Below are 56,734 nucleotides of genomic sequence, written 5' to 3' on the forward strand. Positions count from 1 at the left end.
GTCCGGTTGCGCACGTCCAGGCGGCGCATCGCGCTGCGGAGATAGGCCTTCACCGTCTCCTGGCTCAGCCCCAGCGCGTCGGCCGCCTCGGCGTTGGTCCGGCCCAGGGCGACGAGCCCCAGCACCTCGAGCTCGCGGGGCGCCAGCTCGGGCCGCGGGCCCTCGGTGGGGTCCTGCCCGCCGAGGTCCGCGAGGATCCGGGCGAGCCTGCGCCGCAGGGCCGGATCGGGTGTCGTCCGGGCCAGGTCGGCGAGGTCGGCCAGCGCGGTGCGGGTCCGGGCGGCCGGCGACGGGCGGGGCGGTGCGGGCGGCGGGAGCAGCGCCGCGATCTCCCGCTCCAGTGCGGCGCCGAACGCGGCGACCCGGTCCACCACGGCGTCGCCGATGCGGTGCGGGGCGCGGACCGCGCCGTACAGGACGGCGCCCACGACCCCGCCGACCGTGACGGGGACCGCGACGACCGAGGTCATCCGTTCCTCGTGCACCACGTGCCGGTCGAAGTCGTGGGTGATCGCCCGGGTGGAGGCGTAGTCGTCGACCCGGCACGCGGCGGCGGTCAGCAGCGCGGAACCGCCGAGCCCGCGCCCGCGGCCGACCTCCAGGTCGCGCAGCGAGTCGCCCAGCGTGCCGCGCAGGTGTGCGATCCGCAGCCGCGGGCCGTCCCGGCGCGGCGTGGTCGCGCCGCCGAACACCACGGGCAACCCGGTCGTCCGCTGCAGCTGGCGCAGCCGCTGCCCGACGACCCGGTCGACGATCCCGACCGGTGAGTCGTCGTCGACCACCTGACCTCCTCGCGTCGCCGCGTCGGCTTCCGGACCAGGGTCCGGTGCCCGCGGGGCGGCCGCTACCCCTGTTCGGGGGTAGTGGGCGCCCCGCGCCGCCGGTCAGGCTCCCGCCGCCGCCGGGGCACGCTCCCGGGACACCTCCGCACGGCCGACGATCGGGAGACGACACGACGATGACCGAGGCGACGACCCAGCCGACGACCCAGCCCACGACCCGGCCGACGACCCAGCCCACGACCCGGCCGACAACCCAGCCCACGACCCGGCCGACGACGAGCAGCCACGAGCGCTACCGGGCCGCCCGCGACCTGCTGCTGACCCACCGGGAGGACCACGGGAAGGCGGTCGCCGAGTTCGCGTGGCCGACCTTCGACGCCCCGTTCAACTGGGCGCACGACTGGTTCGACGTGATCGCGGACGGCGTCGGGCGGACCGCCCTGACGATCGCGGAGGAGGACGGCACCGCCGCCTCGTACACCTTCGACGGGCTGCGACGCCGGTCGAACCAGGTGGCGCGGCTGCTGGCCGCGCACGGCGTCCGGCGCGGGGACGCCGTGCTGCTCATGCTCGGCAACCAGGTCGAGCTGTGGGAGTCGATGCTCGCGGTGATGAAGCTGGGCGCGGTGATCATGCCGACGACGACCGCCCTGGGTGCCGCCGACCTGCCGGACCGGATCGCGCGCGGCGCGGCACGGCACGTGGTCGCCGGCGCCGCGGACGCGCCCAAGTTCGCCGGGATCGGGGGCCTGACCCGGATCGCGGTGGGCGAGGAGGCGGAGGGCTGGCTGCCCTACGCGGACGCGGCGGCCGAGTCCGACGCGCCGCTCGCGCACCCGGGGACGGCCGCGGACGACCGGCTGCTGCTCTACTTCACCTCCGGCACCACGAGCAGGCCGAAGCTCGTGGAGCACACCCAGCAGTCCTATCCGGTCGGTCACCTGTCCACGCTGTACTGGCTCGGGATCCGCCCCGGTGACACACACCTGAACATCAGCTCGCCCGGCTGGGCGAAGCACGCGTGGAGCTGCTTCTTCGCGCCGTGGATCGCCGAGGCGTCGATCTTCGTGCACAACTACTCGCGGTTCGACCCGGCGGCGCTGCTCGACGGGATCCGCGGGCACGGCGTCACCACGTTCTGCGCGCCGCCCACCGTGTGGCGGATGCTGATCAAGGCCGACCTGTCCGGCGGCCCGGGCGTCCTGCGCGAGGTGATCGCGGCGGGCGAGCCGCTCAACCCGGAGGTGATCGCGCAGGTCCGCGCGGCGTGGGGACTCACCCTGCGCGACGGGTTCGGGCAGACCGAGACCACGGCGTCCGTCGGCAACACCCCGGGCTCCGTGGTGAAGCCGGGATCGATGGGCCGGCCGCTGCCCGGGGTGCCCGTCGTGCTGGTCGACCCGACGACGGGCCGGCCGAGCGAGGTCGAGGGCGAGATCTGCCTCGACCTCGCCGAGGCGCCGCTGTCCCTCATGACCGGCTACCTCGGCGACCCGGAGAAGCAGGTCGAGGCGACCGAGGGCGGCTACTACCACACCGGCGACGTCGCGACCCGGGACGACGACGGCTACCTGTTCTACGTCGGGCGCACCGACGACGTCTTCAAGGCCTCGGACTACAAGGTCTCGCCGTTCGAGCTGGAGAGCGTGCTCGTCGAGCACCCGGCGGTGACCGAGGCCGCGGTGGTCCCGGCGCCGGACCCCGTGCGGCTGGCCGTGCCGAAGGCCTACGTGGCGCTGGCGCCGGGCTGGGAGCCGACCCGGGAGACCGCGCTGGAGATCCTCCGGCACGCGCGCACGAACCTGGCGCCGTACCTGAGGGTGCGGCGGCTGGAGTTCGCCGACCTGCCCAAGACGATCTCCGGCAAGATCCGCCGGGTCGACCTGCGCGCCCGCGAGGCGGCCGGCGGGCCCGCCGGGACCGAGTGGCGGGACGACCAGTTCCCCGAGCTGAGGGCCTGACCGACGACGGGGCCGCGAGCCGGCCCACGCGGGCCGCGCCGACGCCGGGCGCGGCCCGCGGTGGTCGGCGCGGCCCACTGCTCCATTGGTGTTCAGACCTCCGCCCGCTTCTGGCGTTCCAGGCGTCGAGGGCCTACCGTCGCTCAGGTAATCAAACCTTTGATCGTCGCTCGCGACGGTCGGGGCCGAGACCTCCCAGCGACGGGAAGAAGCCCTCGATGCAGGCCGTGGCGCTTCCCGTCCCCGCTCTCGAAAGGACGGCTGCCATGGCCAAGCCCTTCGCCTCCTCCGCCGACACCGCGGCCAAGGAGCAGACCCTCGAGGTGCTCGCCGACGGCGTGTACGCCCTGACCGCCGAGGGCGACCCGAACATCGGCGCGGTCGAGGGCGAGGACTTCCTGGTCTGCTTCGAGGCCCTCGCCACCCCGGTCGCCGCGCGGAAGTGGCTGGCGAAGCTGCGCGAGCACACCGACAAGCCGGTGCGCTACCTGGTGCTCTCGCACTACCACGCGGTGCGGGTGCTGGGCGCGAGCGCGTTCGACGCGGAGACGATCGTGTCACACGAGATCACCAAGGACCTGGTGGCCGAGCGGGGCAAGCAGGACTGGGAGAGCGAGTTCGCGCGGATGCCGCGGCTGGCCGAGGCGGCGGACTCGGTGCCGGGACTGACCTGGCCGACGCTGACCTTCGCCGACCGGCTGACCATCGACCTCGGCGGGGACCGGGGTGACCTGGTGCTGCAGTACCACGGCCGCGGGCACACCGAGGGCGACATCACCGCCTGGCTGCCCCGCCACCGGATCCTGTTCGCCGGGGACCTGGTGGAGGCGCAGGCCGCGCTCTACACCGGCGACGCCTTCCACCGCGACTGGGCCGGTGCGACGCTGGACCGGGTCAAGGCGCTCGGGGCCGAGCAGCTGGTCGGCGGGCGCGGCGCGGTCAGCCGCGGGCGGGCCGAGGTCGACGCCGCGATCGAGCAGACCCGCGGGTTCCTGCAGGTCATGATCCGCGAGGTGGGCGCGGTGCAGGAGCGGGGCGGCACGCTGAAGGAGGCCTTCGAGGCCACGCACGCCGCGCTGGTCGACGACTACGGGCACTGGCCGATCTTCGAGCACTGCCTGCCCTTCGACGTCTCCCGGCTGTGGGACGAGCTGTCCGGCATCGAGCGCCCGGTGATCTGGACCGCCGAGCGCGACCAGGAGGTCTGGGCCCAGCTGCAGGGCTGAGCCCCGCACAGGACTCGCGACGACGGGAGTACCGAATGACCACCGCAGTTCCGCCGGGCGCCTGGCCCGCCGAGCCGGTGCTCGTGCTGGGCGCGGGCCCGGTCGGGCAGACCACGGCCCTGCTGCTGGCCCGCTGGGGCGTGCCGACGATCGTGCTCGACCGGCGCCCGGAGCGGGACCGGATCGGCTCCAAGGCGATCTGCCAGCAGCGTGACGTGCTCGACGTCTGGGAGGCGGTCGGCGCCGGCCGGCGCATCGCCGCGGAGGGCGTCACCTGGACCACCGCCCGCACCTTCCACCGGGACCGGGAGCTGTTCGCGGTCGAGTTCGTGGACCCGGGCCGCCCGGCGTTCCCGCCGTTCGTCAACATCTCCCAGACCCGCACCGAGGAGATCCTGGACGAGCGCATCGCGGCCGAGCCGCTGGTCGACCTCCGGTGGGACCACCAGGTCGACCACGTCGAGCAGGACGGCTCCGGCGTCACCGTCCGGCTGGCCGACGGCCGGGAGCTGCGGGGCTCCTTCCTCGTGGTCTGCGCGGGGGCCCGCAGCGACGAGCTGCGCCGGCTGCTCGGGGTGAGCTTCGACGGGCACTCCTTCGACGACCGCTTCCTCATCTGCGACATCCGGACGGACCTACCCGGCTGGGCCAGCGAGCGCCGCTTCTGGTTCGACCCGGAGTGGAACCCGGGCCGGCAGGTCCTCATCCACCCGTGCCCGGACTCGACCTTCCGCATCGACTGGCAGGTGCCCGCGGACTACGACCTGGACGCCGAGGTGGCGTCCGGGGCGCTGGACGCACGGATCCGGGCGATCATCGGCGACCGGGACTACGAGATCGTCTGGAAGTCCGTGTACCGCTTCCACTCCCGCGTCGTGGACCGGATGCGGTGCGGGCGCATCCTGCTCGCCGGCGACGCCGCGCACCTGGTGTCGCCCTTCGGTGCCCGGGGCCTGAACTCCGGGGTCGGCGACGCGGAGAACGCGGCGTGGAAGATCGCCTACGTCGGGCACGGCTGGGCGGACGAGGAGCTGCTGGAGAGCTACCACGCCGAGCGGCACGCCGCGGCCGTCGAGAACATCGCGGTCACCACGGCGACCATGGACTTCCTCGTCCCGCCGGACGAGGCCCGCGCGCGGCACCGCGCCGAGGTGCTGACCCGGGCCGCGACCGATCCCGAGGCCCGCGGCCGCGTCGACTCGGGCCGGCTGTCCGAGCCGTTCTGGTACGTCGACTCGCCCCTGACCACCCCCGATCCGCGGCGCCCCTTCGGCGGCCGACCCCCGCGCGGGCAGGCCCCGCCGGCCGGGCCCGGGGTGCTGCTGCCCGACGCGCCGGTCACGGTCCCCGGCACGGCCGACGGGCGGGTGCGGGCGCTGGCCCGCGACGGGTTCCTGCTCCTGGCCGGGAGCGAGGTCGACCTCGCCGCGGTCCGGGAGGTCGTCGCGGCCGCGCCCGGCCCGGTCCGGGTTCACGCGCTGGCCGAGATCGACCCCGACGGCACGCTCACCCGCACCCTGGCCGCCCGGCCCGACGAGGTGTGGGTCGTCCGCCCGGACGCCCACGTCGCCGCCGTCGTCGCCGGCCCGGCCCACGTGGTGCGGGACGGCCTCGCCGCGGCGCTGGCCCGTGCCGCGCGGCCGGGTCCGACGGAGTCACGGGCCCGGCCAGCCGGGCGCGGGGCCCGAGTCTCGCCGTCCGGGCTCGCGACGACCACGGCGTAGCCTCGGCGGGCCGGATCCCTGCGCGGAGCGCGTCCGCCCACCGACGCCCGGTAACGCCGGGGCGGGCCGGGCCGAGGATCTCCGCGAGGGACGGCGTCCGGACGGGGGGTCCGGGCGCCATCCGATCGCATCAGCGGCCCCGGCCCACCGGACGCCCCTACCCGCGCCGCTCCGCGTCGACCAGCTCCCGTGTGCGTGCGCGCCGCGGCCCCACCCGTCAAGGGCGAGGAACGCACCTTCCTGCTCGACGGCGACGAGGTCAGCATCTCGGCCACCGCACTGGGCCCGAACGGCAGCCGGATCGGGTTCGGCGAGGTCACCGGCACCATCCGGCCGGCCCGGCAGGGGCGGCCCGCCTCGCTCCCGGACCAGGCGCTCTCGTCGAGGACCTCGGCCGCCCGGCTAACGCCCTGGTGAGCGCGGCCGAGGACCTCCCCACAGCGGGCGGCGGCCGGACCGGGGTCCGGACGCCGCCGGGGGGAACCAGCGGAGGGGCTTCGGGATGCGGATCGCACGGTCGCAGCGGCTGTCGGGTCCTGGGCGGCTCGGTGTCCTCGCCGGGTCCGTGGTCGCGCTCGTGATCCTGGCGGGATGCGGTGCGCCGGCCCCGTCGTCCGGCTCGCTGGCGCCCGCGGTGGCGGCGGCGAGCGCCGCGTCCAGCGCGGCGTCGTACGAGCCCGCATCGTGCCCGAACCCGATCTATCCCGGTGTGCCGCAGCTCGATCTCGGTGCCGGCATGGAGTGCGGGTACCTGACCGTGCCGGAGAACCGGGCCGAGCCCGACGGGCGGACCGTGCGGCTCGCGGTGGCCCGCGCGAGGGCGACCGCGCTCGCCCCGAGACCGGACCCGCTCGTCTACCTCACCGGTGGCCCCGGGGGCAGCGGCCTGATCAGCGCGTCCCCGCGCGTCGCGGCGGGCTGGAACGCCGACCGGGACGTGATCTTCCTGGAGCAGCGCGGGACGTGGAAGTCCGAGCCGCTGCTGTCCTGCCCCGAGGTCGACGCCTTCCTGGCCGCCTGGGTCGGGCTGGACACGTTCGACCCGGCGACCGCGCGGCGCAGCGCCGACGCCGTGGGGGCGTGCCACGAGCGGCTCGCCGCCACCGCGGACCTGGGGGCCTTCGACACCACGGAGAACGCCGCCGACGTCGCGGACCTGCGGACGGCGCTCGGGATCGGGGAGCGGAACCTCTACGGCGTCTCCTACGGCTCCGACCTCGCCCTGCAGACCCTCCGCGATCATCCGGACGGGATCCGGAGCGTGGTCGTCGACTCGGTGGTCCCGCCGCAGCAGTCCGCCGCCGACACCTTCTGGCCCTCGGCCGCCTCCGGCCTGACGGCCCTGTCCGACGCCTGCGCCGCGCAGCCCGCGTGCCGGGCCGCCCACCCGTCGTTGCGCGACGACGTCGTCCGGCTCGTCACCGAGCTCACCGCCCGTCCGCGCTCGCTGACCCGCACCGACCCGGTGAGCGGCTCGCCGGTGCCGGTGGTCGTCGACGGGTACAAGCTGATCAACCTCGCGGTGATCGCGAGCCTGACCCCGGGCAGCATCGCCGCCTTCCCCGCGCTCGTCGCGAACCTCGATCGCGGCGACGGGGGCGTCGCCGCCGACGCGCTGCTCGCCACCCGGCCGCCGGCCGGGCTGACGGGGTACGGGCTCACGTACGGGGTCTTCTGCGGCGAGATCCCGGCCGATACCGACACGCTGGTCGCGCGGGGTCGCGCGGTGCTGCCCGAGCTGCCGGAGCAGGTCCTCCGGCTCGTGCCGCAGTCGCCGTACCTCGTCACCGACTGCGCCCGGTGGTCGATCCCGCCCGCCCCGGCGTCCGTGCGCACACCGGTGTCGAGCGACCGGCCGGTCCTGGTCCTCGCCGGAGCGCTCGACGCCGTTACCGCGCCGGCCAACGCCGACCTCGTCGCCGAGACCCTGCCCGCCGCGACCCGGGTGACCTTCCCGGACTCGGCCCACGACGTCCTGCTCTGGTCCCCGGCCTGCGGCCTCGCGGTGATGCGCAGCTTCCTCGACCGGCCGGACGCCCCCGACCTCGGCTGCGTGGCCGCGCTGACACCGGCACCCTTCGCCGCGTCGTAGCCGCGACCACCAGTCCCACCAGTCCCACCGGTCACCGACCGGACGAACCGCCGCCGTTCTGACTTCCACCGCTCGGGCAGGGCGGTTGTCCGCGCCGCTCCGCCTCCACCAGCTCCCGCGTGCGGGGCGCGACCTCGTGGGCGTAGCGCTCGAGGACGGCCCGGTCGTCGGACATCAGCACGAAGCCCGAGATGCCCTCGCCGAGCGCGAGATCGGCGAGCTCCTGGGCCCACTGCTCCGGCGGCCCGACGAGCAGACCTCCTCCGGTCCGCGCGAACCGGCCCTCGAGGTTCAGCACCCTGCGGATCGCGCCGGGATCCCGGCCGGTCGCGGCGGCACCCTCGTCGATCAGGGCGTTCATCGTGGTGAGGGAGGCGGGGCCCTCGGGGAGGTACGAGAGCGTCGGGAGCCAGCCGTCGGCGAGGCGGCCGACGAGGCGGAGCATCCGCGGGCCGTAGGCGCCGACCCAGATGCCGATGTCGTGCGCCGGCGCGGGGCCGCGCTTCGCGCCCGCGACGCGATGGATCCCGCCGTCGACCCGGACGCCGCCGCGCTCGTCGGCGGCCCAGATGCCGCGCAGGATCGCGACGGCCTCCTCGAGGGCCTGCACGGCCCGGCCCGGGGTCAGCCGCTGCCCGCCCATGGCCTCGATGCCGTCCCAGAAGCCGCCCGCGCCGAGGCCGAGCTCGATGCGCCCGCCGCTGAGCCGGTCGAGGCTCGCGGCGCTGCGGGCGAGTACCGCGGGCGGCCGCAGCGGCAGGTTGAGCACGTCTCCGGTGATGCGGATCCGCTCGGTCCGGGCGGCGACGACGGACATGAGCGTCCAGGTGTCGAGGAACTGCGGCAGATAGGGGTGGTCCTGGAACGCGACGAGGTCCAGGCCGGCGCGCTCGGCGGCGACCGCGAGCCCGACCGCCTGGTCCGGCGGCTCCGCGACCGGGGTGAGGAAGCCGCCGAAGAGCAGGTCGTGTCGGTAGTCGGGCACGCGTCGAGGGTGGGGCCGCGGCGGGGGCCGGGCAAGGGGCTGCGGCGGGGGCGCACGGGACACCCGGCCGCGGCGACCGGGACGCCAGCCTCCGGCGTCGGGCTGTCCGTCGCGCGGGGGCCTGACCTCAGCCCGAGCCGTGCCGCTCCAGCTCGGCGCGCAGCGCCACCCACGGCTCGCGGTCGCCGAGATCGGTCCACAGGGACCGGGCCCGCCGCGCGGTCTCGGCGTCGCCGCCCTCGAGCAGGGACTCGAACCGCTCGTCGAGCACCCAGGAGGCGTCGGTCGTCGCCTCGGCCGCGACCGCGTCGAGGAAGAGGTCCAGGGCCCGGGCCCGGTGGGCGAGGTCCGGGCCGGGCATGGGCAGCCACTCCAGCTCGCCCGCCCACAGCTGCCGGCGCACGCCGTCCGTCTCGACGTCGAGGACCGTGCCGAAGGGCTGGTCCTTGCCGCCGTGCTCGGCGCGGAACTCGGAGACCTCGTGGGTGAGCCGCAGGACGTTGTCGTCGGTGAGCGAGGCGCCGACGATCAACAGGTGCCGGGTCAGCATCATCGCCTCGAGCACGGCCGCGGCGGGCCGGGCGAGCGCCTGATGGCGGAGGAAGTCCCGGCGGGCCAGGACGATGCTCTCCGGGTGGTCGACGTCGCCGTTGAGCTTGAGCAGCCAGGGTTCGGCGCCGCGCGGGGTCCGCCACGGCATCACCACCGGCTCGACGTGTGGGGCGGCGGCCAGCTCGTAGCAGTGGTCGTAGTTGGTGGTCGCGGCCTCGCGGCAGCGCAGGGCGGCGAGCAGGGAGTGGCCCAGCGCGTGCCGGTCGGCGTCCGCCAGCTCGGCGACGACCGACCCGAACCGGTCGCCCAGCACCCGGCGCAGCAGCTCGCCCTGGTCCAGCGGGTGCAGCCGGGCGAACTCCTCGGTGTCCAGGTCCGGGGCCGCCTCCAGGCACGCCCGCAGCAGGTCGGCCCAGCTCGGCAGGCCGGCGGGAATGCTCACCCCCGCACCGAAGAACAGGGCCAGCTCCCCGCGGCGCGCCTGCTCCGCGAGCCCGGCCGCGGCCTCCAGCAGCTCGGGGTCCAGCGGCCAGCCGTGGCGCAGGCGCCGCAGGTGCTGCACCGCGCCGTGCACGGCGGGGTCCGGCGTGACGAAGGCGAGATCGACCGCGTGCCGCCGGACGACGTCGTCGGCCACGTCGAGCAGGCCGCGGATCACCGCACCGCGGTCGTCGCCGAAACCGCCCGCGCCGATGCCCACCACGGGCACGACGACGAGGGGGAGCACCCGCCCGGCCTCCGGTGCGATCGTCGCCGCGATCTCCCCCAGCACCCCGCGCACGCCGTCGAGCAGCCAGGACAGGACGGCGTCGTCGCGCCGCTCGACGTCGAGGAACCACAGCGCCTCGCCCGCGCGTGCGTGCCGCACGCCCGGGCGACCCCAGTCCGGCGGGCGCAGCACGGCGGGATCCGTCCCGATCAGCGGCCGCCACGCCGGCGAGACGGAGAAGGCGGGCCCCGTGGGGACGACGGCGGCGTCGTGACGCAGGAGCTCCATCCGCCCCTGCACCGCGAAGACGTGCCCGCGCGGGGCGGTGCCGGCGGGGGCGGGCTGCCGCTCCGGTCGGCTCACGGCGGCTCCAGGGGCGCTCGGCGGGACGGGACGAGTCCCGGTACCTCACCGCCGCCGGGGCAAACGTCGGGGCGGCGCGGGGGTCGCGACCGACGAGGTTTGGGATGTGCACGGAAGGCCTACGTGCCCCCGCATGCTGCACATCGGCGATCCTGGCGGACCCCCGGCGACCCACCCCTTCCTCGACCTCCGAACGGGTCCGCGGGTACCCGACGTCCGGAGGATCGCCGTGCTCCGGGCGGGCGGGCTCGGTGACCTCGTGGCCGTGCTGCCCGCGCTGGACGCCCTGCGCGCCGCGTACCCCGACGCGGAGATCGTGCTGCTCTGCGCGCCGGTCCAGGCGGAGCTGACGGGCCACCGCCGGGGCCCGGCGGACCGGGTCCTCGTGGTCCCGTGCACGCACGGGGTCCGGAACCCCGCCCCGTGGGAGTCCGTCGACGAGGCCGAGATCGAGGCGTTCCTCGCCGGCCTGCCCCCGATCGACCTCGCGGTGCAGCTGCACGGTGGCGGCCGGTACTCCAATCCCTTCGTCGACCGGCTCGGCGCGCGGGTCACCGCCGGGCTCCGGGCGTCGGACGCGCCGCCCCTCGACCGGACGGCGCCGTACGTGTACCTGCAGCCCGAGGCGGTGCGGTTCCTCGAGGTGGCCGCCCTGGTCGGCGCGCCGCCCGTCCGTCTCGAGCCGCGGCTGGCCGTCACCGACGCCGACCGCACCGCCGCGGCGACGGTGCTGGGGTCGGTCACCGGACCGATCGCCGTGCTGCACCCCGGGGCGGGGGACCCGCGGCGGCGCTGGCCCGCCGGGCACTTCGCGGCCCTCGGCGAGCGGCTCGCGGCCGCCGGGGCCTCGGTCGTGGTGGTGGGGTCGCCGGACGAGCGGGACCTCGTGGCGGAGGTGACGGCCGGGACGCGGGCACCCCTGCTGGCGCCGACCGCCGGGCCCGGGCCGTCGGGGATGTCGTGGCTGGTCGGGGTGCTGGAGCGGGCGGCGGTGGTGGTCGCGAACGACAGCGGCCCCCGGCACCTGGCCGCCGCCGTCGGCGCCCCGACGGTCGGGATCTTCTGGGGGCCGAACGTGGTCAACGCCGGGCCGTTCACCCGCACCCGGCACCGCGCCCACGTGTCCTGGACCGCGGCCTGCCCCAGCTGCGGCGCACCACTGCTCCGCCCCGGCGGGGCGTGCTCGCACACCGACTCCCTGGTCGCGGAGGTGAGGGTCGAGGAGGTGGAGGCCGACGCCCGGGAGCTGCTCGGACGTCACGCGGACGGATGAGGCCCCCGCTTGCGGACATGTGTTACCACCGGTAACGTTACCGCCGGTAACGCCAGCACGTCGTCGATCCGCGAGGGAGCGACCATGGACGACACCATTGCCCCGGACCGCACCGCGCCCGGCGCCGCCGGGACCGCGACCGCCACCCGTCCGGCCGGCGAGGGCGACCACACGGACGTCGCGCGCCGCCTGCTGCGGTCGTCGGAGATGCTGTCCTACGACCCCGCCCGGGAGGTCGACTGGGAGACGCCGCTGGACAGGGAGTTCCACGGCGCCAGCCCCGAGTGGAGCACGCTGTACGGCACCGCGTACTGGGACGAGATGACCCCGGAGCAGCAGCGCGAGCTGACCCGGCAGGAGTCGGCGTCCGTCGCGAGCACCGGCATCTGGTTCGAGATGATCCTGCAGCAGATGGTGCTGCGGGACTTCTACGCCAAGGACCCGACCGACCCGGCCTTCCAGTGGGCGCTCACCGAGATCGCCGACGAGTGCCGCCACTCGATCATGTTCGCGCGCGGCGTCGCCAAGCTGGGCGCGCGGCCGTACCGGCCGAAGCGGTCGGTCGTCGAGCTCGGCCGCGCGTTCGCCGCGCTGGCCGGCGGCGAGGCGGCCTACGCGGCGATCCTGGTCGCCGAGGAGGTCCTCGACGTCATGCAGCGGGACTGGATGCGCGACGAGCGCGTGGTCCCGTTCGTCCGCACGATCAACAACATCCACGTGGTCGAGGAGTCCCGGCACATGAAGTTCGCCCGGGACGAGGTCCGCGAGCGGATGAAGGGCGTGAGCGCGCTGCGCCGGCACGCGGATGCCGTCGTGATCGCCGGGGCCGCCTACCACATCGTCACCAGCATGGTGAGCGAGGACGTCTACGAGGCCGCCGGGCTGGATCGAAAGCGTGCCGTGCGCGAGGCGCGGGCCAACCAGCACCACAAGGCGATGATGCGCTCGAGCTGCGCCGGCCTGATGGAGTTCCTCGGCTCGGCCGGGCTGCTCACGCCGGTCGCCCGGGCGATCTACCGCCGCGCCGACCTGCTCTGACCCGGCCGCCGACCCTTCGAGCGACAGGCCCCGCGATGCCGTACGCGATCACCCAGACCTGCTGCACCGATGCCTCCTGCGTCGCGGCGTGCCCGGTCAACTGCATCCACCCGACGCCGGACGAGCCGGACTTCGGCACCACGGACATGCTCTACATCGACCCGCGGTCGTGCATCGACTGCGGCGCGTGTGCCGATGCGTGCCCGGTGGACGCGATCCACCCGGTCGACGCCCTGCGCGGCCCGTTGGAGGGCTACGCGGAGGCCAACGCCGAGTTCTACGCCGGCCGGCCGACGTCGGCGGTCGAGGACACCGACCCCGCCCCGGTGTTCCACCGCTGGGGCCCGCCGTCGTTCGACCGCACGGTCCCGGCCGGCTTCCCGGCGCTCGACGTCGCGGTGGTCGGCTCCGGGCCGGCGGGGATGTACGCGGTGCAGGACCTGCTCCTGCACACGAACGCACATGTCACGCTGATCGACCGGCTCGCCGTGCCGGGCGGGCTGGTGCGGTTCGGGGTCGCGCCCGACCACCCGTCGACCAAGCGGATCGGCGAGACGTTCGCGCGCCACCACGGCCACCACCGCCTGCGGGTGCGGCTCGGGGTGGAGGTCGGCCGGGACGTCACGCCCGAGCAGCTGGCCGCCGAGCACGACGCGGTGATCTACGCCGTCGGCGCCTCGGAGTCGCGCCCGCTCGGGGTGCCGGGGGAGGACCTGGCCGGCAGCCTGCCCGCCACCACCGTCGTGGGCTGGTACAACGGCCATCCCGAGATCGCGCCCGGGGCGGTGGACCTGTCCTCGGGGCGGGTGGTCGTCGTCGGGACGGGGAACGTCGCGCTCGACGTGGCCCGGATCCTCACGGCGGACCCCGCCGACCTGGAGGGCACCGCGATCGCGCCGCCGGCGCTCGAGCTGCTGCGCGGGTCCGGGGTCCGCGAGGTGGTGCTGCTGGCCCGCCGGGGCCCGGACACCGCCGCGTACACGCGTCCGGAGATGCTCGCGCTGCTGCGCCGGAAGGGCGTGGAGGTCGTGGTCGACGACGCCGACCCGCGCACGGGCAAGGCGATCGACCAGGCCCTGCCGGGTGAGCACGCGGGGCTGCTGGCCGGGGCGCGCCGCGAGGTCGTCGACTGGTCGACGCCGAGCCCGGGGGGTCCGCGCCGGCTGGTCCTGCGCTTCCACTCGTCGCCCACCGCGCTCACCGGCTCCGGCCGGGTCGAGGCGGTCCGGGTGACCGGGCCGGACGGCGAGGTCGAGATCCCTGCCGGGACGGTCGTCCGGGCCGTCGGGCACCGGGGACGGCCGCCGACCGGCCTGCCGTCCGACGACGCCACCGGCACGGTGCCGAACGACCGAGGCCGGGTCGAGGGCATGCCCGGCACCTACGTGGTCGGCTGGATCAAGCGCGGCTCCACCGGCGGTATCGGCGCCAACCGCACCGACGCCGCCGAGACCGTCAGGTCCCTGCTCGACGACGCCGTGGCGGGCCGGCTGCCGGGCCGGCCGAGCCGGCGGCGGCGGATCCCGTTGCCGCTGCTGCCGTCCCGGCGGCGCCGGGCGGTCGCGGGGTAGTGCGCCGGGCCGGGTCGCTCAGACGCGCGCACGCGCGACGAGGTCCGCGGGCGCGCCCAGGGCGCGCAGGTCGGCGAGCACCCGCTCGCGGTCGCGGTCGTCGGGGAAGATCCCGGCGAAGGGGGCGGCGGGGCGGAACTGGGCGAGCCGGAACGGGTTCCGGCGCCGGGCGGGGCGGTCGGTGCGCTTGCGGGTGGTGATGCTCATGGCCTTGCCTCCGGTTCGGGCGGTGTCGGTGGCGGGAGTTCCTCCCGCTGGAGACACGGTCCCGTCGGTCCACCCCCGGCACCATCGGGCCGACACCCGATCCGCCGGGGGAGCGCGTGTCGGGCGATCGGGGGACAGCCCTACCGCGCGGCGGCCGCCTCCTCGCCGCGGTCACCTCGATCACCGGGGTCGCCCGCGTCCTCCTCGTCCTGGCCGCCGAGCAGGGGCGACTGCACCAGCACGAACGTGCCGACGACCAGCGCCGCCCCGCCGGCGGCGGCCATCGCGTACCAGGCGCCCCCGCGGACCTGCTCGCCGAACACGACCACGCCCCACGCCGTCGCGACCAGCGGGTTCATCAGGGTGAAGCCGGGCTGCGAGGCGACCAGGCTGCCCGCCTGCAGCGCGGTCTGGAGCAGGAAGAACGACAGCGGCCCGACGACGACCACGGCCCAGGTCTGCCACGCGGTGAGCACCCCGGACACGCCCTCCCGCTCGGCGATCGCCCCCACGGCCGCCACGAGCACCGCGACGTAGCCGAACGCCGTGCCGGTCGCGACGCCGAGCCACCCGGCCCGCGGCGACCCCGTCGTCCCGCGGCCCGCGATCACGGTCCCGCCGACGAGCACGGCGACGCCCGCCGACCCGACGGCCCACGTCCAGCCGGGCACCGCGACCGGGTCCCCGCCGTGCGGGGCCAGCGCGACGACGACCAGCGCCAGACCGCCGGCGAGCACCGCGATCGCGGTCCACTCCCGCACCCCGGGTCGCGCGCCGAAGGCCCACGCCGCGAGCAGCACGGTGAACGGCAGCTCGGCCACCAGGAGGGGCTGCACGACGGCGACCCCGGCCAGTGTCAGCGCCACGGCCTGCACCAGGAACCCGACGATCACGCAGGCGATCCCGGCCAGCCAGGAGGGCCGCCGGACCAGGTCGAACAGCAGCCCGATCGAGAAGGACCTTTCCTCGGGCTCCTCGCGCGCGGCCTTGCGCTGCAGCACGCTCGCGGCCGCGTTGAGGACCGCCGCCACCACCGCCAGTACCACGCCCACGCGCCCGGGTATCCGTTCCGTCCCTGGTCGAACCCCGGCGGGCGATGAGTTTCCGGGCGGGCGTCGGTCCACCTCGTCGACAGCACGGACGAACCGGACCGGAGGACCCGCCATGACCACGCTCGACACCACCCTCGCCCTGACCCGCCGCACCACGGACGGCACGCCGACCACGGGCCTGCGCGCCGCCGCACCGCAGCTGGTGCTGCTGGCGTTCCGCGTGGTGATCGGGTTCCTGTTCTCGGTGCACGCCCTCGCCGGCTTCGGCGCCTTCGGCGGCGTCGACGGTGCCGGCACCGGCCTGCCACCCTTCAGCCTCTTCTGGTGGGTCTCGGTGGTCGAACTCGTCGGCGCGGTGCTCGTCGCGATCGGCCTCTACGTGCGGCCGGCCGGCTTCCTGCTCTCCGGGATGATGGCCTTCGCCTACTTCGCCATGCACCTGCCGCAGGGCTGGAACCCGCTGTACAACCTGGGCGAGCCCGCCGCGCTCTACAGCTGGATCTTCCTGCTGCTCTGCGCGATCGGCGCCGGCCGGTACAGCCTCGACCACCTGCGCACCCGCCGCGCCCGCTGACCCCGGCGCCTCCCGCCGACCCGCCCGCCGGTCACCCGGCGGGCCTGGCGAGTGTCCGGCACAGCGCCTCCAGCGCACCCGCCCAGGCCGAGGGCGACGGCGTCGCGTACCCCACCACCAGCGCGTCCGCACGGGGTGCGGCGTCGGGATGGCGGAAGCGGTCCAGGCCCTCGACCGCCAGCCCGTGCCAGGCCGCCGACCGCAGGGCGGCCGTCTCGGCGGTGCCGGGCGGCCCGTCGCCCGCGGGCAGCTCGACCAGCGCGTGCAGCCCCGCCGCCAGGCCGCGCACGGCGACCTCCGGGACCCGCGCCGCCAAAGCGGCGACGAGCTCGTCCCGGCGCCGCCGGTAGGCCTGCCGCCGCTCCCGGACGTGCCGGTCGTAGGCCCCCGAGGCCAGCAGCTCCGCGAGGACCAGCTGCTCCACCGCGGGCACCCGGGTCCCGCCCTCCGCGGCGACCAGCCGCTCCACCTCGGCGGCGAGTCCGGCCGGCAGGACCAGCCAGCCGAGCCGCAGCCCCGGCGCGAGCGCCTTGCTGGCCGTCCCGAGGTGGACCACCCGCTCGGGGTCCAGACCCTGCAGGGCACCCACCGGCCGCCGGTCGTAGCGGAACTCGCCGTCGTAGTCGTCCTCGATCACCAGCCCACCGGTGGCGCGGGCCCAGTCGACGGCCGCGGCCCGGCGGTCCGGCCGCAGGGCGACCCCGGTGGGGAACTGGTGCGCCGGGGTGAGCAGGACGGCCCCCTCGCCGTCGAGCAGGTCCGTGCGGGCCCCGGCGTCGTCGACGGGCAGGGCGGCGACCGCGAGCCCGCGCTGTTCGAGCAGCTCCCGGTGCAGGTGCAGCGCGTGCGACTCGCCGGCGACCCGGCGCACGCGCCGGCCCCGAAGCAGGTCGGCGAGCAGGGCGAGCCCGTGGACGGCCCCGGCGCACACGACGATCCGGTCCGGTGTGGTGCGTACGCCCCGTGCCCGGGCGAGGTGCTCGGCCAGCGCGGTCCGCAGCTCGTGCCGGCCGCGGTCGTCGCCGTAGCCGAAGGCCTCGTCGGGCGCCGCGGCCAGCGTCCGTCGCAGGGCGCGGAGCCAGGCGGCGCGGGGGAACGCGGCGACGTCCGGCTGGCCCGGCCGCAGGTCGTGCGCCGGACGCGCGAGGCCGGGCGGCCGCGGGCGCGCCGGGTCCGCGTGCCGGTGGCCCGGCTCGGCACGCGGCGCCACCCGCGTGCCCGAGCCCTGCCGGGCCGTCAGCCAGCCCTCGGCGGCCAGCTCCGAGTAGGCGTCCGCGACCGTGTTGCGCGCCAGCCCGAGGTCCGCGGCGAGCGACCGGGAGGAGGGCAGGCGCGACCCCGGGGCCAGCCGCCCGCTGCGGACCGCCTCCCGGACGGCCTCCATCAGGCCCTCCCGCACCCCGCGGCCCTCCGCCAGGTCGAGGTGGAGGTCCGAAGTGGCCCGCGAAACCATGCCGGAAGTGGACCACACGTCCGGACCACCGGGCACCTAGCGTCGCTCCCGTGACCCTCACCGAGCAGACCCCGTCCCCGACCCGCAACCCCGAGCACCCCCCGCGGCTGGTGCTCGCCGAGCTCGTCCCCGACGTCTACAAGGCCATGGCCCGGTTCGCTGCCGCCGCGGGCGCCGGCCTCGAGCCCGCCCTCGTCGAGCTCGTCCGGATCCGCGCGTCGCAGCTCAACCACTGCGCCTTCTGCCTGGACATGCACACGAAGGACGCGCTGGCGCAGGGCGAGTCCGTCGAGCGCGTCGTGCAGCTGTCGGCCTGGGAGGAGTCGGCGCACTTCTACTCGCCACGGGAGGTGGCCGCCCTCGGGTTGACCGAGGCGATCACCGTGCTCACGGACGGCTTCGTGCCCGACGAGGTGTGGGAACGCGCCGCCGCGCAGTTCGACGAGACCGAGCTCGCCCAGCTCGTCGCCGTGATCACGGCGATCAACGCGTGGAACCGCTTCGGGGTGTCCACCCGGATGGTGCCGGGCCACTACCGCCCACGCCGGGGATGAGGGGGGCGCCCTCGTCGAAGGCAGGGTGGTGCCGCCGTTGAAGGAGCCCACAAGCCGCCGGGCCACGGGCGGGTGACAGCCCCCGCCCGCCCGACGACCCTGGCGTCATGACGACGCGCCCCGGCGAGCTGCTGATCACCGACTTCCTGCGCCGGGCGCGCCGGCACCATCCCCACCGCGAGATCGTGGCGTACGCGCACGGCGAGGAGGTCCTGCGCTACGACTACGCCGCCTACGCCGACCGGGTCGACCGGCTGGCGGGCGCGCTGCGCCGGCTCGGGGTGCGGCCGGGGGACCGGGTGGCGAGCCTGGCCTGGAACCACCACCGCCACCTCGAGCTCTACGCGGCGGTCCCGCAGGTCGGGGCCGTGCTGCACACGCTCAACCTGCGGCTGTCGGCGGAGGAGATCGCCTACATCGTCGGGCACGCCGACGATCGGCTGATCGTCGCCGACGCGGAGCTGCAGCACCTGCTCGACGGCGTCCAGCCCGAGCTGGGCGTGCTCGACACCGGGGACGCCTACGAGGCGCTGCTGGTGGAGGGGCCGCCCGACGACACCGGGCCCGGCGTCCGCGAGGACGACCTCGCCGTCCTCTGCTACACCTCCGGCACGACCGGACGGCCCAAGGGCGTCGGGTACAGCCACCGCGGCCTCTACCTGCACACCTTCGCCGCCTGCCTCGCCGACGGGCACGCGATCTCGGCCGCCGACACAGTGCTGCACGTCGTCCCGATGTTCCACGCCAACGCCTGGGGCGTCCCGTACGCGGCCACGATGACCGGGGCCACGCAGGTGCTGCCCGGGCCGCACCCGACGCCGGCGGAGATCGCCCGGATCATCGAGCGCGAGCAGGTCACCTACGTCGGGATGGTGCCGACCGTCGCCGTCGACATCCTCCGGCACGTCCGCGAGCACGGCGGCGACCTGCGCAGCCTGCGCGCGCTGGTGCTCGGCGGCTCCACCCCGAGCCTCGCCCTGATCCGCGACCTCGAGGAGGAGCTCGGCATCCCCGTCTACCAGGGCTGGGGCATGACCGAGCTGTCCCCGATGGCGAGCTTCACCCGCCCGCCCCGGCCGATCGCCGACCGCGAGGAGCGCCGCCGGCGCACGCAGAGCCAGGGCCGGCTGCTGCCCGGGCTGCAGTGGCGGATCGTCGACGACGCCGGCCGCGAGCTCCCGTGGGACGGCGAGTCGGCGGGGGAGCTGCAGGTCAAGGGACCGTGGGTGGCCACCGGGTACTACCTCGGCGAGGCCCCCGAGCGGTTCGACGACGGTTGGTTGCTCACCGGCGACGTCGCCGTGATCGACCCGGACGGCTGGATGCGGATCGTCGACCGCGCCAAGGACCTGATCAAGAGCGGCGGCGAGTGGATCAGCTCGGTCGCCCTGGAGCAGGCGCTGATGGCCGACCCGGAGGTCGCCGAGGCCGCCGTCGTCGCCGTACCGCACGCGCGCTGGCAGGAGCGCCCGCTGGCACTGGTGGTGCTGCAACCCGGCTCCACGGCGACCGGCGACGAGCTGAGGACGCGGCTGGGGGAGCGGGTGCCGCGCTGGTGGCTGCCCGAGCGCGTCGAGGTGACGACCGAGCTCCCGCGCACCAGCGTCGGCAAGCTCGACAAGCGGGCACTGCGGGAGCACTGGTCCGCCGGCGTCCACGCCTGAACCCCACCGCCCGAACACGGCGAACGGCACTTTCGCTCATTCCTAGTGAGCGAGAGCGCCGTTCGCTCATGTCCGGATCCGGCAACCCCGCCCGCCCTCCGCCCGCCCTCCGAACGCCCTCCGCCCGCCCTCCCTGCGAACGCGCGAACGGCACTTTCGCTCACATCTAGTGAGCGAAAGTGCCGTTCGTTCACGCAGGGAGCGGCGTCAGGGCGCCACGAACACCGCGGTGGTGTGCTCGGTGTCGAGGAACTCCTTCACGGAGCTGATCTTGCCGTCCCGCACCGTGAAGACGAAGTGGTACAGGTTGTTGTAGATCCGCCCGTTCTTCAGTTCCGCGTAGGACTCGGTCTCCACCGCCACCCGCTCACCCTCGGCCGTGAAGGCCAGAGGCGTGAGCGTGATGGCGCCGGTCTTCGTGCCCTCGGCGATCCCGCCGAGCATCTCGCCGAAGCCGGCCTTGTCCTTGGTGCCGGAGATCCCGGGGATGTTCCCGGCGACCCACCACGTGGCGTCGTCCGTGAGCGAGTCCAGGATCCCGGTCACGTCACCGGAGGAGAAGACCTCCATGAACTCGGTGACGACCTTCTTGTTCTCCTCCTCGAGCGCGCCCACGTCACACCCCCGCCGGAGCCGCGACGCCGAGCTTCTTCAGCTCGGGCACGACCTTCTCGCCGAACAGCTTCAGGCTCGCGCGGACCTTGTCGAAGGGCAGGCCGGCGAACGACGGCGCGATGCTCGGGTGGTGCGGGCCGAGCACCTCGAGGCGGTGCTTGTACTTCTCGATGCACTGCTCGGGCGTGCCCCAGACCTGCGTGTCGGCGTAGCCGGCGGCCGCGGCCTCCATGCCGGCCTCGCGGATCATGTCCGCGCCGACCTGGTAGGCCTCGTAGCCCTTGGTCTCCCGCCAGTGCTTGCCCGCGAAGTCGTAGTGCTTCACCACGGACAGGAAGTACCGGGACAGGTACTCGCGGGCGGTCTTCTCGGCCTCCTCCGGGTCCTCGTGGCAGTACACGAAGTCCTGGGTGTGCACCGGGCCGGGCTCCGTGCCGTGCTCCTCGCGGTAGATGTCGCGGTAGCGGTTGATCGACTCGGCGTGGACCTCCGCCGGGTACTGCATGAAGGTCATCATCCGGGCCCCGACCTTGGCCACCGCGGGCACCGAGTCCGGCGACATCGCGACGCCGTAGATCCGGTCGGACCAGTCGTGCTCCGCGTTCGGGCCGGGCCGCACGACCGCCCGCGGCTGCGGGTAGAAGCGCCCGTTGCCCTCGACGTACCCGTTCCGCAGGCCGGCGACGATCATCGGCGCGGCCTCGTCGAACCGCTCGCGGGACTCGTTCATGTCCACGCCGAACTGCTCGTACTCCATCTTCGCCAGGCCGCGGCCCATCCCGAGCAGCACCCGCCCGCCGGACAGGTGGTCGAGCATGATCGCCTTCTCGACGACCCGCAGCGGGTCGTTCCACGGCAGGATCACCGCGCCCGTGCCCAGCTTGATCCGGCTCGTCCTGGCGGCCAGGTAGGTCATCAGCTGCAGGTTGTCCGGGCACATCGAGTAGTCGTCGAAGTGGTGCTCGGCGGCCCAGACGGAGTCGAATCCGTACTCCTCGGCCAGGACGCCGAGCTCGGCCTCCTGCCGGAACATCTCGCCGTCGGACAGGTTCTCGTGCCAGTTCTGGAACACCAGCAGCACACCGACATCCATGTGGGCGTCCTTCCGTGTCTCGTCCCGCGTCGACTCTTGCCTAACGAGTGTTAGGGAGGCAGATTGTGACGGTAGTCGCAGGGCCCTGCCGAACCAACGACGTCGAGGGAGTGCCATGGCGAGTCCTACAACGGTCCGCCCCGAGCCGCCGCAACAGGACATGACGGCGGAGTTGACACTGGTCGCGCGTGCGCTGCGCGCCGAGCTCGGCGCCGCACGCTGCGTGGTGTACGCCCGCCGCCCGGACGGCGGCCTCGCGCGTCTCGCCGCGGACGGCGACCCGCGGGAGTGCGCGCACACCAGCGCCGCGGTGCCGCTGCTCGTCGAGGGCGAGGTCGCCGGGGTGCTCGAGGTCGAGCGCACCGCCGTCGACGGCCGCCTGCCGGACGACGCCGCCGCCGACCGGGACGCCGCGGCCGCCGCCCCGTACGCCGGGCTCGCCGAGACGATCCTCGGCCGGGAGCGGCAGGCGAGCCTCGGCGCCCGGCAGCGCCGCGAGCTCGCGGAGCTGGGCCGGACCCGGGAGCTGCAGCGGCGGCTGTCCGCGGCCGTGGCCGCCGGGACCGAGGGCGACGCGCTGGTCGCGCTGCTGGCGTCGCTGCTCGGCACCGGTGTCGCCCTGCTCGACGCGGCGCTGCACCCGGTCACCTGGAGCGCGCCCGAGGGGGCCGCGGTGTTGCACGGGTCCTCCTTCCTGCCCGGCACCGCGCGGGTGCGCGCGGCGCTGGGCGACCTCGGACCGGAGCGCGCGTCGGTGGTGCTGCCGCCCGACCCCGACGCCGGTCTGATGCGCCGCCACCTGGTCGCCGCGCTGGTCGGCGAGGGGGAGGTGTCCGGCTACCTCGACGTCGTCGAGACGGGGCGGCGGCTCGGCCCGGCCGACGCGACCGTCGCCGAGTACGCCGCGGCCGTCCTGGCCCTGCAGTCGCTGTCCGAGACCCGGCGCGCGCAGGCCGTGGTCCAGGCCCGCGACGACGTCCTGGGCGAGCTGCTGCGCGGCTCACGCACCCCGGACGACCTGCGGCGGATGGCCGCGCACGTCGGACTCGAGGTGGACCGGCCGCACCTGCTCGTCCGGCTGCCGGTGGCGGAGGGCCGCAGCGCCCGGGACGGCCGGGCCCCCGCGTCCGCGCTGGTGGGCGAGGCCCTCGGGGTGCCGGTGCTCGCCATCGCCGAGCCCGACGCCGTCGTCCTGCTCGTCGCGCTGCCGGCCGGCAGCGCCCCCGAGGCCCGGGTGAAGGCGCAGCTCGGGGCCGTGCTCGACCGGCTCGGACCGCTGACCGGGTGCCGCCGCGCCGTCGTCTCGGCGGTCTGCCGCCGGGTGGAGGACTACCCGCCGGCCCACGCCGAGTGCCGGGACGCCGAGTCGATCGTCGCCGGGTTCGGCGGCCGGGCCGGCGTGCTCGACGCCGCGGACTTCCGCACGCTGCGGCTTGTGGTCAACGGCGAGCGCACCTCGGTGGCCGTCCGGTTCGCCGAGACGCTGCTCGGCCCGCTGCGGCGTAACGACGCGGAGACCGGCGGCGATCTCACGGACACGCTCCGGCACTACCTGGCGTGCGGCGCACAGGTCCGTGCCACGGCGAAGGCGTTGGGCGTGCACGAGAACACCATCCGCTACCGCCTGGGCCGCATCGAGCACGTCGGCGGCCTGGACCTGCGGCGGTTCGACGCCCTGCTGGCGGCCCAGCTCGCCCTGCAGGTCGACGACCTGGCGCGGGGCGGCAGCGCCTGACCCGACGAGGGGGATCCACGTGAGCCAGGCACAGGCGACCCGGCTGCGCGGGGCGCGCTCGGCCGCGCGGCGGGCCGAGCTGGTGGCGGTGGCGAGCCGGCTCTTCCGCGAGCGCGGCTACCACGGCGTGGGGATGCGGGCGATCGCCGAGGCGGCCGACATCCAGGCCGCCTCCCTCTACCACCACTTCGCGAGCAAGGAGGAGCTGCTCCTCGAGTCGATCTACGTGGTCGACCGCGACCTGGTGGTGGACCAGCTGCCGATCCTGGAGGGGGAGGGCTCGTACCGGGAGCGGCTCGTCCGGCTGGTCCGCGGGCACGTGGGGCACATCGGCGCCAACCGGGACGCCTGGTGGGTGGCGGGGCGCGAGCTGCGTGCGCTGTCGCCGGAGAAGCTCGACGAGGTGCAGGTCTACCGGCGCCGCTACCAGCACGCGCTCGGGGAGTTCCTCGCCGCGGGCACGGAGGCGGGCGAGTTCGCGTGCGACGACCCGCGGCTGTCCGCGCTGGCCGTGCTGGACATGATCAACGGGCCGAACGAGTGGTGGGAACCGGGCGGCCGGCTCGCCATCGACGAGCTGGCCGCCCGGTACGCCGCGCTGGCGCTGCGGCTGGTGGGGGGCGAGGCCGGGGACCCGCCCCCCGGTCAGGCCAGGAAGCGCAGGAGCTCGGCCCGGTAGGTCTCCGGGTCCTCCAGGAACGGGGCGTGGCCGACGCCGGCGAACTCGACGAGCCGGCCGTCGCGGCAGAGCTCCACCCCCGCCTTCGCCCCGGCGTAGGACACGAAGGCGTCCTCCGTGCCGTGCAGGGACAGCACCGGCACGGACAGCCCGGCGAGCAGCTCGCGCTGGTCCACGTCGATCAGGCTGCGGATGGTGTCCGCGGCTCGGGCGCCGGTCTTCATGAACTGCAGCCAGATGGACTGCATGAGGTCGTCGGACAGCGGCTTGGCGGCCACCGCCGAGGTGATCCCGCGGAAGGTCGCCGCCCGGTCCGCGGCCAGCCCGGCGAGCACCGCCTCGGTGTCCGCGGGGGCGCCGCCGTGCGGCCAGCCGTCCGTCGCGGTGTAGCGCGGGCTCGCCCCACCGGTGAGGACCACGCCGGAGATCTCGTCGCCCAGCTCCGCCGCCGCGGCGACGACGACCGCCCCGCCCAGCGACCAGCCGTTGAGCACCGGCCGGTCCAGGCCGAGGTGCCGGACCAGGGCGACGACGTCGGAGGCGATGGCGTCGACCGAGACGTCGTCGAAGTCCTTGTCCGACCGCCCGCAGGCGCGGTGCTCGATCAGCGCGACCTCGTGGCCGGCGCCGAGCAGCGCGGTGAGCGTGGTGTCCCAGCACTCGCTCGTCGCGCCCCAGCCGTGCACCAGCACGATCGGGCGCCCGCCCGAGCCGCGGTGGTGCTCGTAGTAGACCTGCTTGCCGTCGCGCTCCAGGTACGCCATGTCGTCTCCTTCTCGGGGGTCGGGGGGTCACCCCGCGAGCCGCTCGCGGACCCGCGGCATCACCTTCGTGGCCAGGTACTCGATGCGTTCGGTGCCGCTGTCGACGGGCTCGCCGGGCAGCTGCGCCCAGAAGTGCACGTCGCGGATCTGCGGGCGCTCGCGCAGCAGCGCGGTCAGCTCGGTGACGGCGATGTCGGCGTCCCACAGCTGGTAGGCGCCGGCGTCGACGATCTGCTGCGGGTCGGTGAAGCGCGGGACCGAGTCGGGCGGGCCGAACGCGCCCCAGGAGATGTACTCGTTGAGCTGGTAGAGGGCGTGCTCGCCGATCCGCGCCCACGTCCGCTCGGGGTCCTCGGCGATGATCGCCCACTGGCCGGCGTAGATCCGGGCCTCCTCGACCGGCCTGCCGAGCGCGGCGACGGCGTCGAGGTAGGTCTGCTGGTGGGCGTTCTGGGTGGAGAGGAAGCCGTCGGCGATCCGGGCGGCGCGCGCGATCGCGGGCTCGGCCATCGCCCCGACCAGCAGTTGCGGCACGGTCTCGGGCCGCGGGGTCACGGCCAGCCCCTCGGGCAGGGAGTACCGCTTGCCGGCGAAGCCCGAGTCGTCCCCGGCCCACGCCCTGCGGATGATCTCGACGCCCTCCTCCAGCAGGCTCGGCCGGTTGCGCAGGGTCTGCCCGAACGCCGCGAACTCGCGCTCCCAGTACCCCTGCCCGACGCCGAGGTCGAACCGTCCGCCGGTGAGGAGCGAGAGGGTGGCGGCGTCCTCGGCGAGCCGCACGGGGTTGTGCAGCGGCGAGACGATCAGGTTGGTGCCGATCCGGAGGTTCGCGGTGCGCTCGCCGATCGCCGAGGCGAGCACGAAGGGGGAGGGGCTGTACCCGTCCGCGCAGAAGTGGTGCTCGGTCAGCCACACCGAGCCCAGGCCCTTGTGCTCCGCCCAGCCGATCTGCTCCAGGACCGACCGGTAGAAGGAGCCGAACGGCCGCCCCGGATCCGGATTGCGGAAGTCGTACCAGAGCCCGAAGACCGGTCCCGTCCCGTCCACCTGTGCCCCCTTCGTCGGCTGCCGGGGGAGCGTCCCGGGGCGGGAGGGGAGTGTCATCCCCCTCGTGTGCGCGGCGTTGTCGACGTCCCCAACCGGGCCGGACGGGTCCTGTGGACTCTCCCAACACCCCCGCCGGCGCGGCCTGTCGGCGGCGGGCGGTGCTTCCTACCGTCGACGGGCCGTCGTCGAGAGGAGCACGTCGTGTCCGATCTCCCCCCGCTGCAGGAGGCCTCGCTGCGCGACAAGGTCGCCGTCGTCACCGGCGCCGCGCAGGGCATCGGCCGGGCAACCGCGCTGCGGCTGGCCGCCGAGGGCGCGCTGGTGACGTGTGCGGACATCAAGGACACCCGCGAGACGGTCGCCCTCGCGGAGAAGGAGGGCGGCCAGGCGGTCGGCGTCGAGCTCGACGTGCGGGTCGCCGCCGACTGGGAGGCGGGGATCGCCGACGTGCTGGAGCGGCACGGTCGCGTCGACCTGCTGGCCAACGTCGCGGGCATCGTCAACATGCAGAGCGAGGACACCGTCGTCGGGCTGACCGAGGAGGCCTGGGACAACGTCCTCGCGACCGACCTCAAGGGCGTCTGGCTCGGCATGCGGGCCGTGATCCCGTCCATGATCGAGAACGGTGGCGGGCGCATCGTGAACATCAGCTCGCTCGCCGCGCTGCGCGGTCTGCCGAACCTCGCCTCGTACTCGGCCGCCAAGGGCGGCGTGATCGGGCTGACCCAGCAGGCCGCCTTCGAGTACGGCCCGCGGAACGTCCTGGTCAACGCGATCGCGCCGGGCACGATCGACACCCCGATCCTCGGCGACATCACCCCGGAGATGAAGGCCGCCAACGCCCGCGCGCACATCATCGACCGGCTCGGCCTGCCCGAGGAGATCGCGTCGATGGTGGCGTACCTGTTCCGGGAGGGCCGCTTCGTGACCGGGCAGGTGTACCCGGTCGACGGCGGGTGGTCGGCCAAGGGCAACTATTGACGACGTGACCGGCGGGGTGTGGCGGGCCCGGATCCCCTTGGCGGGCCCGCCACGGCTCGTCGGGCGGCTCAGGGCCGGATGCGTCCGTCCACCGTGAGTCCGACCGCACGCGCCTGCTCGACCTGCTCGGCGCGGTCCCCGGCCGCCTGCCGGGTGAGGGCGGCGCCCGCCTCCGGGTCGCGGGTGAGGTTCACGCCGGTGGCCGGGTCGAAGACGTGCACCGCGCGGCTGTCGAGCCAGAACTCCGCCTCGTGGCCCTCCCGGATCCGGCTCGCGGCGTCGATCGACACCACCGCCTGGGTACGGAGCTGGTCGCTGTCGAGCTCGCGGGAGAGCTCCTTGAGCTGCAGCGTGACCTCCTCCGGCGCCTCGTACGGGATGTAGGCGTACTGGGAGTCCCCGAGCCACTCGGTGACGTCGACGGTGGCCCGGAAGGTCGTGCCGAGGTGCTTCTTCGCCTCGTCGACCAGCGTCGCGTCCTCGAAGTGCTCCGGACGGACCCCGACCAGCACGAGGTCGCGGTCGCCGACGTCGGCCGCGCGCCGCTCCTCGAGCCGGATCTCGCCGAACGGGGTGTCCAGCCGGGTGCCGCGCAGGCGGGCGGGCAGGAAGTTCATCGGCGGCGACCCGATGAACCCGGCCACGAACAGGTTCTGCGGCTGCTCGTAGAGCTCCCGGGGCGAGGCCACCTGCTGGATCACGCCCTTGCGCAGTACGCACACCCGGTCCCCGAGGGTCATCGCCTCGGTCTGGTCGTGCGTCACGTAGACGGTCGTGATGCCCAGCCTGCGCTGCAGCCGCGCGATCTCGGTGCGCATCTGGCCGCGCAGCTTCGCGTCCAGGTTGGACAGGGGCTCGTCGAACAGGAAGGCGTCGGCGTCGCGCACGATCGCCCGGCCCATCGCGACCCGCTGGCGCTGCCCGCCGGAGAGGTTCGCCGGCTTGCGGTCGAGGTGCTCGTGCAGCTCGAGCACGTCCGCGGCCTCGCGCACCTTCCGCTGCACCACCTCCTCCGGCGCCCGCTGCAGGCGCAACGGGAAGGCGATGTTCTCGAAGACGGACAGGTGCGGGTAGAGCGCGTAGTTCTGGAAGACCATCGCCAGGTTGCGCTCCCGCGGGGCCTTGTCGTTCACCCGCCGCCCGCCGATGACCATGTCGCCGGAGGTGATGTCCTCCAGGCCGACGATCATCCGCAACAGGGTGGACTTCCCGCAGCCGGACGGCCCGACGAGGATCATGAACTCGCCGTCGGCGATGTCCAGGCTGACGTCGTTGACGGCCGGGTAGCCGTCGCCGTACCTCTTCACGATGTTCCGCATCTCCACGGAAGCCATGGCGGTTCTCCTTCTGGTGGGCGCGGGGCTCAGCCCTTGACGGCGCCGTTGGTCAGGCCGGCGACGATGCGCCGCTGGAAGAGCAGGACGAGCACGACGACCGGGATCGTCACGAGGACGGCCGCCGCGGCGACCGGGCCGTTCGGGGCCTCGAACTGGGAGGCTCCCGAGAAGAGCCCGAGCGCCGCCGGGACCGGTCGGGCCGCGCTCGTCGAGGTGAGCGAGATGCCGTACGCGAAGTCGTTCCAGGCGATGAAGAACGCGATGATCGCCGTGGTGAACACGCCCGGCGCGGCGAGCGGGACGATCACCTTGCGGAAGGCCTGCCAGGTGGTCGCGCCGTCGACCTGCGCCGCCTGCTCCATCTCCCACGGGATCTCGCGGAAGAAGGCGGACAGCGTCCAGATCGAGATCGGCAGGGTCAGCGACAGGTAGGGGATGATCAGCCCGGGCCAGGTGTCGTAGAGCCCGACCTGCCGCCACACGTTGAACAGCGGCGTGACGATCGAGATCACCGGGAAGATCGCGACCGCCAGCGCGGTGGACAGGATGACCTTCTTGCCCCGGAAGTCGAGCCGGGCGATCGCGTAGGCCGCGAACATCGACAGCACGCACGAGATCGCGGTGGCGATCAGGCAGATGCCGAACGAGTTGCGCAGGGCGGGCAGGAACAGCTCGCTCGCGTCGCCGGTGAGGATCAACGCGTAGTTCTCCCAGCTCACCACGGTGGGCAGGAACCGCCCGTTGGCGATGTCGGCCGAGGACTTCAGCGACAGCGACACGATCCAGCCGACCGGGAACAGGGCGTAGACGACGATCAGCACCCCGCCGACGACCCAGAGCCACTTCTCGCGCGTGCTCACGACCGCTCACCCCTCGCCGCGGACAGGTCGACCTTGAAGCCCTTGATGAACAGCGCGCAGATCAGGATGACGCAGAGGAAGAGCATCACCGACACCGCCGAGCCCATCCCGATCTCCAGCCGGGAGATCGTCTGCCGGTACGCCAGGAACGCCACGCTCTCCGTGTTGTTCGCGCCGCCGGTCATCACGAAGATCGAGTCGAAGATGCGGAAGGCGTCGAGGCTGCGGAACAGCAGCGCGACCATGATGGCCGCCTTCATGTTCGGCAGGGTCACCCGGCGCATCCGCTGCCACCACGTGGCGCCGTCGACCTTCGCCGCCTCCTGCAGCACCTCGGGCACCTGCGCCAGGCCGGCGAGCAGGAGCAGCGAGATGAAGGGCGTGGTCTTCCAGATCTCGGTCACGCAGATCACGAGCAGGGCCGACCAGGTGCCGCCGAACCAGTCTGTGTCCGCGGCGACCCCGGGGACCCAGTCGAACCACTGGTTCACGAAGCCCGAGTCCGGCGCGAAGGCGTACTGCCACGCGAAGGCGGAGACGACCGTGATCACCGCGTAGGGGATCAGGATGGCCGCCCGGACCACGGCCCGCAGCCGCCGCCACGCCTTGACCATGACCAGGGCGAGCGCGAACCCGAGCACCAGCTCGACCGCGACCGTCACGACCGTGATGAACAGCGTGACCGCCAGCGCGGTCCACCAGATCCCGTCGGTGAGGATCACGCCGTAGTTGGTCAGTCCCGTGAAGTGCCGCGTGTCGGGGTCGGTCAGACGGTAGTCGAACAGCGAGTCGTAGACGGCCTGCAGGATCGGGTACGCCGTGACCAGCAGCATCACGGCGAACGCCGGGCCCGCCAGGGTCCAGCCGAGCCGACGCTCGGCGCGGGAGCGGTCCGAGAGCCGGCCGCGGTGCCGCGCGGGTGCCGGGGCAGCGGGCGCGGCCGGGGGGATGGCGGTGGTGCTCACAGCAGCTCCTTCTTCGCCAGGACCTCCTGGATGAGGGCCGCGGTGGCGGCGCCGGTCGCGGCCGGGTCGATGCCGGAGGTCGGGTGGTACTCCCGCTGGACGCTCTGGGAGACCTCGCTGTAGTAGGCCGTCTGCGGTCGCGGTGCGGCCTGCCGGAGGGACTGGAGGATGACCGGCGCCATCGGGAAGGCCTGCAGCACCGCCGGATCGCCGTAGACGGACTCCCGCGCCGCCGGGTTGCCGTTCTCGACGAAGTAGTAGGTCTGGTTGGCGGCGCTCGTGATGCACTCCGTCGCCTCGTACGCCAGGTCCGGGTGCCGGCTGAACGCGCCGACGCCGAGGTTGATCCCGCCGTAGGGCGGCGCACTCGGCAGGTCCGGCCGCAGCCGCGGGTACAGCGCCCAGCCGTAGTCCCCGGGCACCTCCGCGCCGAGCGTCCCCTCGGCCGCGGACTCGTTGGCGCGCGGCCAGACGAACGGCCAGTTGATCATGAGTATGGCCTCGCCCTTCTCGAAGGAGGCGACGTTGGCGTCCTCGCCGGCGGTCGAGAGCGACGGGCCGCCGATGCCCGCGTCGGTGAGCTCCTTCATGACCCGTCCGGCCTCCGTGGCCGGCGGATCGGCCAGGCCGAGCCGCACCCCCGCCGGGTCGTCGACCGAGGGATCGGTGATGATCGCGCCTCCCGCGGAGGAGACGAGCGCGTTGAGCCAGACCGTCAGGGCCTCGGCCCGCTTGCCCTGCACCGCGAACTGGGACCCCTTCGCCTGCGTGGCCTCGATCAGCTGGTCCCACGTGACCGGCTGCGACAGGTCGAGGCCGGTCCCGGCGACCATCGACCTCCGGTACCAGAGCAGCTGGGTGTTGGCCCAGAACGGCACCGTGACGAGCCGGCCGCGCCAGCTCGCGCCCGTGACCGCGCTCTCGACGACGCCCTGCGTCACCCGGTCCGCCAGGTCGGGCGGCACCGGGGCGAGCAGCTTCGCCTCGGAGAACTCGGGGATGTAGGGCGGGTCGAGGCTCATGATGTCGATCGAGCTGTCGTTGGCCGCGAGCCGGCGCACCAGCTGCTCGCGCTGGGCCGCCGACTCGCGCGGCAGCTGCGCCACCGCGATCGAGTACCGGCCGCCGGCGGCCTCGGTGCAGCGGCGGGCGATCTCGGCCTGGCCCCCGGAGTCCGGGTTGATGTACCAGGTCAGCCGGGGAGGCCCGCTCTCCGCCGCGCCGCACGCCGCGATGCCGCACGCCGCCGCGGCGGCGAGCGCGGCCGCGGCAAGCCGGCGTTTCCAGGGACGTCGCATCGTCGGGACCTCCGGGTTCTCGAGATCGCTCATCGGGTGAGCCAGGCCGCGGTGTCGGGCGGCAGCTCGTGGCGGGTCTGCTGGCAGGAGGTGAGCAGCGGCGTGCCGTGCCCGCGTAGCGGCACGGGCTCGCCGGACAGGTTGACGACGCACCGGAACCGGCTGCCGCGGTCGAAGACCAGGACGTCCGGGGCGCCGTCGGCCCAGGCGAGGTCCGGTCCGTGCAGGTCGGGAAGGGCACGGCGCAGGGTCAGGGCCGCCCGGTAGAGCAGCAGTGTCGAGCCGGGGGTGTGGCGCTGGTGCTCCACCGCGAGCGACGCCCAGTCCCGCGGCTGCGGCAGCCAGGGGCGCGCGCCGTCGGGGGAGAAGCCGAAGGGCGGACGGGAGCCCGCCCACGGCAGCGGCACCCGACAGCCGTCCCGCCCGCGGACGGTGCGCCCCGACCGTTCCCAGGTCGGGTCCTGCAGCAGGTGCTCGGGCAGGTCCTCGACCTCCGGCAGGCCGAGCTCCTCGCCCTGGTACAGGTAGGCCCCGCCGGGCAGCGCGAGCATGAGCAGGGCGGCGGCGCGCGCCCGCCGGGTCCCGAGCGCCAGGTCGGCCGGCTCCCGCCGTGCGCCGGTGGGCCGGCCGAACCGGGTGACGTGCCGGGTCTCGTCGTGGTTCGACAGCACCCACGTCGCCGGGGCGTCGACCGCGGCCATCGCGCCGAGGGTGGAGTCGATCGTCTCCCGCAGCGCCCGCGCCTGCCAGGGCGCGTGCAGGTAGTCGAAGTTGAAGGCCGTGTGCAACTCGCCCGGGCGCAGGTACCGGGCCAGCCGCTCCGGCCCGTTGACCACGGCCTCGGCCACGAACATCCGGTCGCCGGGGTAGCCGTCGGCGATCTTGCGCCAGCGCCGGAAGACCTCGTGCACATCGTCGACGTCCCAGTGCGGGCTGTCCGTCCAGGTCGCCGGGGCGAACGCGGGTCCGCCGTCGAACTCCGGCAGCCCGGGCGCCTTCACCAACGCCGGGGCGGCGTCGACGCGCAGCCCGTCGATGCCGCGGTCGAGCCAGAACCGCACGACGTCGTCGAACCCCTCGCGCACTGCGGGGTCGTCCCAGTTCAGGTCCGGCTGCTGCGGGGCGAAGAGGTGCAGGTACCACTGGCCGTGCGTGCCGTCGGGCTCCTCGACCCGGGTCCAGGCGGGCCCCCCGAACGCACTGGTCCAGTCGTTCGGTGGGGCCTCGCCGCCCGGGCCGCGACCGTCGCGGAAGTGGTAGCGCCGCCGGGCCGGTGAGCCCGGCGGCGCCGCCAGCGCCGCGGTGAACCACGGGTGCCGGTCCGACGTGTGGTTCGCCACGAGGTCGAGCACGACCCGGATGCCCCGCGCGTGCGCCTCCGCGATCAGCGCGTCGGCCTGCGCGAGCGTGCCGAGGACGGGGTCGACGTCGCGGTGGTCGACCACGTCGTACCCGCCGTCGGCCATCGGGGACGGGTACCAGGGCGTGATCCACAGGGCGTCGACACCCAGGTCGGCGAGGTACGGCAGCCGGCCGCGCAGGCCGTCGACGTCGCCGATCCCGTCGCCGTTCGAGTCGGCGAAGCTGCGGAGGTAGACCTGGTAGGTCACCGCGGTGCGCCACCACGGGGCGGGTGCGGGCGTGGGCTCGGTGGTCACGTCGCCTCCCTCCCCACAGACTTTGGAAGCGCTTTCAGTGCACGAGAGTGCCGGTCGCCCTCGAACGTGTCAAGGGTCACAGGTCGATCGGATCTGCGCAGGAATTTTCGTCGCCAGGATGATGGAAGCGCTTCCGATGGTTGGGTCGCTATCCTCGTGATCGTGTCGACGTCGGCGAGCGGAGCCGTGGACCGGGAGGTCACCCTGGCCGATGTCGCGCGCCTCGCGGGGGTCTCCCCGGCCACGGCCTCCCGGGCGCTCGGCGGCCACCCCCACGTCGCGGCGGGAACCCGGGAGCGGGTCCGCCGGATCGCCGACGAGCTGTCCTACGTGGTCTCGCCGGACGCGTCGCGGCTCGCCGGCGGCCGCACGGGGCGGGTCGCCGTCGTCGTCCCGCACCTGTCCCGGTGGTACTTCGGGGCTCTGCTCGAGGGGCTGGAGGAGGTGCTGCGCGAGGCCGGTCTCGACGTCCTGCTCTACCGGGTCGGCGACGCCGCGGACCGGCAGCACTTCTTCCGCAGGCTGCCGGCCCGGCGGAAGGTCGACGCCGTCGTGGCCCTGGCCTTCCCGGTCGACGAGGCCGAGCGCGCCCGGCTCGAGGAGATGGGCGTCGAGATCGTGGCGGCGGGCGGGCAGGTCGCGAGCCACCCGTACGTCAGCATCGACGACGTCGCCGCGGGCCGGCAGGCCGTCGACCATCTCGTCCACCTGGGGCACCGCCGGATCGGCATGATCGAGGCGGTCGACCCGGAGCAGCGGGCCCACCAGCCGGAGGGCCGTTCACGGGCCTACCGGCTGGCGCTCGCCGATGCGGGGATCCCCGTCGAGCCCGAGCTCGTCGCGACCGTCGAGTGGGGTGCGGACGAGGGCGCAGAGGGCATGGCCCGGCTGCTCGGCCTCCGGGAGCCCCCGACGGCCGTCTACGCGCACTCCGACGAGGTGGCGCTCGGTGCCGTCCGCACCCTGCGCCGTGCCGGGTTGCGCGTACCCGGCGACGTCTCGGTGATCGGCATCGACGACCATCCCCTGGCCGCGCTGACCGACCTCTCGACGGTCCGCCAGCCCGTCCGGGAGCAGGGTGCGCGGGCCGGGCGGATGGTCGCCGCCACGCTCTCCGGAGGGGAGGCCGGCGAGGGGGTCCTGCTCCCCACCCAGCTGGTGATCCGGGGGAGCACCGGGCCGCCGGGGGACGCGCGGTGACCGCCTCGCCCGAGCTCACCCTGCGGGCCCTGTCGCCGGGCCTGCTCGCGTTGCCGTGGGACCAGCCGCTCGGGGACTGGAGCCCCGCCGAGGTGCCGTTGCGCGACATCGCGGTCGGGCCCAGCCGGCACCTGGTCCGGTTCGCGGAGTGCGACGGCCGGCTGTGGGCGCTCAAGGAGCTGCCGCACCGGATCGCGCGCAAGGAGTACGCGGTGCTCCGCCGGCTCGAGGACCTCGGGCTGCCGGCGGTGCGGCCCGCCGGGGTGGTGTTCCAGGCGGAGGACACCGCGGAGGACACCGCGATCCTGGTGACCTGCTACCTCGAGGGCTCGTGGCAGTACCGGCGGCTCTTCATGCGGCTGCCGCCCAACCGGCCTGCGCACCGGGCCCGGCTGTTCGACGCGATGGCCGGCCTGCTCGTCGAGCTGCACCGGCACGGGATCTTCTGGGGCGACTGCTCGCTGGCCAACACGCTGTTCTCCCGGGACGGCCAGCTGCTGCAGGCCTGGCTGGTCGACGCCGAGACCAGCGAGGTCCACCCGTCCCTGTCGGACGGGCAGCGGCAGATCGACCTGGACATCCTCGTCGAGAACGTCGCCGCGGGGATGATCGACCTCGCGGAGCGACTGGACCGGCCGCCGGAGATCCACGAGCAGCTCATCGACGAGGCGCTCGCCATCCCCGGCCGGTACCGCGCGCTGTGGGACGCCCTGCACGCCGAGCCGGTCTTCTCCTTCGGTGACCGCTACCGCGTCGAGGGCAAGATCCGCGAGCTCAACGAGCTGGGTTTCGCGGTCGAGGAGGTCACCCTGCGGCCGACCGGGGGCGGGCCCGGCACGCTGCGGCTGCAGGTCGGGGTGGGGGACCGGCGCTTCCACGCCGGCCAGCTCGATGCGCTCGCCGGCCTCGACGTCGGTGAGGGGCAGGCCCGGATCCTGCTCGGTGACCTGCGCGCGCACCAGGCGTACCTGTCCCGGCGTGCCGGGCGCGAGGTGAGCGAGGCCGAGGCCGCGCGAAGCTGGCGCGAGACGGTGTTCGAGCCCGGGACCGTGCGGGCGCACGCCGCGCTCGGCGGCGTCGGGTCACCCGTGCAGGCCTATTGCGACCTGCTGGAGGTGCGCTGGATCCTCAGCGAGCGGGCAGGTGCCGACGTCGGCGACGGCCGTGCGCTCGCCGCCCTCGCCGGCCGCGCGCCCACCGACTCGGCCGCCCGCGCCGCCGTCGCCGAGCCCCCGGAGCCGGGGGAGGGATAGTCGCCCGGGACGCCGACGCCGGAGGGCCCTGACGGCTCCTCCGGCGTCGACGGTGGACCGACCTACTGGACGGAGAGGTCGCCGCTCGGGTCGACCGGGGCGGGCTCGTCCGTCGGGGCGGCCGGCGGGTGGAGCAGGCTCATGACCGGGCCCAGCACGTCCGGGGCCCCGGTCGGGGCCGGGAGCGGGGACCGCGGGAGGCCGCCCGGCCCGAGCGGGCCGTCGTGGGCGGGGCCGCGGGCGCCGTCGCAGCAGTTGTCGTGCTTCTTGTGCTTCTTGTGGTGGTGGCCGTCCCTGTCGTGGCCGTCCTGGTCGCCCTTGTGGTGGTCGCCCTTGTCGTGGTCGTTCTCGTCGTGATCACTGTGGCCGGCCTTCTCCGCGTGGCCGTCGTAGCCCGCGTCGCCAGCGAACGCCAGGCCCGGCGTGATCACCGCGAGGGGCAGGACAGCCGCACCGACCAGCGCGGCGCGAGTCGTCGTGCGCATGGGGAGCTCCTCTCGTCCGTCGGAACCCCGTCGTCCCGCCGGAGCGTCTGCCCGTGGCGGCGGTGCCGACGGCGTCACCCGTCCAACGGCCCGCGGCCGGGCGGGGCGTGGAGCTCCACACGAAGGGGTGAGCGCGGTCGCCGACCCCGGCACGGGGCGGCGACCGCGGTTCGCGCCCGCCGGACGCGCCGGCGCAGTGCGGCGACCAGCAGCGCGGCCGCGACGAGCCCGGGCCCGCAGTGCACGGCCAGCACCCCGGCGAGGCTCGGCCCGCCCCAGTCGTCCCGGTAGCCGGCCGGGTCGCCGAGATCGATCACGAACGGCTCCGTCACGGCCTCGCGATCAGGTACGGCCCGAGGACCACGGCCGGCACCAGCACCACACGCCTCATGCCGGGGACGCTAGGCCCGGTGCCGGCCTCGATCACTGCAGCACGCCCCCGGGTTCGGGGTGGGGCGTGCTGCCGGACGTGGCGGTGCGCGGGGTGACGGTGTGGAGGAACAGGAGCTCGTCGACGTGGTCGAGGAGGGTCTCGTCGAGCGGGATGTAGGCGTGGTTGTCGCTGCGGCGGGTCGCGGACGCGCGCGGGAGCGTCTGCGCCTCCAGGAGGTGGTGGCCGGGCGGCAGTGAGCGGTGGAGGGCGCCTTCGACGGTGTCCGGCGGCGGCACCGGGATGCCCTGGTGCCCGGCCTCGCCCAGGGCACAGGCGATCACCCGGTAGCCGCTGCCGAACCGATCGGCGAGGTGGGCCCCGACGGGTTGCCAGCGCAGCGTCATCGGGCCGAGCGTCAACCCGGTGGTCCCGGTGCGCAGGTGCTGGTTGTGGCCGAACACGAGGGTCGGCCCGTGGTCGGCGATCGCGCCCAGGTTCTCGGCCATCATCGTGTCGCGGAGGGCGGCGAGACGGTCCCAGCGCTGCTCGGGGTGTGCGGTGTCCCGCGCCATCGCCGGGTGGTAGGCGAGCAGGCCCGCGGCGGTGCGGCCGGCGAGGAGGGCCTCGTCGAGCTCGTCCGGCGTGACCTGGGGGCGGAGGCGGGGGATCTCGCCGGCGAGCGTCCGGCGGAGGTCGTCGGTGATCGCCCGCAGGTCCCGGACCCGGGGTTCGCCACCGACCGAGCGGGCGGGGTCCATCGCCGCGTCCTCGTTCTCCCAGGGCTCCTCGGCACCGAGCAGCCGGTCGAGGCCGTCCCAGGACGGGAGGTCGGCGCCGCCGAGGTGGGTGCGCAGGAAGCCGTGCAGCACGCGGAGCGGGGAGCGCGGGCTCGGCGCGGACATCATCTCGGTCGGCGCGTCGAAGCCCGCGAACCGGAGGCGCGCGGTGGCCGGGCGGTGCCGGTTCTGCTCCCGCATCCAGCGGATCAGCATCCGGTTGGCGCGGAAGGCGCCGAAGTCGTGGGTGAAGCCCGCGGCCAGGACGTCGTCCTCCGCTCCCTCCGCCCCGTTGATCCAGGCGTCGACGAGCCGGCCGTGCCAGGCGCTGGACTCGAGGGCGATCGAGGTGAAGCCGGCCCGCTCGACGAGCGCGGCGAAGAGCGCGTTCCGGAGGAGGCCGAACTCCTCCTCGCCGTGCAGCGGCTCCCCGAGCCCGAGCAGCCGTGGCGGACGGGGCAGGTCGGCGATCCTTGCGGCGGCCGCCCGCGCGAGCGTCTCGTGGTCGTCGCCGGCCGCGCTGACGAGGGGCGTGGGGATTCCGGTGGTCATGCGTGGTCCTTCCGAGCTGCGGTGGGGCGCTTGACCACCTCAACCGTATCCTTGAACTTCGGGTTGGAAGGTCGGCCGCCGCACACCGGGACGGACACGGCGACGGCCTTCAACTCGACGGTGAAGCCCGGCGGTTGGCTCGAAGGGGTGCGGGCAGGCGCGGGGGCCTCGTGCCCCGGACCGTCGGGACCGCTCGGCTACGCGAACTCGACGATCCGGGTCGCCTCGTCCCGGGCGCGCATGACCTCACGGAGCCGTGGTCGGGTCCGTGGTTCTTGGTCGGGGTCGATCCAGCGTGGGGGATGAACTCGGGCAGGCCGGTGCCGGGCGGTCCTGGGAGATCCGGCCTTCGCGCGCGCCGGACGGCGGGTGGCCGCCGAGAGGGCCGCGCAGCCACCGCCCGAGGAGGCGGTCCGGCGCCTCGAGGCCCTGGTCTGAGCGTCCACGCCGAACGGGACGAAACGTCGCCAGGCTGGCCCCCCGCCCCGATCCGGGGGATGCTGCCGCCGTGGGCGTGATCCAGAGCAGCAGGCACCGCGTCGGCGGATGGTTGCTGCAGGGCGAGGGTGGACGCTCGCGACCGGGCCCGCACACCCGTCCGCCCGAGCCGGAGAAGCGGCACCCGTGGTGGAAGGTCATGTGCCTCACCGGCGTGGACTACTTCTCGACGCTCGGCTACCAGCCCGGCATCGCCGTCCTCGCGGCCGGCGTGCTGAGCCCGCTCGCGACCGTCGTGCTGGTGCTGGTCACGCTGCTCGGGGCGCTGCCGGTCTACCGCCGGGTGGCGCGGGAGAGCCCGCACGGCGAGGGCTCGATCGCCATGCTCGAGCGGCTGCTGCCCTTCTGGCGCGGCAAGGTCTTCGTCCTGGTCCTGCTCGGGTTCGCCGCCACGGACTTCCTCATCACCATGACGCTCTCGGCGGCCGACGCCACCGCGCACGTCGTCGAGAACCCGTTGGTCACCCACGTCCTCGACGGTCGGAACGTCGAGATCACGCTGTTCCTGCTCGCCCTGCTGGGCGCGGTGTTCCTGGCGGGCTTCGGCGAGGCGATCCGGATCGCCGTCGTGCTGGTGGCGGTCTACCTGGCGCTCAACGCGGTGGTGGTCGTCGACGGGCTGCGCCGGGTCGCGACCGAGCCGCACCTCGTCGCCGACTGGACGCGGCTGCTCGAGGTGCAGTACCCGGACCCGTTCCTCGCCGTCGCCGTGGCGCTGGTCGTGTTCCCGAAGCTGGCGCTGGGCCTGTCCGGCTTCGAGACCGGGGTCTCGGTGATGCCGCTGATCAAGGGCGGGCCGGACGACACGGAGCGTCGCCCGGCCGGCCGGATCGCCGGGGCCCGGAAGCTGCTCACCACGGCCGCGCTGATCATGAGCACGTTCCTCGTGACCTCGAGCCTGGTCGTGACGCTGCTCGTCCCCGCCCCGGAGCTCGCGCCCGGCGGCGCCGCGAACGGCCGCGCCCTGGCCTACCTCGCACACGAGGACCTCGGCGCGGCGTTCGGCACCGTGTACGACCTGTCGACGATCGTGATCCTCTGGTTCGCGGGCGCCTCCGCGATGGCCGGCCTGCTGAACCTCGTGCCGCGCTACCTGCCGCGCTACGGCATGGCCCCGCACTGGGCGCGGGCCGTGCGGCCGCTCGTCCTGGTGATCACCGCGATCGCGTTCCTGGTCACCCTGATCTTCGACGCCGACGTCGACGCGCAGGGCGGCGCCTACGCCACCGGCGTCCTGGTCCTGATGACCTCGGCCTCGATCGCCGTGACGCTCTCGGCGCGGCGCCGGAGCCGCCGGCGGGTGTTCGTCGGCTTCGCGGTGGTGTCGCTGGTCTTCGTCTACACGACGCTGCTCAACGTCGTGGAGCGGCCGGAGGGCGTGAAGATCGCCGCGTGCTTCATCGCCGGGATCCTCGTGGTCTCGTTCGCCTCGCGGGTGGTCCGCGCCTTCGAGCTCCGGGTCACGGACGTCGTGCTCGACGACACCGCCCGCGGCTTCCTCGACTCCTGCGCCCCCGGTCCGGTCCGGCTCGTCGCGCACGAGCCGCGCCCGGGCGAGGCCGCGAGCCCCGCCCGCGACGAGGAGTACCGGTCGAAGCTGGCCGAGGAGCGCGAGGACCACAACATCCCCGACCCCGACAACGTGCTGCTGGTCGAGGTCCGGATCACCGACCCGTCGGAGTTCGAGACGTCCCTCTCGGTGGTGGGGGAGCAGCGGGGGCCGTACCGCGTGCTGTGCACCGAGGCCCCCTCCGCGCCCAACGCGATCGCGGCCCTCCTGCTGCACGTCCGCGACGTCACCGGGAAGCCCCCGCACGTCTACTTCGACTGGACCGAGGGCAACCCCGTGCTGCACCTGCTCCGCTACCTCTTCACGGGCCAGGGCGAGGTCGCCCCCGTGACCCGCGAGATCCTCCGAGAGGCCGAGCCCGACCTGCGACGGCGCCCCGCGGTGCACGTGGGCTGACTCAGGCGGGCTCGGCGCGGGCCGTCCTGCCGAACAGCACGCGGGTCAGCTGCACGCGGCTGGAGATCTCGAGCTCCGTATATACGCCGAACCGCTTCGCAATGCCCTCGACCCGCAGCAGCGGGGCAGCGACCTGGTCGCTGAGCTGCTCTTTCCCGGATTCCATGGCGGAAAAGCTACGAGCGGCGGATCCCGCGGACCATCCCCACCGGACGGCAATTCCGCCCCTCCCTCATTCGAGGGAGGGGCGGTGAGAATAAGCCCCGAAACGGCGCGGCGGTTGCCCTTCCGTTTCGGTTCTGTTTCAGCGCCGGGCGCCGCGAGCGTACTGCACCGGGTACGGGGCGTCCGCGGGCGCGACGCCGAGCTCGTGGGCGGCACGGAGCGGCCAGGCGGGCTCGCGGAGGGCGGCGCGGGCGAGCAGGACGACGTCCGCGTCCCCCTCGTCGAGCACCGCCTGCGCGGCGGCGGGCTCGGTGATCAGGCCGACGGCGCCCGTGGCGATGCCGGCCTTCGCGCGGACGTCGCGGGCGAACGGGACCTGGTAGCCGGGGCCGACGGGGATGTCCTGGCGGGCGTCGAGGCCGCCCGAGCTGACGTCGACGAGGTCCACCCCGTGCTCGGTGAGGCGTGCGGAGAGCTCGACGGTCTCCTCGGCCGTCCAGCCGCCGTCGACCCAGTCGGTCGCGGAGAGCCGCACGAGCAGCGCCTTGCGGTCCGGCAGCGCGGCGCGCACGGCGTCGACCACCTCGAGGACGATCCGGATGCGGTTGTCGAAGGAGCCGCCGTGCTCGTCCGTGCGCAGGTTGGCCAGCGGGGAGAGGAACTGGTGCAGCAGATAGCCGTGGGCGGCGTGCACCTCGACGACGTCGAAGCCGGCGGCGTCGGCACGGCGGGCGGCGTCGGCGAAGGCGGTGACGATCTCCGCGATCTCCTCCCGGGCGAGCTCACGCGGGGTGGCGTAGCCCTGGAAGGCGACCGCGCTCGGCGCCACGGCCTGCCAGCCGCCGTCCTCGACCACGACGGGGCCCTCGCCACGCCACGGCGCCGCCGTCGAGCCCTTGCGGCCGGCGTGCGCCAGCTGGGTCGCCGGGATTGCGCCCTGCGCCCGCACGAAGGCGGAGATCCGGGCCCAGGCCTCGGCCTGCTCGTCGGACCAGAGGCCGGCGTCCTGCGGGGAGATGCGGCCCTCCGGCGAGACGGCCGCGGCCTCGGTCATGACCAGCCCGAAGCCGCCCGTTGCGCGGGCACCGAGGTGGACGAGGTGCCAGTCGGTGGGGACGCCGTCGCGCGCGTCGATCGAGTACTGGCACATCGGGGCGAGCCAGATGCGGTTGCGCGCGGTGATCCCGCGCAGCGTGATCGGGTCGAACAGGGACGGCACGGCGAACCTCCGGGGAGCGGGGTGACGGCGGTCGGTCCGGCCGCCACCACCGCACAACCCCGGAGCGGCGCCGTCATGATCCCGGGTGCGAGAGGCACCACAGGCCGCTCAGGCGACCCGCACCGCCGGGACCCCCTCGACCTGCGGGAAGCGGGCGAACACCTTGGGGTCGTGGCCGGGGACCACCAGGTCGGCGGAGTCGGCGAGCTCGCGGGCACGGTCGAAGCCGGCGTACATCGCGGGGGTCGAGTGCAGGATCGGGAAGAGCCGGTCCTGCTCGAGGTTCTCGTAGAAGTGGGCGGCGTCGGAAGCCAGCACCACCCAGCCGCGGGCCGTGCGGACCCGGGTCAGCTGCATGCCCGCGGTGTGCCCGCCCACGAGGTGGACCGACAGCCCGGGGGCGAGCTCGCGGTCGCCCTCGACCACGTCGAGACGGTCGGGGGCGCCGAGGACCTCGCGGAGGTCGTCGTCCGAGACGAGCCAGCGCTCCCGGGCGATGCGCTTCGCGACCGGGCCGCTCCAGTAGTCGGCCTCCGCGCGCTGCACCACCCGCCGGGCGCGGGGGAAACGGGCGACGGTGCCGGTGTGGTCGTAGTGCAGGTGAGAGAGCACGACCTGGTCGACGTCGGCCGGGTCGACCCCGAGGGCGGCGACGCCCGCGGCGGGGGAGCAGTGGAACTCCAGCCCGTCGAGGGGGACCCCGCGGTCCGGGTCGAGCCCGGCGTCGACGACGACGGCGCGCTGTGGCGAGACGGCCAGCCACACGTAGTAGGCGGTGGGGTGCGGCTCGTCCCAGCGCTCGTCGTAGCCGAGGAAGTGCTGGCCGCGCCGCCCGGCACGCGAGGCGTACCGGACGGCGAAGACCTGGAAGACCTCGCTCACGGGGCGACCGGGGCGGCGGCCGGGTTCTCCCGCGGGACCGGGCGCTCGCCGAGCCGCTCCGTGGGGGTCCTGTAGTAGTCGCGGCCGGTGGCCACGGCGATGACGTTGAGCAGGCAGACGGCGGCGACGAACCAGGCGACCGGCACCCAGTCGGCGCCCTCCGGACCGGCCAGGGCGGCCGCGATGGACGGCGCGAAGCCGGCGACGGCGAAGCCGATCTGGGTGCCGACGGCCATGCCGGACAGGCGGACCCGTGCCGGGAACATCTCGCCGTAGAAGGCCGGCCACACGCCGCCCGTCGCGCTGTGCACGACCCCGAACATCAGGATGCCGACGAGGAAGATCAGCACGTAGTTGCCGGTGGAGATGGAGCCCAGGTAGGCGAACATCAGCACACCGCAACCGAGCGAGCCGCCGATGAACACCGGCTTTCGGCCGACCCGGTCGGCCAGCCGGCCGAAGAGCGGCAGCGCGACGAGCGCGACGGCGTTGGCCAGCACGCCGACCCAGAGCATGGCGGTGCGGGACAGGCCCTCGACGTTCACCGCGTAGGACAGGGCGTAGACGGTGAAGATCGTGCTGACGGTGGCGATGGTCGCGGCGACGACCACGCGGAGCACCGAGGCCCAGTGGTCGCGGAAGAGCACCGCCAGCGGCGCCTTCGCCACCTCGTGCCGGTCGCGCTCCTGCTCGAAGACCGGGGTCTCCTCGAGCGTGCGGCGGATCAGCAGGCCGACGACCACGACGATGGCGCTGAGCCAGAAGGGCACCCGCCATCCCCAGGTCAGCAGGGACTCCTCGGGCAGCACCGCGATCGGCAGGAAGATCGCCGTCGCGAGGATCTGGCCGAACTGCGTGCCGCTGAGCGTGTAGCTCGTGTAGTAGGCGCGGCGGTTCGCCGGGGCGTGCTCCAGGCTCATCGAGTTCGCGCCGGCCTGCTCACCGCCCGCCGACAGGCCCTGCAGCAGCCGGAGCGAGACGAGCAGGATCGGCGCCGCGACGCCGATCGAGCCGTAGGAGGGCAGGCAGCCGACGAGGAACGTCGCCACGCCCATCAGCAGCACGGTGAAGACGAGCACCCGCTTACGGCCGAACTTGTCGCCGACGTGGCCGAGCACGAACGCGCCGACGGGGCGGGCGACGTAGCCGACGCCGAACGTCGCCAGCGCGAGCAGCGTGCCCGTGGCCGGGCTCTGCGCCGGGAAGAAGATCTTGTTGAACACCAGCGCCGCGGCGGTGCCGTAGATGAAGAAGTCGTAGTACTCGAGCGCGCTGCCGATCCAGGCGGCGAGCGCCGCCTTGCGCGGCTGGGCCGCCGGTGCGGCGGGGGTCGGTGAGGACACGAGGGGCTCCCTGGAGTGTTGCTCCGATGCACGACACAGCGGGATCGGGTCGCGACGGCTTATGTACCGCCTGGTTACGTACCGGATAGTGAGTTAGCTTCCGGGCGGTGTCAACCCCTGGCCGCCGATCCGATGGTCGCGCGGCGTCCCGGGTCAGGCCCGGCCGACGTGCGCGGTCAGGTACTCCAGGACCAGGTCGCCGAGCATGCGCCGGTAGTGGTCGCGACGCCCCGGGTCCAGCAGGTCGCGGTCGAAGATGGCCTGGAAGGTGTGCCGGTTCGCGGTGCGGAAGATGCAGAAGGCGCTGATCACCATGTGGACGTCGAGCGCGTCGACGTCCTCGCGGAACAGGCCGGACCGGCGGCCGCGCTCGAGGATCCGGCCCAGCACGTCGACCGCGGGTGCGGCCAGGCCGGGCAGGATCGGGGAGGTCCGGAGATGCTCGGCGTGATGGATGTTCTCGATGCTGACCAGCCGGATGAAGGCGGGGTGCGACTCGTGGTGGTCGAAGGTGAGCTCGGCGAGCGCGCGCATGGCCCGCGCTGGGTCGAGGTGGTCGACGTCGAGCTGCTGCTCCAGGGCGCGGATGCCCTGGTAGGCGCGCTCCAGGACGGCGACGTAGAGGCCCTCCTTGCTGCCGAAGTAGTAGTAGATCATCCGCTTGGTCGTGCGGGTGCGGGCGGCGATCTCGTCGACCCGGGCGCCGGCGTAGCCCCGGTCGGCGAACTCGGCGGTGGCGATGTCGAGGATCTCGGCGCGGGTGCGCTCGGCGTCCCGCTGGCGCTCCGGGGTGCCGACCGGGCCGCTCGGCTCCGCGCTCACGGGGTGCGTCCGGCTGCTCGGCTCACGCGGAGGTTCGGGTGGGGACTCACGGGTCCGACGATATCCGGCTCACGCTTCCCTTCCGTGCTCCGAGCGGGTACAAGTAACTAACCAGTACATTCATCGACGGCGAGGGAGCCCGTGAGCATGTTCCAGGACCGCACCGCGCCCGACGGCCCGGCAGCCCGCCGGCTGCTCACCGGCCTGATCGGGGCGGGGATCGGCCCGTCGCTCTCGCCCGCGCTGCACGAGCGCGAGGCGCGCGAGCTCGGTCTGGACTGCACCTACACCCGCTTCGACCTCGACGAGCTGGACCTGCCGGCGGAGGCCGTCGGCGACCTGCTGGCCCGGGCGCGGGCCGAGGGCCGGGCGGGCGTGAACGTCACGCACCCCTGCAAGCAGCTGGTCATCCGGCACCTCGACGAGCTGTCGCCCGACGCGGCCGCGATCGGCGCCGTCAACACCGTCGTGTTCCACGGGGACCGGACCGTCGGGCACAACACCGACTGGTCCGGCTTTCGCGACGGCTTCGTCGCCGGCCTGCCCGGCGTGCGGCTCGACGAGGTCGTGCTGCTGGGCGCGGGCGGGGCCGGCGCGGCCGCGGCGCACGCCCTGCTGAGCCTCGGCGTCGGCACGCTGTCGGTGCTCGACGTCGACGCCACCCGCGCCGGCCGCCTGGCCGACGCCCTCTCCGGCCGGTTCGGGCCCGCCCGGGCCCGCGGCGGCGCCGTCGCCGACCTCGGGCGCCGGCTGGCCGCGGCCGACGGGCTGGTGCACGCGACGCCCGTCGGGATGGCCGAGCACCCCGGCCTCCCGCTGCCGGCGGCGATGCTGCGCCCGGAGCTCTGGGTCGCCGAGATCGTCTACCGCCCGCTGGAGACCGCGCTGCTACGGGCCGCGCGGGCCCGCGGCTGCCGGACGCTCGACGGCGGGCGCATGGCCGTGCACCAGGCCGCGGAGGCGTTGCGCCTGTTCAGCGGCGTCGACCCGGACCCGGCGCGGATGCTGCGCCACCTCGCCGAGCTGGTCGGGGCGGAGACGGTGGGTGCGGGCGGGGGTGCCGGCCGTGTCGCGTGAGCCCCGCACCGCGATCGCCACGGTGTGCCTGTCCGGCGCGCTGGAGGACAAGCTGCCCGCCGCGGCGGCGGCCGGGTTCGACGGCGTCGAGATCTTCGAGCCCGATCTCGTCGCCTCGCCCATGCCGCCCGGTGAGGTGCGGCTGCGCTGCGCCGACCTCGGGCTGTCGATCGACCTCTACCAGCCCTTCCGCGACCTGGACTCGACGGACCCGGAGCGGTTCGCGGCCAACCTGCGACGCGCGGAGCACAAGTTCGGCGTGATGGAGGCGCTCGGCACGGACACGGTGCTCGTCTGCTCCTCGGTGGCGCCCGACGCCGTCGCCGACGTCGACCTCCTCGCCGAGCAGCTGCACGCGGTGGCCGAGCGCGCCGCCGCCCGTGGACTGCGGATCGCCTACGAGGCGCTGGCCTGGGGCCGGCACGTGGACACCTACGACCGCTCCTGGGAGGCGGTCCGGCGCGCCGACCACCCCGCGCTCGGCCTGTGCGTGGACAGCTTCCACATCCTGTCCCGCGGCTCGGACCCCGCCGCGATCGCGGACATCCCCGGCGAGAAGCTGTTCTTCCTGCAGCTCGCCGACGCCCCGCACCTGTCCATGGACGTGCTGCAGTGGAGCCGCCACCACCGGCTCTTCCCCGGACAGGGCGCCTTCGACCTGCCCGCCTTCCTGGAGCCCGTGCTGCGCGCGGGCTACGCCGGGCCGCTGTCGCTCGAGGTGTTCAACGACGTCTTCCGGCAGGCGGACCCGGCCCGCGCGGCGGTGGACGCCCATCGGTCCCTGCTGGCGCTGGCCGAGGCGACCGCCGCCCGGGGCCAGGGCGCCGATCCGGTGGCGGAACCCGCCCCGGAGCTGCGCGGACACGCCTTCGTCGAACTCTCGGCCGACGAGTCGCTGGCCCCGGTGCTGGCCGCGCTCGGCTTCGCCCGCACCGGCCTGCACCGCACCAAGCCCGTGGAGCGCTGGGAGCAGGGCGGTGCCCGGATCCTGGTGAACCGCTCCGGCGGCCAGGTCGCGGTGGCGGCCCTGGCCGTCGAGTCGGCCGACCCGACCGGGGCCGCGCGCCGGGCGACCCGGCTGAGCGCCCCCCGCCTGCCGCGGGAGCGCGGGCCGGCGGAGGCCGATCTCGCCGCCGTCACCGCGCCGGACGGCACCGCGGTGTTCTTCTGCCGCACGGGCGCCGAGCAGGACTGGACCGGGGACTTCGTCCCCACCGGCGAGACCGCGCCCGGCATCGGGGTGACCGGCATCGACCACGTCGGGTTGGCCCAGCCCTTCGACCACTTCGACGAGGCCGCGCTCTTCTACCGCACGGTGCTGGGCCTGGAGCCGGCCGCGACCGCCGAGTTCGCCGCGCCGTTCGGCCTGGTCCGCAGCCGCGCCGTCGTCGACGCGCAGCGGCGGGTGCGGCTCGCGCTCACGGTGTCGCTGCTGCGGCGGGGGGAGTGGGCGCCGGGGGTGTCCGAGCCGCAGTACGTCGCCCTGGCCGTCGACGACGTCCTGGCGGCCGCCCGGTCGGCCCGCGCGGCCGGCGCACCGCTGCTCGCCGTCCCGGACAACTACTACGCCGACCTCGACGCCCGGCTCGCCCTGTCGAAGGACCGGCTGACCGCGTACCGCGATCTCGGCGTGCTGCACGAGGAGACCCCGGAGGGCGCCTACCTGCAGGTCTGCACCGAGGTGCTGGGCGGCCGGGTGTTCCTCGCGCTCGTCCAGCGCATCGGCGACCACGACGGCTACGGCTGGACGGACGCGCCGGTCCGCATGGCCGCGCACCGCCGCAGGCGGCTGGCACGGGAGCACGTGCGCACCCGGTTGTGAGTGAATGGGGGCGTGCAGACCCGGGTCCTCGTCGTCGACGACGACCCGGCCATCGCGCGGGCCCTGCGGATCAACCTGACCGCCCAGGGCTACCACGTCACGCTGGCCGGGGACGGCACCTCCGCGCTGCGGGCGGCCGCGGATCGGCACCCGGACGTCGTCGTGCTCGACCTGGGCCTGCCCGACCTCGACGGCGCGGAGGTCATCGCCGGCATCCGCGGCTGGAGTCCGGTGCCGATCATCGTGCTGTCCGCGCGGACGGACTCCGGGCAGAAGGTCGCCGCGCTCGACGCGGGCGCGGACGACTACGTCACGAAACCCTTCGGCATGGACGAGCTGCTGGCCCGCCTGCGCGCGGCCGTCCGGCGGGCCGGGGCGGCGGCCCCGACCGGTGACCCCGTACTGTCGCTCGGCGAGCTGACCGTGGACCTGCAGGCCAAGCGCGTCCGCCGGGGCGACGCCGAGGTGCACCTGACCCCGACCGAGTGGGGCATCCTCGAGATGCTCGCCGGGCACCGCGGCAAGCTCGTCGGGCAGCGGGAGCTGCTGCGGCAGGTGTGGGGGCCGCAGTACGAGGACCGCACCAACTACCTGCGGGTGTACCTGGCGCAGCTGCGGCGCAAGCTCGAGACCGATCCCGCGCACCCGCGGTATCTCGTCACAGAGGCGGGGATGGGCTACCGGCTCGACGTCTGATTCCCGCCGGAACCGCGCGGGCGCCGCTGGTGGGGTGGAGGCATGGATCTCGCGGAGGAGCTCGACGGCACCGGTGTCGCGCACGTCCCGGGCGTGCTGTCCCCGGAGGAGTGTGCCGAGGTGGCGGGGCTGTTCGAGGACGACGCGCGCTTCCGCAGCACGGTCGTCATGGCCCGGCACGCGTTCGGCGAGGGGACCTACCGCTACTTCGCCGACCCGCTGCCGGCCGTGGTGCAGCGGTTGCGCGAGGAGTGGTACCCGCCGCTGGCGGAGATCGCGAACGGGTGGGCGGCGCGGCTCGGCGAGCGCACCTTCCCGTCCACGCTGGCGGAGCTGCGGGCGGAGTGCGCGGAGCGCGGCCAGCGCCGGCCCACCCCGCTGCTGCTGCGCTACGGGCGGGGTGGGCACAACCGCCTCCACCAGGACGTCTACGGCGACCTGACCTTCCCGCTGCAGCTGCTGGTGATGCTCAGCCGGCCGGACGTCGACTTCACCGGTGGGGAGAGCGTGTTCGTGGAGCAGGTGCCGCGGCAGCAGTCGCGGGCGGTCGTGGTGCGGCCGGGGCAGGGCGACGCCGTGGTGTTCCCGGTGCACCACCGGCCCGTCCGGGGCAGTCGTGGCGATCACCGCCGCCAGCTGCGGCACGGGGTGTCGGCGGTCCACACGGGGGAGCGGTACGTGCTGGGGATCATCTTCCACGACGCCCCGTAGTGACGACCGTCGTCACCCCCGCCGGAGCCGGTGTGGCGGGGACGCGCGTGCGACCATCCGGTCCGTGGACCCGACCGCGACCGAGGACGCCCCCCGCTGGTTCCGCACCGCGCTGGACGAGCCGCCGGTGCACGGCGACACCGAGGTGGAGGGCGCGCGCGTGCACTACCGCGCCTGGGGCGAGGAGGGCCGGCCCGGCCTGGTCCTGGTGCACGGCGGCGCCGCGCACTCGGGCTGGTGGGACCACATCGCGCCGTTCTTCTCCGCCGGCAACCGGGTCGTCGCGCTCGACCTGACCGGGCACGGCGACAGCGAGCACCGCCGGGCCTACGACCTGGACCTGTGGGCGCGCGAGGTCATGGCGGTGGCGGACGCGGGCGGTGTGGACGGGCCGCCGACGGTGATCGGCCACAGCATGGGCGGCTGGGTGACCGCGACCGTCGGTGCCCGGTTCGGCGCCGAGGTCGACGGCATCGTGATCATCGACTCGCCGCTCAACGAGCAGCCGCCCGAGGAGGAGCGGCTGCGGCGCAAGAGCCGCACGGCGAAGGTCTACGACGACCGCGAGACGATCCTCGGCCGCTTCACCACCATGCCGGCGCAGGAGGTCCTGCTGCCGTACGTGCGCCGGCACATCGCCGAGGAGTCGGTGAAGGCCGTCGACGCCGGCTGGAGCTGGAAGTTCGACCCGAGCCTCTTCGCCGAACGCGTGCTGCTGCGCGACCTGCTGCCGGAGCTCAAGTGCCGCGCCGGCTTCCTACGGTCGGAGTTCGGGCTGGTCCCGGACACGATGGCCGGTGAGATCGACGCCCTCCTCGGCCACCGGGTGCCGATCGTCGACCTCCCCGCCACGGGCCACCACCCGATGCTCGACCAGCCGCTGGTGCTGGTCACCGCACTCCGCGCCCTGCTCCGGCAGTGGGCGGTGGACTCGCTCCCCGACTGAGGTCGGCGGGGCCGGCGGGGCAGCCGCTCGCCCCGAATGAGGTTCGTGGGGCCGGGCGGACGCGCTCCCCGACCGAGGTTCGTGGTGCCCGGCGGGGTGGGCGGGGCAGCCGCTCGGGTCGTCGCTCACACCGGACGGCGCCGCACACCCGCTCCGGCCGGCTCCCACACCCTCGACGCACGTGGCACACCTCGTCGACAAGGTGTGTCAGGTCCCGACGGGTGTGTGGTGGGACCTGGGCCCAGCAGGTGATCCGCCGGCGCCGCAGCGTGCGACCTCGGGGACGCAGAACTGGCGGGACGCCTCGGATCTGCCGTCGATCCGGGAGGCCTCGCGATCAGCCGCCGATCCGGGAGGCCTCGCGACCAGCCGCCGATCCGGGAGGCCTCGCGATCAGCCGCCGATCCGCGGACGCCTGGCGATCAGCGCGATCCGTGGGCGACAGCTGCTCGGCGCGGTCGTCCGGGCGCCCGACCCGCGACGCCGACGGACCGGTAGAAGCCGCGAGGTGACGGGGTCGCGAGATGCTCTACGCCTACTACGCGGACCAGGTGGACGAGGCCCGACCGGGCGATCATGGTCGGCCTCGTCCGGGAGTGCGGGGGCACGGTGCCGCCCTGAGCCGTCGTGAGGGGCGACAGCTGCTCTCGTCACTCACAGCGTCGCGACGGCGGGGCGCTCCAGAGCGAGGTGGTCGCGCAAGGTCTTCCCGGAGTACTCGCGCCGGAACAGGCCGCGGGCCTGCAGTTCCGGGACCACGAGGCTCGTGAAGTCGTCGACGGAGCCGGGGGCGAAGGCGGGCATGATCACGAAGCCGTCCCCGCCACCCGCCGAGTACCAGCGCTCCATCTCGTCCGCCACCGTCGTCGGCGAGCCGACCAGCATCGGGAAGGACAGGCTCGCCGCGTACTCCACGGCCAGCTCACCCAGGGTGATCCCGCGCTCGAGGGCGTGCCCGATGACGTACTCGAACCGGCCCTTGGAACCGCGCAGCTCGGAGCGCACGTCCGGCACCGGGCCGTCCACCGGATGCGTCGCCAGGTCGTAGTTCATCGAGGCCGACATGAACGTCAGACCGGCGACCGGGTGCACCAGCGAGCGCAGCTCCTGCTCCAGCGCCCGGGCTTCCGAGTCGGTGTCGGCGACGATCGGCATGATCCCCGGCAGCACCTTCGCCGAGTCCGGATCCCGACCCGCGGACGACACCGCGGCGCGGAAATGAGCGCGGAAGTCCTGCGCCCGTTCGAGGGTGGGCGCCACCGCGAAGACGATCTCCGCGGTGCGGGCCGCCACCGAGAGGAACGTGCCCGACGCCCCGGCCTGCACGATCACCGGCCTGCCCTGCGGCGAGCGCGGCAGGGTCAGCGGCCCGGCCACGCGGAACCAGTCCCCGGAGTGGTCGGCGCGGCGGACCCGACCCGGGTCGACGTAGACGGCGCCGGCGCGGTCGAGGACCACGGCGTCGTCGTCCCAGGTGTCCCACAGGGCCAGGACGGCGTCGGAGGAACTCCGCCGCCCGGTCGTACCGCGTGGAGTGGTCGAGGTGGGCGTCCCGGCTGAAGTTGCGGGCCTCGCCGTCGGACACCGAGGTCACCGCGTTCCAGGCCGCGCGCCCGCCGCTGACGTGGTCGATCGTGGAGAACAGAACGCCAGGTCGAAGCAGGCCTCCTCCGCGGTCCGCGCCAGCCGGCGGAACAGTTCGACGTTGGCGCCGGTGTCCATCCCCGAGCGGGGGTGCCGCCACCCGCCGGCGTGCACCCCCGACTCGGACAGGTAGAGCGCGAGGTGCATCAGGAGGACGTCGTCGCGGGGGACAGGTCCTGCACGGCCTCGGAGACCTCGACCTTCTTGCGCAGCACGCCGAACGCCTCGTAGTTGTCGGCGACGGTCTGGATCTCGCCGACCAGCGCCTGGTCCAGCGGGACCAGGGAGCGGTTGGCGCGCTGCGACATCAGGTCCGCGACCGCGGCGGGCCGCTGGGTCAGCTTCGTGTAGATCGCCGCGTTCTCGGTCGGGTGATCGGCGGCCCACCGCACGGCCTTGCCGTAGCGGGAGATGAAGTCCTGCATGGCCTGCTTCTTGCCGGCGTCCTCGAGCGCGTCCGTGTTGGCGTCGAGGAAGGTCAGCCCGGGGGCGAGCCCGTCCGGCCCGCGCAGCACGCGCGCGCCCTGCTCCTGCTCGGCGACCGCGGTGTACGGGTCCCAGGTCGACCAGGCGTCGATCGCGCCCGACGACATGGCCGCGGCGGCGTCGACCGGCTGCAGGAAGGAGATCGTGACGTCGGAGTCCGTCAGCCCGGCCTCCTTCAGCGCCTGCAGCAGCAGATAGTGACCAACGGAGCCCTGCGTGGTCGGCGAGACCGTCTTGCCCTTGAGATCCGCCACGGACTGGATCGGCGAGTCCTTCGGCACGATGACGGACAGGCCGTACTGCTGCGGGACCTTGGTCGCCGCCACGATCTTGATGTCGTCCGTGGACGAGAGCGCGGTCAGGGTCGGCGCGTCGCCGGCCACCCCGATGTCGACGGCCTTGCCGCGCAGCGCCTCCAGCACCGGCGCGGCCGCGGGGAACTGGGCCCACTCGACCTTGTAGGGCGCACCCTGGAGCGCGCCGGAGGCCTCGACCAGTGCCTGCTGGATCCCGGCCTGGTCCCCGACCTTGAGGGTGACGGTGGACAGGTCCACCGGCCCGTCGCCGGCGGCGGAGCCGCCGCCGGAGCCACAGGCCGCCAGCGCCAGGGTGGCGGTGGCCAGTACAGCGGTGAGCAGACGCTTCACGAAGGATTCTCTTTCAGGGGGTAGAGGGCGGGGAGGTTCACGACGATCCCCTCCTGGGTGCTGCGGGAGATGACGACCACGGCCGGGTTCTCCGGGTCCGGGTTCTCCTCACGGTGGGGGACGAACGGCGGCACGAAGATGTAGTCGCCGGGCTCGGTCTGCAGCGCGACCTCGCCGGTGCCGTCGTGGTAGACGAACCGCGGGTTCCCGCTGACGATGTAGATCGAGGTCTCGGCCTCGCCGTGGTGGTGGTCGCCGGAGTTGGTGGCCGGCGCGACGTGCGTCTCGCCGGTCCAGAGCTTCTCCGAGCCCACGGTCTTGCCGCTGACCGCCTCGCGGCGGGTCATGCCCGAGGTCTGCATCGTGTCGCCGGTCAGGTCGGCGTTCTTGATCAGGTGCACCCGCGCGCGGTTCGGCAGCTGCGCCTGCGCGGCCGTGAAGTCGGGGTGGAAGGCGCTGTTGTCCAGCTCAGCCATGGTTGCTCCCGGTGGTCAGTTCGAGGACGGAACGCTCCTCGAGATACTCGCGCACGGTGCGCTCCAGGTCGTCCCACGGTGCGCCGGCCGGAACGGTGGCGATGGCACCCTCGGTGGCCCGGACGACGTCCGCGAGGGTGATCTCGGCGGCGTCCCGCGCCAGCTGGTAACCGCCCTCGCGCCCCCGCCGGCTGCTCACGAGGCCCGCCTTGCGGAGCTGGATCATGATGTTGACCAGCGAGTTCAGCGGGATGTCGCGGGTGCGGGCGACGATCTCGCAGCGCACCGGGGAGTCGGCGCCGATCAGCTCGGCGATCGCGCGCAGGGCGTAGTCCAACCGGGCCGAGACGTGCAGCGGCGCGGCCTTGCGCGACTTGGTCACCTCGGGCGCGGCGGTCTCGACGAACCCGGCACCCTTCGCGACGCCCTCTAGGAAGGTGATCACGCGGGCGGCGACGATCCGGTGGAACTGGTCGTTGAGCACGTCGTGCACCCCGTCCCGGACCACGGCGACGTCCGCGAACCGCGCGCGGACCGCCTCGACCGGGGCGATCGGGTCGACCTCGCCGTGCAGCACGAGGGTCGGCACGTCCGGCAGCGCCTCCGGGTGCTCCGGGAGGTCGCCGGTCAGCTCGCCCCACCGGAAGTCCGGGTCGGCGTCGAGGACCTGCCGGTGGATCGGGCAGGCGGTGCGGGCGGCGATCTCGGCCTCGTGGTCCGCGGGGACGTCCCCCTCACCGAGGGGCAGGGCGGCGAGCACGAGGGCGTCCGGCGGGGTCTGCGCTGCGATGCTCCAGGCGCGCAGGGCGCCGGCGTCGGAGCCGAGCAGGACCCGGGCCCCCTCACCCTCGGCGAGGGCGGCCGTGACCTCGGCGTCCGTGGCGTCCGCGTGCGGGACGACGACGGTGTACCCGTCGAAGGCGAGGCGCTTTCCGAAGCGCGCGTAGACGCCGGGGTTCTCGCCGCGGCCGACGAGGACCACGACGGTGCCGCGGACCGCGACGGCCGGGGTGAAGACGGTGGGGGCGGGTGCTGCCGTGGTCACGCGGACACCTTCTGCGAGCTGTTCTGAGCACGCCGGGCCACCTCGGCCCGGACGAGGGGGAGCAGGTCGCGGCCGTAGGCGGCCGCGTCGGAGACGGGGTCGTAGCCGCGGATCAGCAGCGTGGTCACGCCGATGTCGACGTAGTCCAGCAGGGCCTGCGCCACGGTCTCGGGGGTGCCGACGAGCGCGGTGGAGTTGCCCGCCGCACCGGACGCCGCCGCCGTGGCGGTCCAGAGGCAGCGGTCGTGGAGCTCGCCCTTCTCGGCGGCGGCGAGCAGGCGCTGCGAGCCGACGTTCGACGGCCCGTCCTTCTCCCGCATCCGGCTGCCGGTGAAGGACGCATGTCCACCCTTCGCGGCGACGATCTGGTCGCGGATGGCGTGGGCGCGCTCCCAGGCCTGCTCCTCGGTGGCGCCGAGGATGGGGCGGAAGGAGACGCTGATCCGGGGGAGCTCGGTGCGCCCCGCCGCGCGGGCCGCGGCGTGGACCTTCTCGATCTGCTCGGCGGTCTCGGCGAGGGGCTCGCCCCAGAGCGCGAAGACGTCCGCGTGCTTGCCGCCGACCCGGTGGGCGGCCTCCGAGGAGCCGCCGAAGAAGATCGGGATCCGGCTGCTCAGCGGGCGGATCTCCTGCTGCACACCGGCCACCCGGTAGTGCTCCCCGGAGTGGTCGAACGCCTCGGGCTCGTACCAGGCGCGGCGGACCACGTCGAGGTACTCGTCCGTGCGGGCGTAGCGCTCCTCCTTGTCGAGCCAGTCGCCGTCCCGGCGCTGGTCGACGTCGCTGCCGCCGGAGATGACGTGCATCGCGACCCGGCCGCCGCCGGAGAAGTGGTCCAGCGTGGCGTACTGCCGGGCGGCGAGCGTGGGGGCCGTGAAGCCCGGGCGGTGCGCGACCAGGAAGCCCAGCCGCTCGGAGTGCGCGGCGCCGTACGCGGCGACCTGCAACCCGTCCGGGGTGGACGACGAGTGGCCGACCAGCACCTTGTCGAAACCGCCCTCCTCGTGGGCGGACACGAAGCGGCGCACCGTGTCCCGGTCCACGACCGGACCGGCGGCGGGGTGGATCTCCGAGACCTCCTGGGTCCCGATCATGCCGATGAACTCGACCGTCATGGTCGTCCTCCTGAGGTGCGGATCGAGTCAGTGCACGCCGAGGCGCGCGAGCAGCTCGCCGCGCAGGCGCTGGAACTCGGGATCGGTCACGTCGCGGGGCCGGTCGATCTCGACGGGGGCGTCGTAGCCGATCTTCCCGTCCTGCATGACCAGCACGCGGTCGGCCAGCGCGAGGGCCTCCTCGACGTCGTGCGTGACGAGCAGGACCGCGCAGCCGTGCCGCTGCCACACCTCGTCCACCAGCCCGCGGGCGGTGATCCGGGTGAGCGCGTCGAGCGCGGAGAAGGGCTCGTCGAGCAGCAGCAGGTCCGGCTCGCGGACCAGGGCGCGGGCCAGCGCGGCGCGCTGCGCCTCGCCACCGGAGAGGACCTTCGGCCACACGTCGACGCGGTGGGCGAGGCCCACCTCGGTCAGCGCGGCGACGGCGCGCTCGCGGTCCGGCCTGCCGGGCAGGCCGAGGACGACGTTGCGCCACACCTTCTTCCACGGCATCAGCCGCGGGGCCTGGAAGCCGACGGCCCGCCTGCGGGGCACGGTGACCTCGCCGGAGACGTCCCGGTCCAGGTCCGCGAGGATCCGCAGCAGGGTCGACTTGCCGCAGCCCGAGGCGCCGAGCAGCGCCACGAACTGGCCGGGCACGATCTCCAGGTCGAGGTCCTCGATGACCGCCCGGTCACCGAAGCGGCGGGTCAGTCCCTTCACGGAGACCGCCGGGGTCACTTCCCGCTGAACGCCGGTCGCCACGACAGCAGCCCCCTCTCGAGACCACGCACGATCATGTCCGCGACCAGGCCCAGGATCGCGTAGAGGGCGAGACAGACGACGATGACGTCCGTCGCGAAGAACTCGCGGGCCTTGTTCATCTCGTAGCCGATGCCGGACGTCGCGTTGATCGTCTCGCCGAAGACCAGCGCCAGCCACGCGGTGCCGAGCGCGTAGCGCAGCCCGATGAGGAACTGCGGCATCGCCGACGGCAGGATCACGTGCCGGACCTGGCCGAACCAGCCGAGCCCGAGCGTCCGCGACGCCTCGATCAGCGAGGAGTCGACGTTGCGGATACCGCCGTAGAGGTTCATGTAGAGCGGGAAGGTCACCGCGAGCCCGACGAGCACGACCTTCGGCGTCTCGTCGATCCCGAACCAGATGATCAGCAGCGGGATCAGGCCGATGACCGGCACCGTGCGGAGCATCTGCACGGGCGCGTCGACGATGTCCTCGCCCACCCGGAACAGGCCGGCGAGCGTGGCCAGCACGACCGCGGCGACCAGGCCGACCCCGAGCCCGGCGAGCACCCGGCCCACCGACGTGAGCACCGCGCTCTGCAGGGATCCGTCCTCCCACATCCCCGCCGCGGTCTGCGCCACGGTCAGCGGCGAGGCGAGCGTGTCGTCCTCCAGCACCCCGACGCCCGACAGCACCTGCCAGAGCGCGATCAGCACGATAGGCGAGACCGTCTTGAGCACCCAGCGCGGCACGCGGCCGGGCCGGCGGTCGGCCTCGGAGGCGAGGGTGACGGTGTCCACTTCGGATGGCGGCGCCTGGGCACGCGTCCGCTCCGGGGTCGTGGTCATGGGTGTCCCTAGGGGCGAGCGGGCACCCGGGGCAGAGCACGCCGGGCGCCCTGGATGGATCGCCGCCGGTGGAGTGGAGGGGCGGCGCGGTCCGACGAGGGCGTCAGCGCGGACAGAGGGCCGACGCCACACGCTGGAGGTCGATGTGACCC

The 56,734-nt window shown here is 74.4% G+C and carries 52 protein-coding genes and 1 pseudogene (2 of these 53 only partly in view); 22 read left to right on the plus strand and 31 right to left on the minus strand.

What is annotated here, in order from left to right; translation table 11 throughout:
• On the minus strand, positions 1-782 hold the 5' portion of the coding sequence (locus tag ABD990_RS04295; RefSeq protein ID WP_345378462.1) for a helix-turn-helix transcriptional regulator. It extends 40 nt beyond the left edge of the window; only the first 782 of its 822 coding nucleotides appear in the window; its start codon is at positions 780-782; its stop codon lies beyond the left edge, outside the window.
• Between the two features lie 176 nt (positions 783-958).
• Between ABD990_RS04295 and ABD990_RS04300 the strand changes: the two genes are divergently transcribed.
• The 5 genes and pseudogenes from ABD990_RS04300 to ABD990_RS04320 all read left to right on the plus strand — a co-directional run bounded on the left by ABD990_RS04300 (position 959) and on the right by ABD990_RS04320 (position 7,785).
• Positions 959-2,743 carry an AMP-binding protein gene (locus tag ABD990_RS04300; RefSeq protein WP_345378463.1) on the plus strand — a complete coding sequence of 595 codons (1,785 nt, stop codon included), beginning with the start codon at positions 959-961 and terminating at the stop codon, positions 2,741-2,743.
• 266 nt (positions 2,744-3,009) lie between these two features.
• Positions 3,010-3,969 (plus strand): MBL fold metallo-hydrolase, encoded by a 960-nt coding sequence (locus tag ABD990_RS04305; RefSeq protein ID WP_345378464.1) that lies wholly within the window; start codon positions 3,010-3,012, stop codon positions 3,967-3,969.
• Between the two features lie 35 nt (positions 3,970-4,004).
• Positions 4,005-5,693: an FAD-dependent monooxygenase gene (locus tag ABD990_RS04310; RefSeq protein WP_345378465.1), complete on the plus strand. Its 1,689-nt coding sequence runs from the start codon at positions 4,005-4,007 to the stop codon at positions 5,691-5,693.
• Between the two features lie 216 nt (positions 5,694-5,909).
• Positions 5,910-6,032: pseudogene (locus ABD990_RS04315) on the plus strand (fumarylacetoacetase); the annotation flags it as partial.
• A gap of 163 nt (positions 6,033-6,195) precedes the next feature.
• On the plus strand, positions 6,196-7,785 hold the full coding sequence (locus ABD990_RS04320; protein WP_345378466.1) for an alpha/beta fold hydrolase: 1,590 nt from the start codon (positions 6,196-6,198) through the stop codon (positions 7,783-7,785).
• Positions 7,786-7,816: 31 nt separating this feature from the next.
• Here ABD990_RS04320 and ABD990_RS04325 read toward each other — a convergent pair whose 3' ends face one another.
• Together ABD990_RS04325 and ABD990_RS04330 are read right to left on the minus strand one after the other, a co-directional pair.
• On the minus strand, positions 7,817-8,770 hold the full coding sequence (locus ABD990_RS04325; protein WP_345378468.1) for an LLM class flavin-dependent oxidoreductase: 954 nt from the start codon (positions 8,768-8,770) through the stop codon (positions 7,817-7,819).
• 127 nt (positions 8,771-8,897) lie between these two features.
• On the minus strand, positions 8,898-10,394 hold the full coding sequence (locus tag ABD990_RS04330) for an SIR2 family protein (RefSeq protein ID WP_345378469.1): 1,497 nt from the start codon (positions 10,392-10,394) through the stop codon (positions 8,898-8,900).
• Between the two features lie 229 nt (positions 10,395-10,623).
• Here ABD990_RS04330 and ABD990_RS04335 point away from each other — a divergent pair, with 229 nt between their 5' ends.
• The 3 genes from ABD990_RS04335 (at position 10,624) to ABD990_RS04345 (ending at position 14,276) form a co-directional block, all read left to right on the plus strand.
• Positions 10,624-11,667, plus strand: a complete 1,044-nt coding sequence (locus ABD990_RS04335; RefSeq protein WP_345378470.1) for a glycosyltransferase family 9 protein — start codon at positions 10,624-10,626, stop codon at positions 11,665-11,667.
• 84 nt (positions 11,668-11,751) lie between these two features.
• The gene (locus ABD990_RS04340) at positions 11,752-12,705 is read left to right on the plus strand and encodes an AurF N-oxygenase family protein (protein WP_345378471.1); all 954 of its coding nucleotides are present in this window, start codon (positions 11,752-11,754) and stop codon (positions 12,703-12,705) included.
• 35 nt (positions 12,706-12,740) lie between these two features.
• The gene (locus tag ABD990_RS04345; RefSeq protein ID WP_345378472.1) at positions 12,741-14,276 is read left to right on the plus strand and encodes an FAD-dependent oxidoreductase; all 1,536 of its coding nucleotides are present in this window, start codon (positions 12,741-12,743) and stop codon (positions 14,274-14,276) included.
• An 18-nt stretch (positions 14,277-14,294) separates the two neighbouring features.
• Here the strand turns inward: ABD990_RS04345 and ABD990_RS04350 are convergent, their stop codons facing one another.
• On the minus strand, positions 14,295-14,483 hold the full coding sequence (locus tag ABD990_RS04350; protein ID WP_345378474.1) for a hypothetical protein: 189 nt from the start codon (positions 14,481-14,483) through the stop codon (positions 14,295-14,297).
• Between the two features lie 140 nt (positions 14,484-14,623).
• On the minus strand, positions 14,624-15,535 hold the full coding sequence (locus tag ABD990_RS04355) for a DMT family transporter (RefSeq protein ID WP_345378475.1): 912 nt from the start codon (positions 15,533-15,535) through the stop codon (positions 14,624-14,626).
• A gap of 112 nt (positions 15,536-15,647) precedes the next feature.
• Between ABD990_RS04355 and ABD990_RS04360 the strand changes: the two genes are divergently transcribed.
• Positions 15,648-16,109, plus strand: coding sequence for a DoxX family protein (locus tag ABD990_RS04360; protein ID WP_345378476.1), 462 nt, complete (start codon positions 15,648-15,650; stop codon positions 16,107-16,109).
• 31 nt (positions 16,110-16,140) lie between these two features.
• On the opposite strand, the gene pdxR is transcribed toward ABD990_RS04360, so the two are convergent.
• Positions 16,141-17,562, minus strand: coding sequence for a MocR-like pyridoxine biosynthesis transcription factor PdxR (pdxR, locus tag ABD990_RS04365; protein ID WP_345378477.1), 1,422 nt, complete (start codon positions 17,560-17,562; stop codon positions 16,141-16,143).
• Positions 17,563-17,612: 50 nt separating this feature from the next.
• Between pdxR and ABD990_RS04370 the strand changes: the two genes are divergently transcribed.
• Both ABD990_RS04370 and ABD990_RS04375 read left to right on the plus strand, forming a co-directional pair.
• Positions 17,613-18,116 (plus strand): carboxymuconolactone decarboxylase family protein, encoded by a 504-nt coding sequence (locus ABD990_RS04370; RefSeq protein ID WP_345378479.1) that lies wholly within the window; start codon positions 17,613-17,615, stop codon positions 18,114-18,116.
• A gap of 107 nt (positions 18,117-18,223) precedes the next feature.
• Complete coding sequence (locus tag ABD990_RS04375) at positions 18,224-19,780, plus strand: long-chain-fatty-acid--CoA ligase (RefSeq protein ID WP_345378480.1); 1,557 nt, start codon at positions 18,224-18,226, stop codon at positions 19,778-19,780.
• A gap of 207 nt (positions 19,781-19,987) precedes the next feature.
• On the opposite strand, the gene ABD990_RS04380 is transcribed toward ABD990_RS04375, so the two are convergent.
• Together ABD990_RS04380 and ABD990_RS04385 are read right to left on the minus strand one after the other, a co-directional pair.
• Positions 19,988-20,395 carry a nuclear transport factor 2 family protein gene (locus ABD990_RS04380; RefSeq protein ID WP_345378481.1) on the minus strand — a complete coding sequence of 136 codons (408 nt, stop codon included), beginning with the start codon at positions 20,393-20,395 and terminating at the stop codon, positions 19,988-19,990.
• A 1-nt stretch (position 20,396) separates the two neighbouring features.
• Positions 20,397-21,488 carry an LLM class flavin-dependent oxidoreductase gene (locus ABD990_RS04385; protein ID WP_345378482.1) on the minus strand — a complete coding sequence of 364 codons (1,092 nt, stop codon included), beginning with the start codon at positions 21,486-21,488 and terminating at the stop codon, positions 20,397-20,399.
• A gap of 115 nt (positions 21,489-21,603) precedes the next feature.
• Between ABD990_RS04385 and ABD990_RS04390 the strand changes: the two genes are divergently transcribed.
• Both ABD990_RS04390 and ABD990_RS04395 read left to right on the plus strand, forming a co-directional pair.
• Positions 21,604-23,223 (plus strand): PucR family transcriptional regulator, encoded by a 1,620-nt coding sequence (locus tag ABD990_RS04390; protein ID WP_345378483.1) that lies wholly within the window; start codon positions 21,604-21,606, stop codon positions 23,221-23,223.
• Between the two features lie 19 nt (positions 23,224-23,242).
• Positions 23,243-23,902, plus strand: coding sequence for a TetR/AcrR family transcriptional regulator (locus tag ABD990_RS04395; protein WP_345378484.1), 660 nt, complete (start codon positions 23,243-23,245; stop codon positions 23,900-23,902).
• Here ABD990_RS04395 and ABD990_RS04400 read toward each other — a convergent pair.
• The gene (locus ABD990_RS04400; RefSeq protein WP_345378486.1) at positions 23,869-24,666 is read right to left on the minus strand and encodes an alpha/beta fold hydrolase; all 798 of its coding nucleotides are present in this window, start codon (positions 24,664-24,666) and stop codon (positions 23,869-23,871) included. The two genes, ABD990_RS04395 and ABD990_RS04400, sit on opposite strands and share 34 nt — an antisense overlap.
• 27 nt (positions 24,667-24,693) lie before the next feature.
• A complete protein-coding gene (locus tag ABD990_RS04405) occupies positions 24,694-25,713 on the minus strand; it encodes an LLM class flavin-dependent oxidoreductase (protein ID WP_345378488.1) in 1,020 nt (339 codons plus the stop codon).
• A gap of 201 nt (positions 25,714-25,914) precedes the next feature.
• Between ABD990_RS04405 and ABD990_RS04410 the strand changes: the two genes are divergently transcribed.
• Positions 25,915-26,694 (plus strand): SDR family NAD(P)-dependent oxidoreductase, encoded by a 780-nt coding sequence (locus ABD990_RS04410; RefSeq protein WP_345378489.1) that lies wholly within the window; start codon positions 25,915-25,917, stop codon positions 26,692-26,694.
• Between the two features lie 68 nt (positions 26,695-26,762).
• Here ABD990_RS04410 and ABD990_RS04415 read toward each other — a convergent pair whose 3' ends face one another.
• The 5 genes from ABD990_RS04415 to ABD990_RS04435 are packed head-to-tail and all read right to left on the minus strand — an operon-like array spanning position 26,763 to position 32,812.
• Positions 26,763-28,028, minus strand: a complete 1,266-nt coding sequence (locus ABD990_RS04415) for an ABC transporter ATP-binding protein (RefSeq protein ID WP_345378490.1) — start codon at positions 28,026-28,028, stop codon at positions 26,763-26,765.
• 29 nt (positions 28,029-28,057) lie between these two features.
• Entirely contained in the window at positions 28,058-28,891 is an 834-nt protein-coding gene (locus ABD990_RS04420) for a carbohydrate ABC transporter permease (RefSeq protein WP_345378491.1), read from the minus strand.
• The gene (locus ABD990_RS04425; RefSeq protein WP_345378492.1) at positions 28,888-29,856 is read right to left on the minus strand and encodes a carbohydrate ABC transporter permease; all 969 of its coding nucleotides are present in this window, start codon (positions 29,854-29,856) and stop codon (positions 28,888-28,890) included. Before ABD990_RS04425 ends, ABD990_RS04420 begins: the two co-directional genes overlap by 4 nt.
• Positions 29,853-31,187 carry an extracellular solute-binding protein gene (locus tag ABD990_RS04430; RefSeq protein ID WP_345378494.1) on the minus strand — a complete coding sequence of 445 codons (1,335 nt, stop codon included), beginning with the start codon at positions 31,185-31,187 and terminating at the stop codon, positions 29,853-29,855. Before ABD990_RS04430 ends, ABD990_RS04425 begins: the two co-directional genes overlap by 4 nt.
• Positions 31,184-32,812 (minus strand): glycoside hydrolase family 13 protein, encoded by a 1,629-nt coding sequence (locus ABD990_RS04435; RefSeq protein WP_345378496.1) that lies wholly within the window; start codon positions 32,810-32,812, stop codon positions 31,184-31,186. Before ABD990_RS04435 ends, ABD990_RS04430 begins: the two co-directional genes overlap by 4 nt.
• A gap of 162 nt (positions 32,813-32,974) precedes the next feature.
• Here ABD990_RS04435 and ABD990_RS04440 point away from each other — a divergent pair, with 162 nt between their 5' ends.
• A complete protein-coding gene (locus ABD990_RS04440) occupies positions 32,975-34,012 on the plus strand; it encodes a LacI family DNA-binding transcriptional regulator (protein ID WP_345378497.1) in 1,038 nt (345 codons plus the stop codon).
• The gene (locus ABD990_RS04445; protein ID WP_345378498.1) at positions 34,009-35,265 is read left to right on the plus strand and encodes a DUF4032 domain-containing protein; all 1,257 of its coding nucleotides are present in this window, start codon (positions 34,009-34,011) and stop codon (positions 35,263-35,265) included. Before ABD990_RS04440 ends, ABD990_RS04445 begins: the two co-directional genes overlap by 4 nt.
• 62 nt (positions 35,266-35,327) lie before the next feature.
• Here the strand turns inward: ABD990_RS04445 and ABD990_RS04450 are convergent, their stop codons facing one another.
• The 3 genes from ABD990_RS04450 to ABD990_RS04460 all read right to left on the minus strand — a co-directional run bounded on the left by ABD990_RS04450 (position 35,328) and on the right by ABD990_RS04460 (position 37,451).
• Positions 35,328-35,750, minus strand: a complete 423-nt coding sequence (locus ABD990_RS04450; RefSeq protein ID WP_345378499.1) for a hypothetical protein — start codon at positions 35,748-35,750, stop codon at positions 35,328-35,330.
• Positions 35,751-35,824: 74 nt separating this feature from the next.
• On the minus strand, positions 35,825-36,082 hold the full coding sequence (locus ABD990_RS04455) for a hypothetical protein (RefSeq protein ID WP_345378501.1): 258 nt from the start codon (positions 36,080-36,082) through the stop codon (positions 35,825-35,827).
• Positions 36,083-36,173: 91 nt separating this feature from the next.
• Positions 36,174-37,451 (minus strand): erythromycin esterase family protein, encoded by a 1,278-nt coding sequence (locus ABD990_RS04460; RefSeq protein WP_345378503.1) that lies wholly within the window; start codon positions 37,449-37,451, stop codon positions 36,174-36,176.
• Positions 37,452-37,959: 508 nt separating this feature from the next.
• Here ABD990_RS04460 and ABD990_RS04465 point away from each other — a divergent pair.
• Positions 37,960-39,915 carry an APC family permease gene (locus tag ABD990_RS04465; protein ID WP_345378504.1) on the plus strand — a complete coding sequence of 652 codons (1,956 nt, stop codon included), beginning with the start codon at positions 37,960-37,962 and terminating at the stop codon, positions 39,913-39,915.
• Position 39,916: 1 nt separating this feature from the next.
• On the opposite strand, the gene ABD990_RS04470 is transcribed toward ABD990_RS04465, so the two are convergent.
• From ABD990_RS04470 to ABD990_RS04490, 5 genes are all read right to left on the minus strand, one after another.
• Positions 39,917-40,081 carry a hypothetical protein gene (locus ABD990_RS04470; protein ID WP_345378506.1) on the minus strand — a complete coding sequence of 55 codons (165 nt, stop codon included), beginning with the start codon at positions 40,079-40,081 and terminating at the stop codon, positions 39,917-39,919.
• A 138-nt stretch (positions 40,082-40,219) separates the two neighbouring features.
• A complete protein-coding gene (locus ABD990_RS04475) occupies positions 40,220-41,299 on the minus strand; it encodes an NADH:flavin oxidoreductase/NADH oxidase (protein ID WP_345378508.1) in 1,080 nt (359 codons plus the stop codon).
• Positions 41,300-41,407: 108 nt separating this feature from the next.
• Positions 41,408-42,181 carry an N-acyl homoserine lactonase family protein gene (locus ABD990_RS04480; RefSeq protein WP_345378510.1) on the minus strand — a complete coding sequence of 258 codons (774 nt, stop codon included), beginning with the start codon at positions 42,179-42,181 and terminating at the stop codon, positions 41,408-41,410.
• Positions 42,178-43,524 (minus strand): MFS transporter, encoded by a 1,347-nt coding sequence (locus tag ABD990_RS04485; RefSeq protein WP_345378511.1) that lies wholly within the window; start codon positions 43,522-43,524, stop codon positions 42,178-42,180. Before ABD990_RS04485 ends, ABD990_RS04480 begins: the two co-directional genes overlap by 4 nt.
• A 153-nt stretch (positions 43,525-43,677) precedes the next feature.
• On the minus strand, positions 43,678-44,346 hold the full coding sequence (locus tag ABD990_RS04490; protein ID WP_345378512.1) for a TetR/AcrR family transcriptional regulator: 669 nt from the start codon (positions 44,344-44,346) through the stop codon (positions 43,678-43,680).
• A 147-nt stretch (positions 44,347-44,493) separates the two neighbouring features.
• Between ABD990_RS04490 and ABD990_RS04495 the strand changes: the two genes are divergently transcribed.
• The 5 genes from ABD990_RS04495 (at position 44,494) to ABD990_RS04515 (ending at position 49,598) form a co-directional block, all read left to right on the plus strand.
• Positions 44,494-45,423: a shikimate dehydrogenase gene (locus ABD990_RS04495; protein WP_345378575.1), complete on the plus strand. Its 930-nt coding sequence runs from the start codon at positions 44,494-44,496 to the stop codon at positions 45,421-45,423.
• Positions 45,413-47,245 (plus strand): sugar phosphate isomerase/epimerase and 4-hydroxyphenylpyruvate domain-containing protein, encoded by a 1,833-nt coding sequence (locus ABD990_RS04500; RefSeq protein ID WP_345378513.1) that lies wholly within the window; start codon positions 45,413-45,415, stop codon positions 47,243-47,245. Before ABD990_RS04495 ends, ABD990_RS04500 begins: the two co-directional genes overlap by 11 nt.
• Positions 47,246-47,257: 12 nt before the next feature.
• Complete coding sequence (locus ABD990_RS04505) at positions 47,258-47,941, plus strand: response regulator (protein WP_345378514.1); 684 nt, start codon at positions 47,258-47,260, stop codon at positions 47,939-47,941.
• Between the two features lie 42 nt (positions 47,942-47,983).
• Positions 47,984-48,652: a 2OG-Fe(II) oxygenase gene (locus tag ABD990_RS04510; RefSeq protein ID WP_345378515.1), complete on the plus strand. Its 669-nt coding sequence runs from the start codon at positions 47,984-47,986 to the stop codon at positions 48,650-48,652.
• Between the two features lie 64 nt (positions 48,653-48,716).
• A complete protein-coding gene (locus ABD990_RS04515) occupies positions 48,717-49,598 on the plus strand; it encodes an alpha/beta fold hydrolase (RefSeq protein ID WP_345378517.1) in 882 nt (293 codons plus the stop codon).
• Between the two features lie 654 nt (positions 49,599-50,252).
• Here ABD990_RS04515 and ABD990_RS04520 read toward each other — a convergent pair.
• The 8 genes from ABD990_RS04520 to ABD990_RS34290 all read right to left on the minus strand — a co-directional run.
• Positions 50,253-51,089 carry an NtaA/DmoA family FMN-dependent monooxygenase gene (locus ABD990_RS04520; protein ID WP_345378576.1) on the minus strand — a complete coding sequence of 279 codons (837 nt, stop codon included), beginning with the start codon at positions 51,087-51,089 and terminating at the stop codon, positions 50,253-50,255.
• A gap of 299 nt (positions 51,090-51,388) precedes the next feature.
• The gene (locus tag ABD990_RS04525) at positions 51,389-52,375 is read right to left on the minus strand and encodes an ABC transporter substrate-binding protein (RefSeq protein WP_345378518.1); all 987 of its coding nucleotides are present in this window, start codon (positions 52,373-52,375) and stop codon (positions 51,389-51,391) included.
• Positions 52,372-52,851 (minus strand): cupin domain-containing protein, encoded by a 480-nt coding sequence (locus tag ABD990_RS04530; protein ID WP_345378519.1) that lies wholly within the window; start codon positions 52,849-52,851, stop codon positions 52,372-52,374. Before ABD990_RS04530 ends, ABD990_RS04525 begins: the two co-directional genes overlap by 4 nt.
• Complete coding sequence (locus ABD990_RS04535) at positions 52,844-53,896, minus strand: Rrf2 family transcriptional regulator (RefSeq protein WP_345378521.1); 1,053 nt, start codon at positions 53,894-53,896, stop codon at positions 52,844-52,846. The genes ABD990_RS04530 and ABD990_RS04535 overlap by 8 nt, the downstream gene beginning before the upstream one ends.
• On the minus strand, positions 53,893-55,011 hold the full coding sequence (locus ABD990_RS04540; RefSeq protein ID WP_345378522.1) for an LLM class flavin-dependent oxidoreductase: 1,119 nt from the start codon (positions 55,009-55,011) through the stop codon (positions 53,893-53,895). Before ABD990_RS04540 ends, ABD990_RS04535 begins: the two co-directional genes overlap by 4 nt.
• Before the next feature lie 27 nt (positions 55,012-55,038).
• A complete protein-coding gene (locus ABD990_RS04545) occupies positions 55,039-55,713 on the minus strand; it encodes an ABC transporter ATP-binding protein (RefSeq protein WP_345378523.1) in 675 nt (224 codons plus the stop codon).
• 14 nt (positions 55,714-55,727) lie between these two features.
• Entirely contained in the window at positions 55,728-56,582 is an 855-nt protein-coding gene (locus tag ABD990_RS04550) for an ABC transporter permease (RefSeq protein ID WP_345378524.1), read from the minus strand.
• Between the two features lie 103 nt (positions 56,583-56,685).
• Positions 56,686-56,734: the 3' portion of a putative leader peptide gene (locus tag ABD990_RS34290; protein ID WP_372476589.1), read on the minus strand. The gene runs 29 nt beyond the window's last position; only the last 49 of its 78 coding nucleotides appear in the window; its start codon lies beyond the right edge, outside the window; the stop codon is at positions 56,686-56,688.

The sequence above is a fragment of the Pseudonocardia yuanmonensis genome, from assembly GCF_039542425.1.
Taxonomy (GTDB): Bacteria; Actinomycetota; Actinomycetes; order Mycobacteriales; family Pseudonocardiaceae; genus Pseudonocardia; species Pseudonocardia yuanmonensis.

Bases quoted from the DNA above. Each gene is read 5' to 3' on its own strand.
- ABD990_RS04460 (WP_345378503.1), bottom strand. From the start codon at position 37,451: ATGACCACCGGAATCCCCACGCCCCTCGTCAGCGCGGCCGGCGACGAC.
- ABD990_RS04310 (WP_345378465.1), top strand. From the start codon at position 4,005: ATGACCACCGCAGTTCCGCCGGGCGCCTGGCCCGCCGAGCCGGTGCTC.
- ABD990_RS04430 (WP_345378494.1), bottom strand. From the start codon at position 31,187: ATGAGCGATCTCGAGAACCCGGAGGTCCCGACGATGCGACGTCCCTGG.
- ABD990_RS04385 (WP_345378482.1), bottom strand. From the start codon at position 21,488: ATGGATGTCGGTGTGCTGCTGGTGTTCCAGAACTGGCACGAGAACCTG.
- ABD990_RS04470 (WP_345378506.1), bottom strand. From the start codon at position 40,081: ATGGAATCCGGGAAAGAGCAGCTCAGCGACCAGGTCGCTGCCCCGCTG.
- ABD990_RS04495 (WP_345378575.1), top strand. From the start codon at position 44,494: ATGTTCCAGGACCGCACCGCGCCCGACGGCCCGGCAGCCCGCCGGCTG.
- ABD990_RS04540 (WP_345378522.1), bottom strand. From the start codon at position 55,011: ATGACGGTCGAGTTCATCGGCATGATCGGGACCCAGGAGGTCTCGGAG.
- ABD990_RS04415 (WP_345378490.1), bottom strand. From the start codon at position 28,028: ATGGCTTCCGTGGAGATGCGGAACATCGTGAAGAGGTACGGCGACGGC.
- ABD990_RS04530 (WP_345378519.1), bottom strand. From the start codon at position 52,851: ATGGCTGAGCTGGACAACAGCGCCTTCCACCCCGACTTCACGGCCGCG.
- ABD990_RS04340 (WP_345378471.1), top strand. From the start codon at position 11,752: ATGGACGACACCATTGCCCCGGACCGCACCGCGCCCGGCGCCGCCGGG.
- ABD990_RS04375 (WP_345378480.1), top strand. From the start codon at position 18,224: ATGACGACGCGCCCCGGCGAGCTGCTGATCACCGACTTCCTGCGCCGG.
- ABD990_RS04550 (WP_345378524.1), bottom strand. From the start codon at position 56,582: ATGACCACGACCCCGGAGCGGACGCGTGCCCAGGCGCCGCCATCCGAA.
- ABD990_RS04390 (WP_345378483.1), top strand. From the start codon at position 21,604: ATGGCGAGTCCTACAACGGTCCGCCCCGAGCCGCCGCAACAGGACATG.
- ABD990_RS04350 (WP_345378474.1), bottom strand. From the start codon at position 14,483: ATGAGCATCACCACCCGCAAGCGCACCGACCGCCCCGCCCGGCGCCGG.
- ABD990_RS04300 (WP_345378463.1), top strand. From the start codon at position 959: ATGACCGAGGCGACGACCCAGCCGACGACCCAGCCCACGACCCGGCCG.
- ABD990_RS04450 (WP_345378499.1), bottom strand. From the start codon at position 35,750: ATGCGCACGACGACTCGCGCCGCGCTGGTCGGTGCGGCTGTCCTGCCC.
- ABD990_RS04360 (WP_345378476.1), top strand. From the start codon at position 15,648: ATGACCACGCTCGACACCACCCTCGCCCTGACCCGCCGCACCACGGAC.
- ABD990_RS04400 (WP_345378486.1), bottom strand. From the start codon at position 24,666: ATGGCGTACCTGGAGCGCGACGGCAAGCAGGTCTACTACGAGCACCAC.
- ABD990_RS04320 (WP_345378466.1), top strand. From the start codon at position 6,196: ATGCGGATCGCACGGTCGCAGCGGCTGTCGGGTCCTGGGCGGCTCGGT.
- ABD990_RS04345 (WP_345378472.1), top strand. From the start codon at position 12,741: ATGCCGTACGCGATCACCCAGACCTGCTGCACCGATGCCTCCTGCGTC.
- ABD990_RS04305 (WP_345378464.1), top strand. From the start codon at position 3,010: ATGGCCAAGCCCTTCGCCTCCTCCGCCGACACCGCGGCCAAGGAGCAG.
- ABD990_RS04510 (WP_345378515.1), top strand. From the start codon at position 47,984: ATGGATCTCGCGGAGGAGCTCGACGGCACCGGTGTCGCGCACGTCCCG.
- pdxR (WP_345378477.1), bottom strand. From the start codon at position 17,562: ATGGTTTCGCGGGCCACTTCGGACCTCCACCTCGACCTGGCGGAGGGC.